Origin of the sequence: Acidiphilium sp. 34-64-41, assembly GCF_002282635.1 — a bacterium.
Classification (GTDB): domain Bacteria; phylum Pseudomonadota; class Alphaproteobacteria; order Acetobacterales; family Acetobacteraceae; genus Acidiphilium; species Acidiphilium rubrum.
In genome coordinates this window covers 1-57,018 of the sequence record NZ_NCJX01000002.1, presented here as the reverse complement: position 1 = coordinate 57,018, position 57,018 = coordinate 1, and the positions used below count along the sequence as shown (strand labels likewise).

Annotated in this window: 52 protein-coding genes and 1 tRNA gene (1 of these 53 only partly in view); 30 read left to right on the top strand and 23 right to left on the bottom strand. The window is 64.0% G+C overall.

Going from position 1 to position 57,018, the window contains the following annotated elements; translation table 11 throughout:
* A protein-coding gene (locus B7X49_RS01160) for a glycosyltransferase family 87 protein (RefSeq protein WP_286704174.1) crosses the window boundary here: on the bottom strand, positions 1-966 show its 5' portion. Its footprint begins 201 nt before the window's first position; the window shows 966 of its 1,167 coding nt (coding positions 1-966); its start codon is at positions 964-966; its stop codon lies beyond the left edge, outside the window.
* Between the two features lie 158 nt (positions 967-1,124).
* Between B7X49_RS01160 and B7X49_RS01155 the strand changes: the two genes are divergently transcribed.
* From B7X49_RS01155 to B7X49_RS01135, 5 genes are all read left to right on the top strand, one after another.
* Positions 1,125-2,189, top strand: coding sequence for an anhydro-N-acetylmuramic acid kinase (locus tag B7X49_RS01155; protein WP_286704175.1), 1,065 nt, complete (start codon positions 1,125-1,127; stop codon positions 2,187-2,189).
* 344 nt (positions 2,190-2,533) lie between these two features.
* Positions 2,534-4,615 (top strand): elongation factor G, encoded by a 2,082-nt coding sequence (fusA, locus tag B7X49_RS01150; protein ID WP_029310652.1) that lies wholly within the window; start codon positions 2,534-2,536, stop codon positions 4,613-4,615.
* 156 nt (positions 4,616-4,771) lie between these two features.
* Positions 4,772-4,948 carry a hypothetical protein gene (locus tag B7X49_RS01145; RefSeq protein ID WP_245594042.1) on the top strand — a complete coding sequence of 59 codons (177 nt, stop codon included), beginning with the start codon at positions 4,772-4,774 and terminating at the stop codon, positions 4,946-4,948.
* A 400-nt stretch (positions 4,949-5,348) separates the two neighbouring features.
* Positions 5,349-5,837, top strand: coding sequence for a (2Fe-2S)-binding protein (locus tag B7X49_RS01140; RefSeq protein WP_286702937.1), 489 nt, complete (start codon positions 5,349-5,351; stop codon positions 5,835-5,837).
* Positions 5,834-8,134, top strand: coding sequence for a molybdopterin cofactor-binding domain-containing protein (locus tag B7X49_RS01135; RefSeq protein WP_286702936.1), 2,301 nt, complete (start codon positions 5,834-5,836; stop codon positions 8,132-8,134). The genes B7X49_RS01140 and B7X49_RS01135 overlap by 4 nt, the downstream gene beginning before the upstream one ends.
* 68 nt (positions 8,135-8,202) lie before the next feature.
* Here the strand turns inward: B7X49_RS01135 and B7X49_RS01130 are convergent, their stop codons facing one another.
* Positions 8,203-9,405 (bottom strand): CaiB/BaiF CoA-transferase family protein, encoded by a 1,203-nt coding sequence (locus B7X49_RS01130; RefSeq protein WP_286702935.1) that lies wholly within the window; start codon positions 9,403-9,405, stop codon positions 8,203-8,205.
* 83 nt (positions 9,406-9,488) lie between these two features.
* On the opposite strand from B7X49_RS01130, the gene B7X49_RS01125 reads away from it, so the two are divergent.
* Together B7X49_RS01125 and B7X49_RS01120 are read left to right on the top strand one after the other, a co-directional pair.
* A complete protein-coding gene (locus B7X49_RS01125; protein WP_286702934.1) occupies positions 9,489-10,271 on the top strand; it encodes an SDR family oxidoreductase in 783 nt (260 codons plus the stop codon).
* A gap of 15 nt (positions 10,272-10,286) precedes the next feature.
* Positions 10,287-11,279 (top strand): MBL fold metallo-hydrolase, encoded by a 993-nt coding sequence (locus B7X49_RS01120; RefSeq protein ID WP_286702933.1) that lies wholly within the window; start codon positions 10,287-10,289, stop codon positions 11,277-11,279.
* A gap of 20 nt (positions 11,280-11,299) precedes the next feature.
* Here the strand turns inward: B7X49_RS01120 and B7X49_RS01115 are convergent, their stop codons facing one another.
* Positions 11,300-12,562, bottom strand: a complete 1,263-nt coding sequence (locus B7X49_RS01115) for an amidase (RefSeq protein ID WP_353737257.1) — start codon at positions 12,560-12,562, stop codon at positions 11,300-11,302.
* A gap of 175 nt (positions 12,563-12,737) precedes the next feature.
* Between B7X49_RS01115 and B7X49_RS01110 the strand changes: the two genes are divergently transcribed.
* The 6 genes from B7X49_RS01110 (at position 12,738) to proB (ending at position 17,639) form a co-directional block, all read left to right on the top strand.
* The gene (locus B7X49_RS01110; protein WP_286702931.1) at positions 12,738-13,736 is read left to right on the top strand and encodes a ferritin-like domain-containing protein; all 999 of its coding nucleotides are present in this window, start codon (positions 12,738-12,740) and stop codon (positions 13,734-13,736) included.
* A complete protein-coding gene (locus B7X49_RS01105; protein ID WP_286702930.1) occupies positions 13,733-14,566 on the top strand; it encodes a class I SAM-dependent methyltransferase in 834 nt (277 codons plus the stop codon). The genes B7X49_RS01110 and B7X49_RS01105 overlap by 4 nt, the downstream gene beginning before the upstream one ends.
* 274 nt (positions 14,567-14,840) lie before the next feature.
* A complete protein-coding gene (gene rplU, locus B7X49_RS01100) occupies positions 14,841-15,155 on the top strand; it encodes a 50S ribosomal protein L21 (protein ID WP_286702929.1) in 315 nt (104 codons plus the stop codon).
* 15 nt (positions 15,156-15,170) lie between these two features.
* Positions 15,171-15,440, top strand: coding sequence for a 50S ribosomal protein L27 (gene rpmA / locus B7X49_RS01095; protein WP_286702928.1), 270 nt, complete (start codon positions 15,171-15,173; stop codon positions 15,438-15,440).
* Positions 15,441-15,504: 64 nt separating this feature from the next.
* On the top strand, positions 15,505-16,503 hold the full coding sequence (gene obgE / locus B7X49_RS01090; protein ID WP_286702927.1) for a GTPase ObgE: 999 nt from the start codon (positions 15,505-15,507) through the stop codon (positions 16,501-16,503).
* Positions 16,500-17,639, top strand: coding sequence for a glutamate 5-kinase (gene proB / locus B7X49_RS01085; protein WP_286702926.1), 1,140 nt, complete (start codon positions 16,500-16,502; stop codon positions 17,637-17,639). Before obgE ends, proB begins: the two co-directional genes overlap by 4 nt.
* A gap of 68 nt (positions 17,640-17,707) precedes the next feature.
* On the opposite strand, the gene B7X49_RS01080 is transcribed toward proB, so the two are convergent.
* The 5 genes from B7X49_RS01080 to B7X49_RS01060 all read right to left on the bottom strand — a co-directional run bounded on the left by B7X49_RS01080 (position 17,708) and on the right by B7X49_RS01060 (position 24,075).
* Positions 17,708-18,748, bottom strand: coding sequence for a WD40 repeat domain-containing protein (locus B7X49_RS01080; RefSeq protein WP_286702925.1), 1,041 nt, complete (start codon positions 18,746-18,748; stop codon positions 17,708-17,710).
* Positions 18,749-18,917: 169 nt separating this feature from the next.
* The gene (locus B7X49_RS01075) at positions 18,918-19,880 is read right to left on the bottom strand and encodes a GTP-binding protein (protein WP_029310669.1); all 963 of its coding nucleotides are present in this window, start codon (positions 19,878-19,880) and stop codon (positions 18,918-18,920) included.
* Positions 19,873-21,174, bottom strand: coding sequence for an O-antigen ligase family protein (locus tag B7X49_RS01070; protein WP_286702924.1), 1,302 nt, complete (start codon positions 21,172-21,174; stop codon positions 19,873-19,875). The genes B7X49_RS01075 and B7X49_RS01070 overlap by 8 nt, the downstream gene beginning before the upstream one ends.
* Positions 21,175-21,181: 7 nt before the next feature.
* On the bottom strand, positions 21,182-22,279 hold the full coding sequence (locus B7X49_RS01065) for a glycosyltransferase family 4 protein (RefSeq protein ID WP_286702923.1): 1,098 nt from the start codon (positions 22,277-22,279) through the stop codon (positions 21,182-21,184).
* Entirely contained in the window at positions 22,276-24,075 is a 1,800-nt protein-coding gene (locus tag B7X49_RS01060) for an alpha/beta hydrolase (RefSeq protein WP_286702922.1), read from the bottom strand. Before B7X49_RS01060 ends, B7X49_RS01065 begins: the two co-directional genes overlap by 4 nt.
* 63 nt (positions 24,076-24,138) lie before the next feature.
* On the opposite strand from B7X49_RS01060, the gene B7X49_RS01055 reads away from it, so the two are divergent.
* The 8 genes from B7X49_RS01055 (at position 24,139) to B7X49_RS01020 (ending at position 32,240) form a co-directional block, all read left to right on the top strand.
* Entirely contained in the window at positions 24,139-24,819 is a 681-nt protein-coding gene (locus B7X49_RS01055; RefSeq protein WP_286702921.1) for a hypothetical protein, read from the top strand.
* A 47-nt stretch (positions 24,820-24,866) separates the two neighbouring features.
* The gene (locus tag B7X49_RS01050) at positions 24,867-26,078 is read left to right on the top strand and encodes an LL-diaminopimelate aminotransferase (protein WP_029310674.1); all 1,212 of its coding nucleotides are present in this window, start codon (positions 24,867-24,869) and stop codon (positions 26,076-26,078) included.
* On the top strand, positions 26,075-27,358 hold the full coding sequence (locus tag B7X49_RS01045; protein ID WP_286702920.1) for a homoserine dehydrogenase: 1,284 nt from the start codon (positions 26,075-26,077) through the stop codon (positions 27,356-27,358). The genes B7X49_RS01050 and B7X49_RS01045 overlap by 4 nt, the downstream gene beginning before the upstream one ends.
* A gap of 30 nt (positions 27,359-27,388) precedes the next feature.
* Entirely contained in the window at positions 27,389-28,411 is a 1,023-nt protein-coding gene (glpX, locus tag B7X49_RS01040; protein ID WP_035227935.1) for a class II fructose-bisphosphatase, read from the top strand.
* Entirely contained in the window at positions 28,408-30,180 is a 1,773-nt protein-coding gene (gene recJ, locus B7X49_RS01035; RefSeq protein ID WP_286702938.1) for a single-stranded-DNA-specific exonuclease RecJ, read from the top strand. The genes glpX and recJ overlap by 4 nt, the downstream gene beginning before the upstream one ends.
* 35 nt (positions 30,181-30,215) lie before the next feature.
* Positions 30,216-30,291 (top strand) — tRNA-Glu (locus tag B7X49_RS01030).
* A 91-nt stretch (positions 30,292-30,382) separates the two neighbouring features.
* Positions 30,383-31,183, top strand: coding sequence for a glutathione S-transferase N-terminal domain-containing protein (locus B7X49_RS01025; RefSeq protein ID WP_353744399.1), 801 nt, complete (start codon positions 30,383-30,385; stop codon positions 31,181-31,183).
* 136 nt (positions 31,184-31,319) lie between these two features.
* On the top strand, positions 31,320-32,240 hold the full coding sequence (locus tag B7X49_RS01020; protein ID WP_286702918.1) for a proline iminopeptidase-family hydrolase: 921 nt from the start codon (positions 31,320-31,322) through the stop codon (positions 32,238-32,240).
* Positions 32,241-32,428: 188 nt separating this feature from the next.
* On the opposite strand, the gene panE is transcribed toward B7X49_RS01020, so the two are convergent.
* Positions 32,429-33,373, bottom strand: a complete 945-nt coding sequence (gene panE, locus B7X49_RS01015; protein WP_286702917.1) for a 2-dehydropantoate 2-reductase — start codon at positions 33,371-33,373, stop codon at positions 32,429-32,431.
* A gap of 3 nt (positions 33,374-33,376) precedes the next feature.
* Positions 33,377-33,817, bottom strand: coding sequence for a PaaI family thioesterase (locus B7X49_RS01010; RefSeq protein WP_286702916.1), 441 nt, complete (start codon positions 33,815-33,817; stop codon positions 33,377-33,379).
* A gap of 100 nt (positions 33,818-33,917) precedes the next feature.
* Between B7X49_RS01010 and B7X49_RS01005 the strand changes: the two genes are divergently transcribed.
* Positions 33,918-34,385, top strand: coding sequence for a helix-turn-helix domain-containing protein (locus B7X49_RS01005; RefSeq protein WP_286702915.1), 468 nt, complete (start codon positions 33,918-33,920; stop codon positions 34,383-34,385).
* 29 nt (positions 34,386-34,414) lie between these two features.
* Here the strand turns inward: B7X49_RS01005 and B7X49_RS01000 are convergent, their stop codons facing one another.
* The 8 genes from B7X49_RS01000 to B7X49_RS00965 form a co-directional block, all read right to left on the bottom strand.
* Positions 34,415-35,119 (bottom strand): ABC transporter ATP-binding protein, encoded by a 705-nt coding sequence (locus B7X49_RS01000; protein WP_286837857.1) that lies wholly within the window; start codon positions 35,117-35,119, stop codon positions 34,415-34,417.
* Positions 35,119-35,841, bottom strand: coding sequence for an ATP-binding cassette domain-containing protein (locus tag B7X49_RS00995; protein ID WP_286702913.1), 723 nt, complete (start codon positions 35,839-35,841; stop codon positions 35,119-35,121). The genes B7X49_RS01000 and B7X49_RS00995 overlap by 1 nt, the downstream gene beginning before the upstream one ends.
* Positions 35,838-36,872 carry an ABC transporter permease subunit gene (locus tag B7X49_RS00990; RefSeq protein ID WP_286702912.1) on the bottom strand — a complete coding sequence of 345 codons (1,035 nt, stop codon included), beginning with the start codon at positions 36,870-36,872 and terminating at the stop codon, positions 35,838-35,840. The genes B7X49_RS00995 and B7X49_RS00990 overlap by 4 nt, the downstream gene beginning before the upstream one ends.
* Positions 36,869-37,735: an ABC transporter permease subunit gene (locus B7X49_RS00985; protein WP_286702911.1), complete on the bottom strand. Its 867-nt coding sequence runs from the start codon at positions 37,733-37,735 to the stop codon at positions 36,869-36,871. Before B7X49_RS00985 ends, B7X49_RS00990 begins: the two co-directional genes overlap by 4 nt.
* A 10-nt stretch (positions 37,736-37,745) precedes the next feature.
* A complete protein-coding gene (locus B7X49_RS00980; RefSeq protein WP_286702910.1) occupies positions 37,746-38,981 on the bottom strand; it encodes an ABC transporter substrate-binding protein in 1,236 nt (411 codons plus the stop codon).
* A 173-nt stretch (positions 38,982-39,154) separates the two neighbouring features.
* On the bottom strand, positions 39,155-40,675 hold the full coding sequence (locus B7X49_RS00975; RefSeq protein ID WP_286702909.1) for an amidase: 1,521 nt from the start codon (positions 40,673-40,675) through the stop codon (positions 39,155-39,157).
* A gap of 250 nt (positions 40,676-40,925) precedes the next feature.
* Positions 40,926-41,921, bottom strand: a complete 996-nt coding sequence (locus B7X49_RS00970) for an NAD(P)H-binding protein (protein ID WP_286702908.1) — start codon at positions 41,919-41,921, stop codon at positions 40,926-40,928.
* A complete protein-coding gene (locus tag B7X49_RS00965; protein WP_286702907.1) occupies positions 41,918-43,543 on the bottom strand; it encodes an ABC-F family ATP-binding cassette domain-containing protein in 1,626 nt (541 codons plus the stop codon). Before B7X49_RS00965 ends, B7X49_RS00970 begins: the two co-directional genes overlap by 4 nt.
* A 134-nt stretch (positions 43,544-43,677) precedes the next feature.
* Between B7X49_RS00965 and pcaF the strand changes: the two genes are divergently transcribed.
* The 3 genes from pcaF to B7X49_RS00950 are packed head-to-tail and all read left to right on the top strand — an operon-like array spanning position 43,678 to position 46,200.
* On the top strand, positions 43,678-44,874 hold the full coding sequence (gene pcaF, locus B7X49_RS00960; RefSeq protein ID WP_286702906.1) for a 3-oxoadipyl-CoA thiolase: 1,197 nt from the start codon (positions 43,678-43,680) through the stop codon (positions 44,872-44,874).
* 4 nt (positions 44,875-44,878) lie between these two features.
* Positions 44,879-45,550 (top strand): 3-oxoacid CoA-transferase subunit A, encoded by a 672-nt coding sequence (locus B7X49_RS00955; protein ID WP_286702905.1) that lies wholly within the window; start codon positions 44,879-44,881, stop codon positions 45,548-45,550.
* Complete coding sequence (locus B7X49_RS00950) at positions 45,547-46,200, top strand: 3-oxoacid CoA-transferase subunit B (protein WP_286702904.1); 654 nt, start codon at positions 45,547-45,549, stop codon at positions 46,198-46,200. Before B7X49_RS00955 ends, B7X49_RS00950 begins: the two co-directional genes overlap by 4 nt.
* 17 nt (positions 46,201-46,217) lie before the next feature.
* Here the strand turns inward: B7X49_RS00950 and ispD are convergent, their stop codons facing one another.
* A complete protein-coding gene (gene ispD / locus B7X49_RS00945) occupies positions 46,218-47,408 on the bottom strand; it encodes a 2-C-methyl-D-erythritol 4-phosphate cytidylyltransferase (RefSeq protein WP_029310699.1) in 1,191 nt (396 codons plus the stop codon).
* Positions 47,409-47,551: 143 nt separating this feature from the next.
* Entirely contained in the window at positions 47,552-47,878 is a 327-nt protein-coding gene (locus B7X49_RS00940; protein ID WP_286837801.1) for a PTS glucitol/sorbitol transporter subunit IIA, read from the bottom strand.
* On the opposite strand from B7X49_RS00940, the gene B7X49_RS00935 reads away from it, so the two are divergent.
* A complete protein-coding gene (locus B7X49_RS00935; protein ID WP_286837794.1) occupies positions 47,760-48,275 on the top strand; it encodes a putative PEP-binding protein in 516 nt (171 codons plus the stop codon). The two genes, B7X49_RS00940 and B7X49_RS00935, sit on opposite strands and share 119 nt — an antisense overlap.
* 49 nt (positions 48,276-48,324) lie before the next feature.
* Here the strand turns inward: B7X49_RS00935 and B7X49_RS00930 are convergent, their stop codons facing one another.
* Complete coding sequence (locus tag B7X49_RS00930; protein WP_286702901.1) at positions 48,325-48,750, bottom strand: PRC-barrel domain-containing protein; 426 nt, start codon at positions 48,748-48,750, stop codon at positions 48,325-48,327.
* 412 nt (positions 48,751-49,162) lie between these two features.
* Here B7X49_RS00930 and B7X49_RS00925 point away from each other — a divergent pair, with 412 nt between their 5' ends.
* The 4 genes from B7X49_RS00925 (at position 49,163) to B7X49_RS00910 (ending at position 54,620) form a co-directional block, all read left to right on the top strand.
* The gene (locus tag B7X49_RS00925; RefSeq protein WP_286702900.1) at positions 49,163-50,122 is read left to right on the top strand and encodes an SDR family oxidoreductase; all 960 of its coding nucleotides are present in this window, start codon (positions 49,163-49,165) and stop codon (positions 50,120-50,122) included.
* 76 nt (positions 50,123-50,198) lie between these two features.
* On the top strand, positions 50,199-51,698 hold the full coding sequence (locus B7X49_RS00920; RefSeq protein ID WP_286702899.1) for an FAD-dependent oxidoreductase: 1,500 nt from the start codon (positions 50,199-50,201) through the stop codon (positions 51,696-51,698).
* The gene (locus B7X49_RS00915; protein ID WP_286702898.1) at positions 51,691-53,070 is read left to right on the top strand and encodes an alpha/beta hydrolase; all 1,380 of its coding nucleotides are present in this window, start codon (positions 51,691-51,693) and stop codon (positions 53,068-53,070) included. The genes B7X49_RS00920 and B7X49_RS00915 overlap by 8 nt, the downstream gene beginning before the upstream one ends.
* The gene (locus tag B7X49_RS00910) at positions 53,067-54,620 is read left to right on the top strand and encodes a GMC family oxidoreductase (RefSeq protein ID WP_286702897.1); all 1,554 of its coding nucleotides are present in this window, start codon (positions 53,067-53,069) and stop codon (positions 54,618-54,620) included. Before B7X49_RS00915 ends, B7X49_RS00910 begins: the two co-directional genes overlap by 4 nt.
* Before the next feature lie 16 nt (positions 54,621-54,636).
* Here the strand turns inward: B7X49_RS00910 and B7X49_RS00905 are convergent, their stop codons facing one another.
* A complete protein-coding gene (locus B7X49_RS00905; RefSeq protein WP_286702896.1) occupies positions 54,637-56,067 on the bottom strand; it encodes an alkaline phosphatase family protein in 1,431 nt (476 codons plus the stop codon).
* A 188-nt stretch (positions 56,068-56,255) separates the two neighbouring features.
* Positions 56,256-56,888, bottom strand: coding sequence for a chemotaxis protein CheB (locus B7X49_RS00900; RefSeq protein ID WP_286702895.1), 633 nt, complete (start codon positions 56,886-56,888; stop codon positions 56,256-56,258).
* Positions 56,889-57,018 lie beyond the last annotated feature (130 nt).

Here is a 57,018-nt window from a genome sequence, read left to right as displayed (position 1 = left end):
GATCATGATTTCCAGGCCGCACATGTCATCGGTGTAGCCATAGGGTGTTACGAGCAGAGTAAGGGCAGCCGTCAAGGCGACGAGCGCAATTTGATCGGTCTGCGGCCGACGCCACGCAGACCAACAGACCGCAACCGCACCTGTCGAGCTAAGCAATTGGACGCAGCCGGCAGTGGCAACCGACGACCCGAAGCTGCGCATCATCCAAAACACGGACACGCCGCTATTTTCATAAACGGTGGGAAATGGTGCAACCAGAATACGATGCGCCTGTTGTAGGCCGAGGGTGAAATAGGTGGTCCATATTGCGGGGCCGCACAGGCCGGTTATCGCTGCACTGAGGACCAGAACGGTTGAACCGGCAACAGCGATAATGCGATATTGCCCTCTGGCAAGGAGCACGATCGGAGCTAGCAGGCCAGCCTGCGGCTTGATAATCAATCCGCCCATCAGAAGGCCAGACTGTGTCGGGTACTTCGCGATCAGCAACAGCCCCGTGATCAACATCGCCCCGGTCAGAATACCGAACTGACCGACCCAAATACTATATATGCCGGCCGCATTGACGAGACCCAGAGCAATGACCAGCCAAGGCACACGGCCACACTTCAGGAGCAGAATACCGGGAACAAGGAGAATGAACGACCACACCAGAAATGCCGTCTGGTAGTTAAACGGTGCGATGAGCAGTGGAACAAAGAGTGCCGGCGGCGGATATGGATATTGAAGGTAGGACGAAATGCCAGTTGCGAGATTGGTGGTCCGCCACGCGGAGAACCAGACGGGATCATAGAGTTGGGCCGCATGGTGGGTAAGTATGAGGTGACTGACCGGCCAGAACACTATGAGATCGTTTTGGATTCGTTTTATCGCAATGGATCCAGGGAAAATGACCGCCTCGATTGCCCAATGCAGAATTCGAACCGTTCCCTCACAATAGGCAAGCCAGGACGGTGTGAGTGTCATAAGCAGCAACCACGGGAGGGCGACCCGAGCCGGAACTGCTTGGCTCAATTTTCCCTTGATGAGTTTTGCAGCGGGGGACTTTATGTCGATCACTGGCTATCGAGCTAGTTGTCGTGGAATCATGTAAACATATCTCGTCAAGAAGATGGTCGCATAGAATGCTTGCAATCGGGTTAATGAGCGGGACGTCGCTCGATGGTGTCGATGCCGCCGTGATCGAGACCGACGGTGAAACGGTGGTGCGGACCGGCAAGACGGCTTGTTTGTTGTACGAGGAACCATTGCGCCTGCGGTTGCGGGCGTTGCTCGATGCGGCGCCGGGGTTGGCGCTCGATGATCCTGAAATTGTCGCCTTGTCGCGCGTGATCGCAGATCGGCATGCCGAGGCGGTGGCGATGCTGGCGTGCCGGGCGGAGATTGCCGGGTTTCATGGTCAGACCATTTTGCATGATCCGCCGTCGCGGCGAACCTGGCAGATCGGTGATGCGGCGCGGTTGGCGCACAAAATTCGTCTGCCGGTCGCGTCTGATTTCCGCTCGGCCGACGTCGCGGCGGGCGGCGAAGGCGCGCCGCTGGTGCCGCTGTTTCATGCGGCGATGGCGGCGAGGCTCGAAAAACCGTTGTTGATCGTCAATATCGGCGGCGTCGCCAATATCACGTTTTTGGGGAGTGATGGCGCGATTCTCGCCTGCGATACCGGGCCGGGCAACGGGCCGCTCGATGATTGGGTGCACCGCCATACCGGTGCGGCGTTCGACCGCGATGGGACGCTGGCGGCATCCGGGCGGGTGAACGCGGCGCGGTTGGCGCGGTTGCTGGCGGATGGGTATTTTGCGCGCCCGGCGCCGAAATCATTGGACCGGCTGCATTTTTCCGCCCTGATCGCCCAGGCGACCGAAGGGCTGAGCGTGGCCGATGGCGCAGCGACGCTGGCCGCGTTCACCGCGGCGGCGGTTGCCGCGGCGCCGATGCCCGAACCGCCCCGATTGGTTCTGGTGACCGGCGGCGGGCGGCATAACCGGGTGATCATGGCGGCGCTGCAGGCGCGATTCGCGACGCCGGTTCAACCGGTCGAGGCGGTTGGATGGGATGGCGATGCGCTGGAGGCGCAGTGTTTTGGGTTTCTCGCCGTGCGGGTGCTCCATGGTTTGCCGTTGTCGGTGCCGGGGACCACGGGTGTTGCGGCGCCGATGCGGGGTGGGGTGATTGTCCAGCCGGGATAGGGTAGAAAGCGCTTCTTTTTTGAAAAAAAGAAGCAGAAAACTTTTGCTCGGCTGGGCTACGGGCGTTTTCACACACACGGGCACAAATTAACAAAGTTTTTTTTGCTTCTTTTTTGTTCACAAAAAAGAAGACCCTTCTTCCCTTGGCTTTCGCGCCCCACCCGGCGGTTCGGGTTGCAAAATGCGGGCGGAAGCGGCATTATCGTGGTAGGATTGGTCGAAAGCCGGTCGTGGTCGGGTGGATTGCCGTTTCGCATCGGTGATCGCGCCCGCTTCTTGTTGTAAAAGACTTTTCGTTGAAATCGCTGTCACTTACCTTGATCAGCTAAAATTTGGAGACTCTCATGGCCGGCAACCCGCTCGACCTGATCCGGAATATCGGCATTACCGCGCATATCGACGCCGGCAAAACCACCACGACCGAACGCATTCTGCACTACACCGGTGTGTCGCATAAGATCGGCGAAGTGCATGATGGCAACACCACGACCGATTATATGGATCAGGAGCGTGAACGCGGCATTACCATTACGTCCGCCGCGGTGACCTGCGAGTGGAAAGACCACCGCATCAACATCATCGACACGCCCGGCCATATCGATTTCAACATCGAAGTGAACCGCAGCCTGCGCGTGCTTGATGGCGCGATTTTCATCATTGAGGGCGTCGCCGGCGTGCAGCCGCAGTCCGAGACGAACTGGCGCCTGGCCGACCGTTACAATGTGCCGCGCATTATTTTCATCAACAAGCTGGATCGCACCGGTGCCGATTTCTATCGGGCGTTTGCGACCCTGAAGGAAAAGCTCGATATCATTGCGCTGCCGCTGCAATTACCGATCGGTATCGAGGACAGCTTCGTCGGCGTGGTCGATCTGGTCGAGATGAAGGCGATCATCTGGGAAGGCGGCGATCTGGGTGCCAAATTCCACGATGAGCCGATTCCCGAAGCGATGATGGAGCAGGCCAAGGAGCATCGCCAGGTGCTGCTCGATACCGCTCTCTCGGTCGACGACGCGGGCATGGAAGAGTATTTCGAGAAGGGCGACGTTTCGGTCGAAACCCTCAAGCGCGCGATCAAGACCGGCACCATCACCGGCGCGTTCCGTCCCGTGCTGTGCGGTACAGCGTTCAAAAACAAGGGTGTGCAGCCTTTGCTTGATGCCGTGCTTGATTATCTGCCGAGCCCGGTCGATGTGCCCGGCATCAAGGTTGCGGTTGAAGAAGGCGAGGAAGAAGGCGATCATCAGCGCCGGATCAAGGCGGATGTGAACGCGCCGTTCTCCGGCCTCGCGTTCAAGATCATCAACGATAAGTACGGCACGCTGACCTTTGTGCGCGTCTATTCCGGCACGTTGAAATCCGGCGATTCGGTGATGAACACCACCAAGGATCACAAGGAGCGCATCGGCCGCATGTTCCAGATGCACGCTGATAAGCGCGCGGAAATCAAGGAAGTGCACGCGGGCGACATCGCGGCATTCGTTGGTCTGAAAGACACCGGCACCGGAGATACGCTGGCCTCGGCCGATGATCCGGTGATTTTGGAGCGGATGGCCTTCCCGGTGCCGGTGATCGACATTTCGGTCGAGCCGAAGACCAAGGAAGCGGTCGAGAAAATGACTCTCGCGCTGCAGAAACTGGCCGGCGAAGATCCCTCGCTGCGGTTGAAGACCGATCAGGAGACCGGCCAGACCATTCTGTCCGGCATGGGCGAGTTGCATCTTGAAATCATCATCGACCGTCTGCGCCGGGAATATGGCGTTGATGCCAATATCGGCGCGCCGCAGGTGGCGTATCGTGAAACCATTTCGCGGCCGCATACCGAAATCTATACCCACAAGAAACAGTCCGGTGGGTCGGGCCAGTACGCCGAAGTCAAGATCATTTTCGAGCCGATGGAGCGCAACGGCGGCATCGTGTTCGAAAACAAGGTGGTCGGCGGTTCGGTGCCACGCGAGTATATTCCGGCTGTTGAAAAAGGCATCAAGGTCCAGGCCGACACCGGCGTGCTCGCCGGCTTCCCGACCGTGGACTTCAAATACACGCTGGTCGATGGCAAGTACCATGACGTCGATTCGAGTGCTCTCGCGTTCGAAATCGCCGCCAAGGCCTGCTTCCGCGAAGGCATGAAAAAGGCCAGCCCGATCATTCTGGAACCGATCATGGACGTGGAAGTCACCACGCCGCAGGATCACGTCGGCGACGTCGTCGGCGACTTGAACCGCCGCCGCGGCATGATCCAGAACCAGGAAAGCTCGGGCTCCACCATCATCGTCCGCGCCCAGGTGCCGTTGAAGGAAATGTTCGGCTACATCTCGAACCTGCGCAGCCAGACAAAGGGCCGCGCTTCGTTCACCATGCAGTTCCATCACTACGACCCGGTGCCGCGCAACATCGCCGACGAAATCATGGCGAAGAGTGCATGATGATCCGCCCACAGGGTCAGGTCTGACGGAATGCGGCTTCGCTGGGTGCGTGGCCGCGATAGCATCATGACAAAAGCGGGCGAACGCGCCCGCGAATGGCTTGGACTTGATGACGCGGGCAACCCTATTGCCCGCGTCATTCATTTGGACGGTCCAATGGAAACCGAACGCGGCACGTTCCGCGCCATCGCCCTCGATCGGGACGCCAAACTCATCCGGCTGCTCCCCCTGCCACCCGCGGATGGCGATTGGCTCGCCGTCATCGGCGGCCGCGTCGTCGGCCGCGCTGCGGCACCGCTCGCCGCCGTACGGCGCGCCGAAGCGGCATTGTGAGGGTGGGATTATGCGGGGTGATCGGCGTGAAGCAAGCAAGGCGGGGGGCTTTGCCCCCTCGACCCCCACTAAGGGCTTAGCCCTTAGAACCCGCTAGTTTTAGGCAAGGGGAGGGCGACCCAGGGCAGATCGACGGAAAATCCGAGGCAGAGCGGGCATCTTGCCCGCGGGGCCTTTAACGGGGTCCAGGGGCGGAGGAGCCGAAGGTTCCAGCGATGCTCTTCATCGCTGGAATGGCTCCGGAGGGAGAGCCCCTGGCCTTGCTTGCCCACGCCGGCCACCACCCACAGCCCATCCTCAAATTGCACCGTCGGTGCGCATATATGTCATGCGGCGGTGAGGGGGCGTCGGGTGATGGTTGGTCATGTAGGCTGTCGTATTGAATGTAGGGGAGGTTGTGATGGTGCAGGCTGTGAAGATCAATGTGAACGGGGCTGACCATGAAGTTCGGGCGGAGCCGGACAGCATGTTGTTGTATGCGTTGCGGGATAATCTGGGTTTGCACGGGCCGAAGTTCGGCTGTGGGCTTTCCGAATGTGGCGCGTGCACGGTGATTTTGGATGGGGTTGCGGTGCATTCCTGCGTGACGCCATTGGCGGCGGCGCATGGGCAGAAGATTCTGACGCTTGAGGGGCTGAGCGTGGATGGCAAGCCGAATGCGTTGCAGGCGGCGTTCATTGAGGAGCAGGCGGCGCAGTGCGGCTATTGTATCAATGGGATGATCATGACGGCGCAGGCGTTTCTGGATCACCATCCGAAGCCGAATCGTGACGAGATCAAGCAGGCGTTGAACAATAATTTGTGCCGGTGTGGCACGCATATGCGGATCGTGCGGGCGGTGGAGCGTGCGGCGGGCATGGCGCCGGCAGGTGCGGGAGCGAAGCCATGAACGAGATGACACCGGTGGTGGGGCGCGGGATTGATCGGCGCGGGTTGTTCAGGCTTTCGGGCGGCCTGGTGGTGGCGTTCAGTCTGTTTGGCGGGGCGGAGGCGCGCGCGGATGGGTTGCCGGCGACCAGACTGGGCGGTGTGCCGGATGCGGCGAAGCTTTCGGCCTGGCTCGCGGTGCATCCTGACAACACGGCGACGCTGTTCACCGGCAAGGTCGAGGTTGGGACCGGCGTGCAGACCGCGTTGGCGCAGATTGCGGCGGAGGAGCTGGATTTTCCGGTCGACCGCTTGAGCGTGGTGATGGGCAATACGTGGGAGACGGTCGATCAGGGGCCGACCTATGGCAGCCGGACGATACGCTATGCCGGGCCGCAGATACGCCACGCGGCGGCGGCGGGGCGGCAGGTGCTGCTCGATCTGGCGGCGACACATTTCAAGGTGCCGGCCGAGCGATTGCGGGTGAAGGACGGCGTGATTTCGGTGAATAATGCGCCGGGGCGAACGGTAACCTATGGTAAGCTGGTTGCGGGCAAGCGGCTGGATATGACGATTGGTGCGACGGGCACCAGTTTTGCGATGAAGGTGGCGCCGCAGGCGAAGCTGAAGAATCCAAAGGATTATACCGTGGTCGGCACCTCGGTGGTCCGCAAGGATATTCCGGGCAAGATCACGGGGGCGTTCACCTATATCCAGGACGTGAAAGTGCCGGGGATGCTGCACGGGCGCGTGGTGCGGCCGTTCGGGGTGCAGGCGAAGCTGCTGAGCGTGGATGAGACGGGGTTGCAGGAGATTCCCGGTTTCGTGCAGGTGGTACGGCGGGAGAATTTTCTGGGCGTGGTCGCGACGACCGAATGGGGTGCGATACAGGCGGCGGCGAAGCTTGGTTCGGTGCTGAAGCCGAAGGGACCGACGGCGTATGGCGCCAAATGGTCCGACTGGAACGGGTTGCCGGCGCAGGATCATATCTGGCAGACGGTGCGCGATACGTCCGGCACCAATACCACGGTGAACGAGACCGGGTCGGTCGATGTGGCGCTGCATGGGGCGGCGAAGGTGGTCAAGGCGACGTATCGGACGCCGTTTCAGATGCATGGTTCGATCGGGCCGTCCTGCGCGATTGCGGACGTGGGAAAGGACCGGGCGACGTTCTGGTCCGGCACGCAGATGCCGCATACCGACCGGCAGGTGATGGCGACGCTGCTGGGCGTGCCGGTGGACCGGGTGGATGTGCATTGGTTCGAGGCATCGGGCGCCTACGGGCGCAATGGGTTGGACCAGGTGGTTGCCGATGCGGCGCTGATGTCGCAGGCGGTGGGCAAGCCGGTGCGGGTGCAGTGGATGCGCTGGGACGAGCATGGCTGGGAGCCGAAGGGACCACCGATTGCGCAGGATCTGGCCGGCGCGATCGATGAGCACGGCAATGTGACCGCGTGGCGGCATCATATGTGGATCCCGACGTTTCTGGATACCACGCTGGTGGCGGCGCAGTTGATCAACCAGCCCAACGTCGGCGGGTCGGTCGGGCTGGGGTTGCCGGCGATCACCTATGCGTATCAGTTTCCCAACGCGGATGTGACCAGCCATGGCGAGGGGCGGGTGGCGTTGCGGACCTCGTGGTTGCGCTCGCCGGCGCAGTTCGAGACGACCTATGCGATGGAGGCGTTCATCGATGAGTTGGCGGCCTCAGCCGGGCAGGACCCGCTGGCATTGCGGTTGAAATACCTCAAGGACGAGCGGGCGATCGGTGTGCTGAAGGCGGCGGCGCAGGCTTATGGCTGGGAGCAGCGGCCGACGCGGGCGGGCAAGGGCACCGACCAGGGCAAGCTGGCGCATGGGCGGGGCATCGCCTGGGCCAATCGCGATGATACGCGGGTGGCGACGATTGCGGATGTCACGGTGGATCGGACCACCGGCGACATTCGTGTGACGCGGGTGGTGGTGGCGCATGATTGCGGGTTGGTGATCAATCCGGATGGGTTGCGCAACCAGATCGAGGGGAACGTGATCCAGTCGATCAGCCGTAGCCTGCATGAGGAGGTTACGTTCAGCACCGCGCGGGTGACGAGCCTGGATTGGGTCGGGTATCCGATTTTGCGGTTCGAGGAGATTCCGGACCGGATCGATATCGTCCTGGTCAATCCGGGTGACAAATATCCGGCGTATGGCGGGGGTGAGCCTTCGACTTGCCCGACCGCGGCGGTGATCAGCAATGCGGTGTTCGATGCGACCGGCGTGCGGTTGCGCGAGATTCCGTTCCGGTCGGATCGGGTCAAGGCGCTGCTGACGGCGGCGTGAGGCAGGCGGGCCGGGGGGCTGGCGTCCCCTGGCCCGGCTGGCTTCGATATTGTCCGTTGCTTGCCGCGTCAGCGGCGGCGCGGGCGGATGATCTGGTCCTGTTCGAGGGCGGCGATATCGGCTGCGGTGAAGCCGTGTTCGGTGAGGATTTCGGATTGGTGTTGGGCGAACGCCGGCGGCGCGGTGCGCGGGCCGCCCGGGGTGCGGGAGAATTTGATCGGGGTGCCGAGCGTTTTGATGCCGTCGAGCTCGGCGATCATGGCGCGGTGATGCGCGTGGGCCGCGTTCAGCGCGACATCGACCGGTTGGACCGCACCGGCGGGGACGCCGGCTTCGATCAGGGTGATGGCGAGGGCCGCGCCGTCGTGGCCGGCGAGGGCTGCGGTGAGGGCGGCTTTTAGTGCGGGGCGGTTGGCCAGGCGATCGGAATTGGTGACGAACGCGGGGTTGGCGGCGATGTCCGGCCGGGCGAGGATGGCGCAGAGTTTGCGAAACTGGCCGTCGTTGCCGCCGGCGATGAAAATATCGCAGGTGGCGGTGGGGAAGGTTTCGTAGGGCGCGATGTTGGGGTGGGCGTTGCCGGTGGCGGCGGGGCGTTTGCCGGCGAGCAGGTAGTTGGCGCCGGCCGGGTGGAGCAGGGCGAGTGCGGTGTCGTGCAGGGTCATGTCGATGAACTGGCCGCGGCCGGATGTTCCGCGTTCGTGGATCGCCATCATGATGCCGAGCGCGGCGTAGAGGCCGGTGCCGAGATCGACGATGGGCGTGCCCATGCGGACCGGGCCGTGGGCGGGATCGCCGTTGATGGTCATCAGCCCGGTCATGGCTTGGACGACGGCATCGTAGCCGGGCAGGCCGCCGAGCGGGCCATCGGCGCCGAAGCCAGAGATGCGGCAATGGATCAGGCGGGGGAATCGGGCGCTCAGCGTGTCGTAGCCGATGCCCCATTTTTCGAGACTGCCGGGTTTGAAGTTTTCCACCAGCGCGTCGGCGGTTTCGAGCAGGCGAAGCAGGACCGCTCGGCCTTCGGCGCGCGCGAGATCGAGGCTCATGGCGCGTTTGTTGCGGTTGGCGCCGAGGTAGTAACTGGCATCGCGCGTCCCGTCGTCACGCGCCAGGAAGGGTGGGCCCCAGTCGCGCACCTCGTCGCCCTGGGGGGGTTCGATCTTGATGACATCGGCCCCGTGATCGGCGAGGATCATGGTGCAATAGGGGCCGCCGAGGACGCGGGTGAGATCGATGATTTTCAGGCCGTCGAGCGCGCGTGTGGACATCGGGTTTCCTTGCCGCGCATGGACGGGCGGCTTCCGATCCGCTCTACTGGTAGGACGAGGCGTGGACAAGGAGGCGACGGACGATGGATTTAGGATTGCGCGGCAAGCGGGCGATCGTGTGCGCGGCGAGCAAGGGGCTGGGCCGGGCAACCGCGCTGGCGCTGGCGCGCGAGGGGGTCGATCTGGTGATCACGGCGCGCGGCGAGGCGGCGCTGGCCGAGACCGCGGCGATGATCGCCGCGACCACCGGGGTGAAGGTCGCGATGGCGGTGGGCGATATCACGACTGAGGCGGGACGGGCGGTGGCGCTCGGATTGTGCCCGGCGCCGGATATTCTGATCACCAACGCCGGCGGGCCGCCAGCCGGGGATTTTCGCAATTTCAGCGATGCCGACTGGCAGGCGGCGTTGCAGGCGAACATGCTGACGCCGATTGCGCTGATCCGCGCGACGATCGATGGCATGATCGCGCGCAAATTCGGCCGGGTGGTGAATATTACCTCGGCGGCCGTCAAGGCGCCGATTCCGATGCTGGGGTTATCGAACGGCGCGCGGGCCGGGCTGACCGGGTTTGTCGCGGGGTTGGCGCGGCAGGTGGCGCGGCATAATGTTACGATCAACAATATCCTGCCGGGGCCGTTTCTGACCGATCGGCTGCGCGACAATGCCGCGACGGCAGCGAAGGCGGCCGGGCGCAGCGCCGAGGAGGAGCTCGCGTTGCGGGCCAAGGCGAATCCGGCCGGGCGGGTGGGCACGCCGGAGGAGTTTGGCGACGCCTGCGCGTTTTTATGCGCCGCGCAATCGGGCTTCATCGTCGGGCAGAATCTGCTGCTCGACGGCGGTGCCTCCAACGCAGCGTTCGGGTGAGCCTTGGCGTATCCGGTGTCCGACCATTTCGACGGTAGATTGTTTTTCAACCCTGAGGGTGTGGTGCGGCGGCCGCCTGAGGGGACGATCGGTCGGCCGAGCGGGCGATTCCCGGTGCTGCGCTGGGTGACGCGGCGCGAGGGGCGCGCGAAATGGCCCGAGCATGTGCCGAATATGGCGTATCCGCCGCCTGGCGGGGCGGTCGGGCCGGGCGCGCTGGACCTGACCTTCATCGGCCACTCCAGCTTCATGCTGCGGCTCGATGGGGTGACGCTGCTGAGCGATCCGGTGTTTTCGCGGCGTTGTTCGCCGGTTTCGTTCGCCGGGCCGAGCCGGGTGCGCGCACCGGGGCAGGCGATGGCGGCGCTGCCGAAGCCGGATGGTATTTTGTTATCGCATAATCATTACGATCATTGCGATATCCCGGCGCTTCGCGCGTTGCGGCGGCGGTTTGGCGCGACGCCGATTTTCGCACCGCTCGGCAACAAGGCGTGGCTGGAGGGCAAAGGGCTCGGCCCGGTCACCGAACTGGACTGGTGGCAGAATGCGACGCTGCGGGACACGGTGATCACGCTGACGCCGGCGCGGCATTTCGCGGCGCGCACCCTGCGCGATCGGAACATGACGCTATGGGGCGGGTTTTTTCTCGATCACCGCGGGGCGAAGCTCTATGTCGCTGGGGATAGCGGTTATACCGGTTATTTCCGAACGATCCGCGCGCGGCTGGGTCCCCCGGATGTAGCACTGTTGCCGATCGGCGCCTATGAGCCGCGCTGGTTCATGGGCAATGTGCACATGAATCCGGCTGATGCGGTGACGGCGTTTCATGATCTGCAAGCCCGCCAGGCGGTGGGGATGCATTTCGGCACGTTTCAACTGACCGACGAGGCGATCGACGCGCCGTTGATCGATCTGGCGGCGGCGCGGGCGGCGGCGGGGTTGGCGGACGAGCGGTTCACGACGCTCGATTTCGGTGAGACCCGCCGGTTCAGCCTCGCATCTGATTAAGATAGGCCGACAAATCGGCCTCAGGCGAGATTAAGGTCGGCCGCCAGCTCGAGTAGGGCTAGATCGCGGCCAGGACCGGCGATGAACGACAGGCCGACCGGTGCGCCATCGACGCGGGCGACCGGAATGGTCAGTTCCGGCAAGCCGGGGAAGGCGGCGATGATGCCGACCCTGATGGTGCGGTTGCGGACGATCTCAAGGCTCGGCTGATCGGCATCGCGCATTGGCGCAGGGCAGGGCGAGGTGGGCAGCACCAGGATCGCACCGCCGTCCAGCAAGGCGAGCATGCGGGCGGTGAAGCTGCGGCGGACCAGCAGCCCGGCTTCCGCGCCGGCGGCGGTCGCGGCCTTGGTGGCAGCGAACCGGCCGGCGATAACGGGGTCGAGCGTCGGATTGGTTTCGATGAAGCCGCCCAGCGTTGCCCAGGTTTCGCGGTCGCGCACCGCGCGCTGGGCGGCGAGGATGATGTCGAGCCCTTCGGGTGCAGGATCGATCACCGGCATCGGGCCGAGTTGTTCGATGATTGCTTCGAGCGCCGCGCTGACCGCCGGATCCGCGTTGGCGAAGGCGGGGCCGACTTTTAGGAACACAGTGGAGAGCGGTCTTGCCGGCGGTAGCAGCGCCTCGCCGATTTTGAGCATGGTTGCGGCATCGCGCGCGAACCAGCCGGGCGTGTCGAAACTCGGCGCGAGGGCGGCGGCGCCGGCGAGGCTGATGATGCCATGGGTGGGACGCAGGCCGTACAGGCCGCAGTAGCTGGCGGGGATGCGCACCGAGCCGCCGGTATCCGAGCCAATGCCGACCGTGGCGCGGTGGCCCGCGACCATCGCGACCGAACCGCAGGAGGAGCCGCCGGGGAGACGATCGGGCACGGCCGGGTTGATCGGCGTGCCGTAATGGATGTTGCGGCCTTCCATGCCGAAGGCGAGTTCGACGGTTGTCGTCTTGCCGGTGATATGGGCGCCGGCATCGAGCAGGCGCTGCACGATCCAGGCATGGGCGAGCGCCTTGCCGTGGCGCTGGCCCCAGTCCGGATTGCCGAACGCGGTGACTTCGCCCGCGATATCGAACAGATCCTTGACCACCACGTCGATCCCGGCGAGCGGACCATCCGGGTTGCCGGGAATATCGAGGGATTTGATCAGACCGTGGTCGGCGTGTTCGGCGAGGGTGCTCATGAAGTGGGTGTAGCATGGGTTGCTGGAATTGGGGGAAGGGAGCCAGATAAAGGAAAGACTTCTTTTTTGAAAAAAAGAAGCAAAAAACTTTTTGACTCGGGGCACGGGCGTTGGAACCGGCGCGGGCCCAAACGAGTGAAGTTTTTTTGCTTCTTTTTTGTTCACAAAAAAAGAAGACTTTCCTCCCCTGCCGTTCGCCCGATGCCCGGCTTGAACATCCGGCACATCAGCCTAGACTCATGCTCAGACCAAACGATCGACCAACAAGGACAACTATCCGATGAGTGTCACGACTCCTGATCTTTCGATGCCCGATCTATCGCGGATCGATCCGCGCACGGTCGATGCTGCCGACCAGACCGCGCGGTATTGGACCAGCAAGGAGCGCGGGCCGATCAAACCGGGGTCGGAGGCGCATAAGCGTGCCATGTGCATGATGTTTCACGAGACGTTCAACCCCTACAAGCCCTCGGTGCTCGCCTGGCCGAAGCTGGATCAGGAGACGCAGGACAAGATCACGTCGCTGCCGATCTGGGATATCGCGGTGCAGACCGAGGGCAAGGCGCGGCTGCGGATGGCGGCCTATGCGCGGCAGTTGATGGCGATCGACCCCGATATGGGCAAGACGATCGAGCTGAACGGCTGGGAGGAGAACCGCCACAAGGAGGTGCTGTCCAAGCTGGTCGAGGTTTACGGGATTCCGTTGGAGCCTGAGCCGCCCTATGTCGAGCCGCGCGATCCGGAATGGGCGTACATGGTGACCGGTTATTCCGAGTGCATCGATAGTTTCTTCGCGTTCGGGTTGTTCGAACTCGCCAAGCGTTCGGGGTTTTTCCCAGCCGAGCTGGTCGAGACGTTCGAACCGGTGATCCAGGAGGAGTGCCGGCATATTCTGCTGTTCGCCAATTGGGTGGCGTGGCACCGAGCCAATCTGCCGATCCATAAGCGGATCTGGTTCGAGCTGCGGGTGGCGGCGGTGTATGCGTTCCTGGGCTGGGAGCGGATTGGCATTGCGCGCGGCATCGATGACGGCCCCGAGGGCAAGAAGACGGGCAAGCCGCAGGATAATAATTTCACGGTCAATGGGTCGAAGGCGGTCAGCAGCGAGGACATCAAGGTGTTCGACCTGATGCGGATTTGCCTGGAAGAGAACGACCGGCGGTTTTCTGGGTATGATTCACGGCTGCTGCGGCCGACCACGTTTCCCGCACTCGTGCGCCTTGCGCTGAAATTCGTACCGCAACGCAAGGCCGCAAACCGAGCCGCGCAAGCGGCGTGACCGCCAACGCACGGCAGATCGCCTACTGGAACGAGGTGGCGGGCCCGAAATGGGTGCGCATCCAGGGGGCGATGGAGGCGCGGTTGGCCGGCATCGAGGATATGCTGCTGGCGCGCGCGCGGCCGCGCGCGGGCGAGCGTGTGCTCGAGATCGGCTGCGGTACCGGCACGACCACCGCGCGGCTGGCCTATGCGGTCGGTTCGTCGGGCCATGTGACGGCGGTGGACGTGTCGCGCCCGATGCTGGATGTCGCGCGGATGGCGCTGGCGGCGCAGCGCAACGTGACGCTGATCGAAGCAGATGCGGCGACCGCGCGGTTCGAAGGCGTGTTCGATCTGCTGACGTCGCGGTTCGGGATCATGTTTTTCGAGGACCCGCTGGCGGCGTTCGGCAATTTGTATCGGGCGTTGCGGCCGGGGGCGCGGCTGGTCTGTGTCGCCTGGGCGCCGATTGCCGATAATCTGCACTGGTCGGTACCGCTGCGCCTCGCGATCGAGCGGCTCGGGCCACCGAAGCCGCGCGCACCGCACGCGCCGGGGCCGCTGGCGTTCGATGATCCGGCCTATGTGACGGAGATTCTGAGCGGGGCCGGATTCGCCGAGGTCGCGGTGCGGGCCGAACCGGTGACGCTGATCGGCAAATCGCTCGATGACGAGGCGCAGGTCGCGACCATGATGGGACCGGCCGGCGCGCTGCTGGATGAGAAACAGGCGGATGCGGCGACGCGGGCCGAACTGCTCGCGGCGTTTCGCGCGGCGTTGCCCGACTACGCGGACCGCAACGCGCGGCTGCGGGCGACGGTGCATTTGATCACGGCGCGCCGCGACTGATCGCCGCGACTCGGCGATGCGCATGGGGCGGTTCATCCGGTCGTAGCACTTGCGCGGGCGAGCTGAGGGCAGGGCGGGTTTCGCATTTTGCGGCGTTGGCTGGGGTTTGCCACGGTTTTCGCGGTGTTTGATTGACAGTTCCGCACTTGTGGCTATAACGCCGGGAATGCCGCGATACCGAAAGGTTTCGCGCGTCTCCCTTTTTTTGACTCTTCGCTATCCTGTTTTCCTTGTGTCTGCCCTCGTGGCTTGTAGCTAGAATTGGACCTTATCGATGTTCGCAGTGATCCGCACCGGCGGAAAACAATATCGCGTCGTGCCGGACGCCGTGTTGAAGGTTGAGAAGCTCGAAGCCGAGGCCGGCAGCACGGTGACCTTCACCGATGTGCTCGCCCTGGGCGGCGAAGCGGGCGTGACGCTGGGCAAGCCGATCGTCGAGGGTGCGACCGTGACCGCGACCGTGATCGCGCAGGACCGGTTGGACAAGGTCATTATTTTCAAGAAGCGCCGCCGGCAGAACAGCCGCCGCAAGAACGGTCATCGCCAGCAGGTGACCGTGCTGCGGGTTTCCGGCATCAACGCGGCCTGATCAGAGGAGTTTTCGATGGCACATAAAAAAGCCGGTGGTTCGTCACGCAATGGCCGCGACTCGGCCGGGCGTCGTCTGGGCGTGAAGAAGTTTGGTGATGAGCAGGTGGTTGCCGGCAATATCATCATCCGTCAGCGCGGTACCAAGGTGAAGCCGGGTACCAATGTCGGGCTCGGGCGCGACCATACGATTTTCGCGCTGGTCGATGGCCGCGTGAAGTTTGCGCACCGCGCCGAAGGCCGGGTTTCCGTTTCGGTGGAACCGCTGGCGATCGCGGCCGAATAAGCCGACCTCCTTTTGGGTTCGGGGAAGGTCGGCTCGCGCCGGCCTTTTTCGTGTGTGAATTGTTATGAAGTTTCTGGATCAGGCCAAGATTTATCTGCGCTCGGGCGATGGCGGCAACGGCGTCGTTGCGTTCCGGCGGGAGAAATATATCGAGTTCGGCGGACCGGATGGCGGCAACGGCGGGCGCGGTGGCGACATTGTGTTCGAGGCGGTCGAGAATCTGAACACGCTGCTCGATTTTCGCTACACGCAGCATTTCCGGGCGCGCAAGGGCGGCAACGGCGCGGGGCGCGACTGCACCGGGGCTGCCGCGCCGACCATGCTGATCAAGGTGCCGATCGGCACGCAGATTTTCGATGATGACCGCGAGACGTTGCTGGCTGATCTGGACAAGCCGGGCATGCGCATCGTGTTTCTGCGCGGTGGCGATGGCGGGCATGGTAATGCGATGTTCAAGACATCGACCAACCGGGCGCCGCGCCGGGCTGATCCGGGCTGGCCGGGCGAGGAGCGCTGGGTCTGGCTGCGGCTGAAACTGATCGCCGATGCCGGGCTGGTCGGGTTGCCGAATGCCGGGAAATCGACGTTTCTGGCGGCGGCCTCTGCGGCGCGGCCGAAGATTGCGGATTATCCGTTCACCACGCTGCACCCGCAACTGGGGGTCGTGCGGCTTTCCATGACCGAGGAATTCGTGCTCGCGGATATTCCTGGCCTGATCGAGGGTGCGCATGATGGTGCGGGGTTGGGGGACCGGTTTTTAGGACATGTCGAACGGTGTGCGGCGCTGATTCATCTGATCGATGGGGCGGCTGGCCATGTGGTGGACGCCTGGCGGACCATTCGCGGTGAACTGGATGCGTATGGCGGCGGTTTGAACGCCAAGCCGGAATTGATCGTGCTGAACAAGATGGACGCGATGAGCCCGCGCGAGATTTCATCGCGCAAGGCGGCGCTGGCCAAGGCCTCCGGCGCGCCGGTGATGGTCATGTCGGCCGCGGCGCAGATGGGCGTCGATGAGGTGTTGCGCGCGGTGTTCGATATGGTGCTCGAGAACCGTAAATGAGCCGGGCGGCGCCGAGCCTGACCGAGGCGAAACTGCTGGTGGTCAAGATCGGCTCGGCGTTGATCGTCGATCCGGCGGCGGCTTTGCCACGGACGGGCTGGTTGCACGGCATGGCGGCGGATATTGCTGCGTTGCGGGCGCGTGGGGTGCGCGTGATCGTGGTTTCATCCGGCGCGATCGCGCTGGCGCGGCGGCAGTTGGGGTTGCTGCAGCCACGGTTGCGGCTGGAAGAGAAGCAGGCGGCCGCGGCGGTCGGGCAGATCCGCCTCGCGCAGGCGTGGAGCGAGGCGCTCTCGGCGCATGGGCTGGTGGCGGCGCAGTTGTTGCTGACGATGGACGATACTGAGGATCGTCGGCGGTACTTGAACGCGCGGGCGACGCTGCGGACGCTGCTGGATTTGGGTGCGGTGCCCGTGATCAACGAGAATGATTCGGTGGCGACCGGCGAGATCCGCTTCGGTGACAACGACCGGCTGGCCGGGCGTGTGGCCGAGATGGTCGAGGCGGATCAGCTTGTGCTGTTGTCCGACATCGACGGGCTCTATACCGCCGATCCGAAGCGTGATCCGGCGGCGCGGCATCTGCCGGTGATCGAGGCGCTGACGCCCGAGATCGAGGCGATGGGCGGCGCGCCGCCGCCAGGATTTTCATCGGGCGGGATGCGCACGAAGCTGGTGGCGGCGCGGATCGCGACACAGGCTGGGTGCGCGATGGCGGTGGCGCTGGGGCATGTGGCGCATCCGTTGGCCGCGTTGCAGGCGGGGGCACGGTGTACCTGGTTTTTGGCGCAGCCGGGCGGGCGTTCGGCGCGCAAACGCTGGATCGCGGGATCGCTGGCGCCGATGGGCCGGCTGCATGTGGATGCCGGTGCGGCGCGGGCGATTATGCGGGGATCGTCGTTGTTGCCGGCTGGCGTGGTGACGGTTGCGGGTGAATTCGAGCGCGGCGATGCGGTGGAGATTCTGGCACCCGACAATGTCGCCCTGGCGCGTGGGTTGGCGGCGTATTCGGCGGCGGATGCGCGGTTGATCGCGCGGCACCAAACCGACGATATCGAGGCGCTGCTGGGCTGGCGCGGGCGCGACGAGATCGTGCACCGGGATGATCTGGTGCTGATGGGCGCGGTCGCGCGGTAGCTGCGCGGCGGGTTTGATGATCCGACGAGCGGGCGGTGCGAAGTGTGATCGGCTGGTCGATGGTTCGGTTATCGGGTCGCTGAGAAATCGATGACGGCGAGAAACCCGGTTTCGGTGCCGAAGCCGAGGCGGCTGCCGTCCGGGCTCCAGGCGAGGGCGGAGATCGGGCCGTGGCCGGGGGCGGCGACCGGGAGGACGCGTTCGCGCGCGATATCGACGACCAGGACCGTGCCATCCGCGTAGCCGCCGGCGACGACCTCGGTCTGCGGGTGGCAGGCGATGCGTTTGACGATACTGTCCGAGGCTGCGAGTTCGAGCGGGGCTTTGCCCATCGGGCCGCCGCCGAAGAAGGGCCAGAGGATGATGGCTTCGGCGCCGGCGCTGGCGAGCCATTTGCCCGATCTGGTGAAGCCGAGGGATTCCGGTTTGCTGGGGTAGCCGCTCATGCGCATGTGCTGACCGTCCGGCAATTTCCAGCCGTGTAGGGCGTTTTCCTGCATCGCGGTGGTGATCGCGCTGAGGTCCGGGTGGAGGGCGACGCCGATGTGGCTACCTTTCCATTCCAGCACATGCGGCTTGGCGTTTTCCGAGCGGACGAACCAGAGCGAGGCGCCGTTGTAGTGCGAGGCGGCGATGCGGCGGAATTTGGCATCGATGGCGATGCCAGAGACGGTCGACGGATGGGCGAGGCTGCGCAGCAGGGCGCCTTTGTCATCGAGCAGCATGATGTTGCGCCCGACCGCGGCCGCGCGAATCGGGGCTTTGCGGTCGGGGATGGACGCGACGTGTTCGACCCATTTCATGCCGTAAGCGGCGACCGGCGTGATGCTGGCGGCGTCGATCCGGCGGAGATGCCCGTCATCGCCGCCGGTGAGGAAGCCGGTGGCATCGATGTCCGGCGCGATGGTGAGCACGGCACCGTCGTGCAATTCGTGTTCGTGCCAATTGGCGGCGGCGATGGCGTGGATGGCGACGCGGCCATCCCCCAGGCTTGCGGCGAAATGGGTGCTGGCGCGGTTGAAGCAGGCGGCGGTGACGAAGGCATCCGCATCGCGGGTGGTGCCGCGTTTTTCCAGGAGATCGTTGGGGCTGGAGATGGTGTTGCTCATATTGATAGGCCAGTCGAAGGGAGGGGAAGGGCTTCTTTTTTGTAAAAAAGAAGCAAAAAACTTTTATTCGTTTTGGTCACGGGCGGTTTCACTGGCACAGTCTTAAGGACGGAAGTTTTTTTGCTTCTTTTTTTTTCAAAAAAAGAAGTCTTTCCTTCCTGTCCCTCGCTCATGCCGCGACGCAGCTCTCAAACCCGCGCCGCAACTGCGGCCGATTGAGGTCGCGGCCGATGAAGACGATGCGGCTTTCGCGGTCCTCGCCTTGTTTCCAGGGGCGGATGTAATCGCCATCGGCCATCATGTGCACGGCCTGGAAGGCGAAGCGGCGGTCTTCGCCGGCGAAATCGAGAATACCCTTGGTGCGCAGGATGTCCTGGCCCTGGGTGGCGAGGACGCCGCCGATCCAGGCGTTGAATTTTTCGGCATCGAGCGGGGTTTTGGTGGCGAGGCTGATGCTGGTCATGTGTTCGTCATGGGTGTGGGCATCGTCCTCGAGGAAATCGGGGACGGATTCCAGCACGCGGTCGAGGCTGAAGGCGTTGATGCCGAGCAGTTTGTCGGCCGGAACATCCGATTTGGTGGCGTGGTGGATCTCGGCATAGCGGTTGATGGTGCGGATGCGGGCTTCGACGGCGGCGAGTTCGTCCGGTGTCACGAGGTCGAGCTTGTTGAGCACGATGACGTCGGCGAAGGCGATCTGTTCGGTCGCTTCGGGGCTGTCGGCGAGCCGGGCGGGCAGGTTTTTGGCGTCGACCACGGTGACGATGGCATCGAGCCGGGTTTTGGCCTTGACGTCTTCATCGACGAAGAAGGTCTGGGCGACCGGGGCGGGGTTGGCGAGGCCGGTGGTCTCGACGATGATGCCGTCGAACCGACCGCGCCGCTTCATCAGCCCGCCGATGATGCGGATGAGGTCGCCGCGCACGGTGCAGCAGATGCAGCCATTGTTCATTTCGAACACTTCCTCGTCGGTATCGACCACGAGGTCGTTGTCGACGCCGCGTTCACCGAACTCGTTGATCACGACGGCGTAGCGCTTGCCGTGGTTTTCGGTGAGGATGCGGTTGAGCAAGGTGGTCTTGCCGGCGCCGAGAAAGCCGGTGAGGACGGTGACCGGGACGAGGTCAGTCATGGTATGATCCTGTCATGGCGGGTTGACGTGATTGGCCGGTATATAGGCGCTCCGGCTCGGCGGGGCCAGATTGGGGCAGCGCGAGGCCGAAACCGAGCATGACGAACAGCCATCCGGCCATCGGCAGGACTGCGAAATTATCGGTGGAGGCGAGCGGCCAGGCGTAGGTGAGCACGCCGATGAAGGCGCCGAGTTTCATGGGTTGGCGCAGGATGCCGCGGCCGAGTTCGATCAGCCAGGCGAGGTTGAGGGCGGCGAACAGCAGCAGCCCGCCGATGCCGGCTTCTATGGCGGCCTGGAGGTAGAAATTATGCGGGTGGATGTTGCAGGCACCGCGGGCGAGGTCGGTTGGGCCGATGCCGAGCGCGGGTAGACCGGCATCGAACCTGGATTGCGGGCAGAAATACAGGAAGCCGTTGAACCCGTAGCCGTGCCAGGGGGATCGTTCGATCATGACGGTGGCGCGGGTGTAGAGCTCGCCGTAGGGGCTGAGGGCGAAATGCTGCACCTGATGCGTGGTTTCGAGCACCAGCTTGTCGAAACTGGGCGGGGAGACGAGTTTCAGCGCCGGGATGGCGAGCAGGACGAGAATGCCGAGTGCGATGGCCGGCAGGCGCACCGGGCGGAAGGCGAGCGCTGTGACCGCGAGGCCGAGGCCGGCGAGCAGAAAGGGCATGCGCTGACCGATGATGAGGGCGGTGGCAAAGCCGATGATGCCGATCCCGGCGGCGGCGCATTTCGGGGCGATGCCGCGTCGGGCGATGAGCGCCGCGATGATCGGCAGCGCGACCAGGAACAGCAGATGGGTATAGGGCGGCCCGGCGCGCGGTGCCCAGAACGGGCCGGTCAGGGCACCATCCGGCCAACGATGGTCGCCGAAGATGTTGACGCCGATGATCGCCTGTTGCCAGCATTGCAGCAGGATCCAGCCCTCCGCGATGGCGATTGCGAGCCAGAAGCGGGTGCGGGCCGCCGGGGTATCGAGCGCCCAGGCGAGGCCGGCGGGCAGGAGCAGCAGGCGGATCAGCACGATCGCCTGGGACAGCGATTTCCAGCCGGCGGGCCCGAGGCCGAGTGCGGCGATGGGGGTGGAGGCGAGGATTTCGGCGGCCCACCAGAGCAGGGCGATGACGAACCAGGGCCGGCGTGCCCAGGCGAAATCGCGGCTGCGGAGGCTGTGGGTGAGGAAGGCGAGGTCGATCAGCCCGATCGTGAGTTCGGCGCCGGCGCGCGCATAGAGCAGGCAGAACGGCAGCAGCAGGGCGGCGAGGCGGGCGATGCGCTTGGCGGTCATGCCGCGGTCATAGCGACGTTTTTTCGCCACGCAATGTCTGCAAGCGGGCGGCGATGACCGGCGTGTCGAAGGCGCGGGCGCGGGCGATGCCGGCGGCGGCGCGCATTTCGCGGGCATGATCATCGGTGGCGAGGGCTGTGATGGCCGCGGCGAGGGCAGCGGCGTCGCCCGGGTCGATCAGGATGGCGGCATCGCCGGTAACCTCCGGCAGGCCGCCGGTGTTCGTTGCGATCAGCGCCGCACCGCTGGCCAGCGCTTCGAGGGCGGTCAGGCCGAACGGTTCCGGCCAGCGCGACGGCACGACGACGATGGCGGCCGCGGCCATGGCGGCGAGCACGTCGGCGTGGGGACGATAGCCGGTGAAGCCGATGCCGGCAGCCTTGGCGGCGGCGCGCATGGCGGCGACATAGGGGGTTTCGGCGCTGTTCGGGCCGAACCGGTCGCCGCCGATGATGGTCGCTTGCCAGCCTGGCAGATGGGGCAGGGCACTCGCGCAGGCGGTGATGAAATCGGCGATGCCCTTGGGCTCGACGATGCGGCCGGCGAACAGGATGGTGCGGCTGCGCGGGGCTGTCTGTGGCGGTAGTTCGGCAAGGGTCAGCGGGTTGGGCAGCGCGATCGGGCGGTGCGTGGGGCTGACGCGCGTGGCGGGCGGCAACGACGTGCCGAAGCGCTCGGCAAGATAGGTCGAGACGCAGATGACCCGGTGCAGACGCGTCATGATGTGGGCGCGCTGTGCGGCGCGCTTCAGCCCGCGCATGGTCAGTGGGTCGTTATGGATGAACAGCATCACGCGCGAGCGGGGCATCAGGCGCGCGATCGTTACGGCGAGGCGGGGCTGCTGGTGGATTTCGATGCTGGCGGGCTGGAGGGCGAGCAGGTGGCGTAGGACGTTCATGCCATAGATCAGTGGCGGCCGACCGTGCGCTGGTCGATAGTCGATGCCGGGAAAGACGGCGGGTTCGGCCCGGCCGATGACGCACGCGCCGGCGGCATGGGCCAGGCGCTGGACGACCAGGGCGATGGCGCCGGCACGGTCCGGCGCGAATCCCTCGCTCGCCGGCAGCACCATGGCGATGCCGGCGGGCGGCCGCCCGGGTTTCAAGCAGCGCGGACCCTGACGTATTCGCCGGGCGCATCGGCGAGGGCGTGCAGCTTGCCGCTGCCGGGGATGCGAGCGGCAACCCGGGTTTTTTCACGCGGGGCGAGCCAGCGCTGCCAATCAGGCCACCAGGACCCGGCAACCTCGGTGGCACCGTCCATCCACTCCGCCGCGGCTGCGGGCAGGGCGTCGTTGACGAAATGATTGTATTTGCCGCTGCCGGGCGGGTTGACGACCCCCGCGATATGACCCGAAGCGGCCAGCACGAAGCGCTTGGGGCCGGCCATCACCTGGGTGGCCTGGTAGGTGCTGGCCCAGGGTGCGATGTGATCCTCGCGGCAGGACAGGAAATAGACCGGGATGGTGATGCGCCGTAGATCGACGCTGGTGTTATCGAGCGTCAGGCCGCCGGGTTCGATCAGGCGGTTCTTCTGGTACATGTTGCGCAGATAAAATGAGTGCATTGCGGCCGGCATGCGGGTGGAATCGGAATTCCAGTAGAGCAGGTCGAACGGGAACGAATCATTGCCCAGCAAGTAGTTGTTGACGACGAAGCTCCAGATCAGATCGTTTGAGCGCAGCATGTTGAAGGTGGTCGCCATTTCGGCACCTTCGAGATAGCCGCGCTTGTTCATTTTGTCTTCGAGTGCGCCGAGTTGTTCCTCGTCGATGAACACGCCAAGCTCGCCGACATCGGTGAAGTCGGTCAGTGTTACGAGGAACGTGGCGGATTTGATTCGTTTGTCGTTACGCGCCGCCATGACCGCGAGGGTTGCGGCCAATAGCGTGCCGCCGAGACAATAGCCGACCGCGTTGACATTGCGTTCGCCGGTTGCCGCCTCGATCGCGCCGAGCGCGGCGAAGACGCCCTCGTTCATATAATCGGCGAAATCCTTGGCGGCGAGGTGTTCATCGGGGTTGACCCAGCTTGCCACGAACACGGTGTGGCCCTGTTCCACCGCCCAGCGGATGAAGCTGTTTTTCGGCTTGAGGTCCAGGATGTAGAATTTGTTGATCCAGGGCGGAAAGATCACCAGCGGGGTCTTGACGACGGTTTCGGTGGTCGGCGCGTACTGGATCAGCTCCATCAGATCGTTGCGGAAAATAACCTTGCCGGGACTGACCGCGATGTTGCCACCGACGCTGAACTGATCGCCATCGGTCATGCGGATGTGCAACTTGCCGTGGCCGGCTTCGAGGTCGCGCAGCAGGTTCTGCAGGCCGCGCATCAGGTTTTCACCGCCCGATTCGATGGTTTTGCGCAAGACCTGCGGGTTGGTCAGCGCGAAGTTCGACGGGCTCATCGCGTCCATGAACTGGCGGGAATAGAAATCGACCTTCTGGGCGGTCTTGGGATCGAGTCCATCGACCCGCTTGACCACGTCCTGGACGAAGCGCGCCGAGAGCAGGTAACTCTGGCGGATGAAGTCGAATATCTCGCTCTCGTTCCAGCCCGCATCCGCGAAGCGTTTGTCCTTGGGGTCGACCGCGATGACCGGTGCGGTCTGCATGCCCATCAGGCGGCGCGTCGAATGCTGCCACAGCGTCATGTAGTCCTGCCAGAAGCCCATCTGCGCTTCGATCAGCTTGGTGGGATTGGCGATCATGCGCGCGGTCATTTCCATGAAGGCACCACCGATGTTCAACGGGTCGACCGTCATGCCGCGGTCGGACTGGCGCTGCAGCCATTCGCTGACGATGCGTTGGGATCGGGCACCGATGTCCGCCATGGTGCGGGAATAGACCGCGGGGTCGGGCATTGGCAGCTTGCCGGGTTCGGGATTTTGCGGGTCGGTCATGGGGACTCCTTTCGGCTCCGTGATCGAGGCGCTAGAGAAAGGTCTGCTGAGCGAGGAGCCGGAATGGTCTATACCCAAGTTTCACGGAAGCCCGAAATGGTGCAATGCCGCATGGAACACGCGTGGCGGCGCGGCCTGGGTGGTGCGATGGCGCTGCTTGCGGTGGTGACGCTGGCCGGTTGTGCGACGTATGATCCGTTGACCGCGTATCATCGCTACGAGGGCGGCGTGATCGGGCATAATCCGCCGCCCGCGCCGGGGCTGCATGATAGCTTCCCCAACCTGGCATCGGTGCCGCCCAAGCCTCCGGTATTGTCGCCGATGGTGCAGCGGGCGGTTCGCCAACAGTTACTGGCAGCCAATCATCATCAGAATGTCATGCCGGTGCCGGGCGCGACACCGGTTGTTCCGGCAAAAGCGGCACCACAGGCCATTTTGACGCCGCCGGCCGTTCTGGTCGGATTTCAGCCGGATCGGGCGATCTTGTCGCACCGCGATCGCGTGGCACTGCAAGCTTTGATCGCGCGGCGCGCGGCGACGCCCGGTGCTGGAGCTGTGGCGGTGGTTGCAATGGGATTTGCGTCGGACCGCACGCCGGCCGGGTTGAAGCTGGCGTTGCTGCGGGCAACCGCAATCGCCAATGCGCTCAGCGCAGCCGGAGTGCCGGTATCTGTCATTCGCATCGAAGCGCTCACGGCGGGTCGCGGTGGTGCGGCGCAACTGCTATACGCCGGAGCGACGTAATAAACTGTCGCAACAATAATCTTGCTTCACCTTCGCCAGGACCGACCATGACCGAGGAATTCCATCGTATCCGCCGCCTGCCACCCTACGTGTTCGCCGAGGTCAATCAGGCCAAGGCGGCGGCGCGCAACGCGCGGGAAGACATCATCGACCTCGGCATGGGCAACCCCGACAGCGCCACGCCGCCGCATATCGTGGCCAAGCTGATCGAGACCGTCGCTGACCCGCGCAGCCATCGCTATTCGACCAGCAAGGGCATTCCCGGCCTGCGCCGCGCGCTCGCCGCCTATTACGATCGCCGGTTCGGCGTGAAGCTCAACCCGGATACCGAAGTCATCGCGACGCTCGGCTCGAAAGAGGGGCTGGCCAATCTGGCCAATGCGATCACCTCGCCGGGTGATACCATCCTGGTACCGAACCCGTCCTATCCGATCCATCAGTTCGGCTTCATCATCGCGGGTGCCTCGGTGCGCTCGGTGCCGGCGACGCCGGATGAGACGATGCTGCATGCGCTGGAGCGCGCGGTGAAGCATTCGGTGCCGCGGCCGACGGCGCTGATTGTGAATTTTCCTTCAAATCCAACCGCTTATTTGGCGACGCTGGATTTTTACAAGGACATTGTCGCCTTCGCCCGCAAGCATGAGATCTTTATTCTGTCCGATCTGGCCTATGCGGAAATCTATTTCGAGGGTGAGCCGCCGCCCTCGGTGCTGCAGGTCAACGGCGCCAAGGAGTTCACCGTCGAGTTCACCTCGATGTCGAAAACCTATTCGATGCCGGGCTGGCGAATGGGATTTGCGGCGGGGAATCCGCGGTTGATTTCGGCGCTGGCGCGAATGAAATCCTACCTCGATTACGGCGCCTTCACACCGATTCAGGTGGCGGCGACGGCGGCGCTGAACGGACCGCAGGATTGCGTTGATCAGATGCGCGCCCTTTATAAGGAGCGGCGCGACGTGCTGATCAAGGGCCTGGCTCAGGCCGGGTGGGACGTGCCGAGCCCGGCGGGGTCGATGTTTGCCTGGGCGCCGATTCCCGCGCGGTATGCGCATCTCGGTTCGGTCGATTTTGCCAAGCTGCTGCTCGAGCGGGCGAAGGTTGCGGTGGCGCCCGGTATCGGGTTCGGCGAGTATGGCGATACCCATGTGCGGATCGCGCTGGTCGAGAACACGCATAGGCTGCGCCAGGCGGTGCGGAATATCCGTGGCTTCATGGCGCCGGGCAATGCGCCGGCGGTGGCGGAGACCGAGGCGGTATGACGGGCGCCCTGGCGGTCGGCATCGCCGGGCTCGGCACGGTCGGCGCGGGCGTGGTGCGGTTGCTGGCCGATCACGCAGCGCTGATCGAGGCGCGGGCGGGACGGAAGGTTACTGTAGTGGCGGTCTCCGCGCGCGATCGGGCGCGCGATCGCGGTGTTTCGCTCGAGGGGCTGCGCTGGTACGATGATCCGGTCGCCCTCGCGGCGGATGCCAAGGTCGATGTGGTGGTCGAACTGATCGGCGGGGCGGACGGGCCGGCGCATGATCTGGTGATGGCGGCCTTAGCGGCCGGCAAGCCGGTCGTGACCGCGAACAAGGCGCTGATCGCGATGCGCGGCAGCGCGCTCGGCCCGATCGAGGGTGCCAGCATCCGGTTCGAGGCTGCGGTCGCCGGCGGCATTCCGGTGATCAAGGCGCTGCGCGAAGGGCTGGCGGGTGATCGGATTGCCGGTGTTGCCGGTATTTTGAACGGCACCTGCAACTACATCCTCAGCCGCATGCGCGCTGAAAAACTCGATTTCGCGACCGTGCTGGCCGATGCGCAGGCCCAGGGCTATGCCGAGGCCGATCCGTCGTTCGATATCGATGGCATCGATACCGCGCATAAACTCGCGATTCTGGCGGCGATCGCGTTCGGCCGGGAAGTCGATTTCGGTGCCGTCCATGTCGAGGGGATCAGGGGCGTCAGCGCGCTGGATATCGCCTTCGCCGAGGAGCTTGGCTACCGCATCAAACTGCTCGGCATCGCGCGCGCGACCGATGCCGGTATCGAGACCCGCGTGCATCCGGCCATGGTGCCGCTGGCCGCACCGCTTGCCCGCGTCGATGGTGTGAACAATGCCGTGGTGATCGAGGGCGATCCGGTCGGGCAGATCGTGCTGCAGGGGCGTGGCGCGGGCGCGGGACCGACCGCTTCGGCCGTGGTGGCCGATCTGATCGATCTGGCGCGCGGTCGTGCCGCCCCGATGCTGGGCGTTGCGCCGCAGGCGCTGGCACGGCGCGCGGCGGTGCCGATGGCGGCGCATCGTGGGGCGTATTTTCTGCGCCTGATGGTGGTCGATCAACCGGGCGTGATCGCTGATGTGACGGCGGTGCTGCGCGATCATGGGATTTCGCTGGAATCGATGTTACAGCATGGCCGCAGCCCCGGCGATGCGGTGGCGGTGGTATTGGTAACGCACGTGACCCACGAAGCCGCGATGGCGGCGGCGATCACGCGGCTGGCTGCCCTTGAATCGGTGCAGGAACCGCCCGCGCTGATCCGCATCGAAACCGCCTGAATTCCACGACAGCACCAGGAAAGAAGCGCAATGACCACCGACAAATCGCCCAGCCAGTCTGACCGGAACCTCGCCCTCGAACTGGTCCGCGTGACCGAAGCTGCGGCACTCGCCGCCTCGATCTGGATCGGGCGGGGTGACAAGAACAGCGCGGATGGCGCGGCGGTGGGCGCGATGCGTCAGGCGTTCAACGCGGTGGCAATCAACGGGCTCGTGGTGATCGGCGAAGGCGAGATGGATGAGGCGCCGATGCTCTATATCGGTGAGCGGGTCGGCGCCGGCGGCCCGGAAATGGACATCGCGGTCGATCCGCTCGAAGGCACATACGTGACCGCGAAGGGTGCGCCGAACGCAATTGCCGTGATCGCACTGGCTGAACGGGGCAATTTTCTGCACGCCCCGGACATCTACATGGACAAGATTGCCGTGGGGCCCGGGCTGCCGGCCGGCGTGGTGACGCTCAACGCCTCGGTGCGCGAGAATTTGCGCAATCTCGCGATGGCGAAACAATGCGACATCTCTGATCTGATGGTCTGCACGCTCGATCGTGAGCGGCACGCCGAAATGATCGCGCATTGCCGGGAGGCCGGCGCGCGGATCAGCCTGATCGGGGATGGTGACGTGTCGGGCCTGATTGCGGTCTCGCAACCGGAGGCCGGTATCGACCTGTTCATCGGCTCTGGCGGCGCGCCGGAAGGCGTGCTGGCGGCGGCGGCGCTGCGCTGCATCGGCGGGCAGATGCAGGGGCGGTTGCTGTATGAGGACGACGCGCAGATCGAGCGCGCCCGCGGCATGGGGATCAGCGATCCGCACCGGATTTATAGCCTGGAGGAGATGGCGCGCGGCAATGTGATGTTTGCGGCAACCGGCGTGACCTCCGGCCCGATGCTGCGCGGCGTGCGCCGGTTCGGCACGGGTGCCATTACCCACTCCACCGTGATGCGCTCGAAATCCGGCACCGTGCGTACGATCGAGGCGCGGCATAATTTCGAGACCAAAACGTGGGTCGAGAGCAAACCGGCGATCGAACCCAAGGCGGGACGCGCCTCCTGATCGAGCCCGAACCGGCGCTTGGCGTCACACACAGCCTGACGGGGCGGCGCTGGGTCTGGCGGCCGGCGGAGGAGCGGATCGCCCAGGCGATCGCGCAACGCCTGTCTGCCCCCGAACTGCTGGGTCGGTTGCTGGCGGCGCGGGGTGTTGCGGCGGAGCAGGCGGCCGATTTTCTGGACCCGACCTTGCGCGCCTATCTGCCCGATCCCTCGGTGCTGACCGATATGGACACGGCGGCGGCGCGCCTGGCCGATGCGGTGCAGGACGGCGAGACGGTAGCGATTTTCGGCGATTACGACGTCGATGGCGCGTGCAGCGGTGCCTTGATGGCGCTTGGGTTGGGTGCACTCGGGATCGCCACGATCAATTACGTGCCGGACCGGATCCGCGAGGGCTACGGCCCGAACGCGCCCGCGCTGCTGGCGCTGGCCGGGCAGGGGGCGCGGCTGATCGTGTGCGTCGACTGCGGTGCCGCCGCGCATGAGGCGCTTGCGGCGCTGCACGGCGTGGCCGATGCGATCGTGCTGGATCATCACAAGCTCGAAGGTCCGCCGCCCGCCATTATCGCGACGGTCAATCCGAATCGGCTCGATGATCGGTCCGGTCTGAACAATGTCTGCGCGGCGACCATCGTGTTTCTCACCTTGATCGCGATGCAGCGCACGCTGCGCAAGCGCGGTTTTTTCACCGTGCGCCGCGAGATCGATCTGATCGCGATGCTCGATCTGGTCGCGCTGGCAACCGTGTGCGACGTGATGCCGCTGACCGGTGTGAACCGCGCGCTGGTCAGCCAAGGGCTGAAAATCATGGCGCGGCGCGCCCGGCCCGGCATTGCCGCCCTGCTCGATGTTGCCGGCGTGACCGAGGCGCCCGGTGCGATGACGTGTGGCTTTGCGCTCGGCCCGCGCATCAACGCGGCCGGGCGGATCGATCAGGCCGATCTGGGCCTGCGCGCGCTGCTCGCCGCCGATCCGGCGCAGGCGACGGAGATTGCAAGGCGGCTCGATGACATCAACCGCCAGCGTCAGGCGGTCGAGGCGGATCTGCTCGATACCGCGCTGCGCCTGGCCGAGGCGCAGTTCGCCGCCGGAGCCGCGGTGGCGCTGATCAGCGGGGATGACTGGCACCCCGGCGTGGTCGGCATCGTGGCCGGGCGGATCAAGGAGGCGTTCAACCGGCCGGCGCTGGTCGCGGGGATCAGCCAGGGGCGCGCGACCGGTTCGGGCCGTTCGATTACCGGCATCGATCTGGGCAGCGCCATTATCGCCGCACGGGAATTCGGCTTGCTGACGCGCGGCGGCGGCCATGCGATGGCGGCGGGCTTCACGCTCGAAGCTGATAAACTTGATGCCCTGCACGCGTTCCTGAACGAGCGGCTCGCCGCCGCGGCCATGCTGCCCGAGGCGGCAGACCTCAGCCTCGACGGCGCGATTGCCGCGGCCGGCGCGACCGAGGCGATCGCCGGCGAAATCGCGCGGCTCGGCCCGTTCGGCGCCGGCAATGCTGAGCCGATTTTTGTGATCCCGCGCGCGCGGGTGGTCCGCGCCGACCGGATCGGCCGCACCGAAACGACCATTCGCGCCTATATCGACGGCGAGGCGGGCGGGCGGCTGAAGACCATGCTGTTCCGCGCCAAGGACGATGCCCTGACCACGGCGCTGCTCGACCGCTCCGGCACACCGCTGCATCTGGCGGGCCATATCCGCGCCGAACGCTGGAACGGCAAAACCACCACCAGCCTGATCCTGCAGGATGCCAGCCCGGCTTGACCCGATAATCTCACTCCGCTACCGAGAGTCACGCGGTCCCGTTCGTCTAGAGGCCTAGGACGCTGCCCTCTCACGGCGGTAACACCGGTTCGAATCCGGTACGGGATACCAAGCGTTATCAGCTACTTATCATAACGCCTTGCGATCAGGGCTATGCTGTCGGCACATTGTTATGCTTGGGCCGTGTGGCGGGCACTCCCGGTTGCATGCGTCATATTGGCTCAACACGATTTTCCCCTCCGCCCGCAACCGCGTTGCCCTGATCGATGCAAACCCTGGCATCCGCCACGGTCGTCCAACCACGAAAGAGCGTCCAATGATCAAATTCTACTACAGCCTTGCGCCCAATCCCATGAAGGTCGCCTTGTTCCTCGAGGAAGCCGAACTGCCCTATGAGGCGATACCGGTCGATACCCGCAAGGGCGAGCAGTTCGACACCGCCTTCGCCGCGCTCAACCCGAACAATAAAGTGCCCTGCATTGTCGATGGCGATGCCGTCGTGTTCGACAGCAACGCGATCCTGCTCTACCTCGCTGAGAAGACCGGCCGGTTTCTGCCGGAAGCGACACCGCAGGCGCGGGGTGCATTGTTGTCGTGGTTGATGTTTGTCGCCACGGGGATTGGCCCGTATTCGGGGCAGGCGGTGCACTTCCGGCATTTTGCGCCGGAGCCAAAAGAATACGCAGTTGGCCGTTACGCGTTCGAGGCGGACCGCCATTGGGGCATTGTCGATACGCATCTGGCGGACCGGCCTTATATGCTGGGCGAGACGTATACGATTGTGGATATGGCGCTTTGGGGCTGGGCGCGGATGGTGCCGTTCGTGACCGGGGATGATGCGGTCTGGGCGCGGTTCGCCAACGTCAAGCGCCTGCTCGACGAGATCAGCGCGCGCCCGGCCGCTGTGCGCGCGGTCGCGATCAAGGATCGGCATGCGTTCAAGACCGAGATGGACGAGACGGCGCGGAAAATGATGTTTCGGCATATCACACCCAACGCCTGAATTTGTCGGGTTTCTAGGCGTTCTGCCTCATGCTTGCGACGGACTGCTTCACACATAAGCAGTCCGGGTCAGAATTCGGTCGTTTTTCCGCGTTTTGTGGATGGCGCGGTGGCCTCGCGTTGTGCATGATCGCCTGATGGATGAAACGGTCACACAATCGCGGGAAGGGTTCGCCCCGTTCGGTGCATGGCGGACCTGGTATCGGCTGACCGGCGCGCTGGAAGGCGGTAAGCCGCCGCTGATCGTGTTGCATGGCGGCCCGGGCTGCACGCATGACTATGTCGATAGTCTGAAAGAGCTCGCTGTCACCGGCCGCGCGGTGGTGCATTACGACCAGCTCGGCGGCGGCCGTTCGACCCATCTGCCGGAGATGGGGGGAGAATTCTGGACAGTTCAGCTGTTCATCGATGAGTTGAACAATCTGCTCGATCATCTCGGCATCAAGCAGAGCGGGTATCATCTGTTCGGCCAGTCCTGGGGCGGCATGCTGGGGGCGGAATTCGCGATCACGCAGCCGCCGGGCCTGCGCGCGCTGGTGATCGCCGACAGCCCGGCCTCGATGGAGACCTGGGTCGCCGAGGCGAACCGGTTGCGCGCCGATCTGCCAGACGACGTGCAGGCGACACTGACACAGCACGAGGCCGATGGCACGACCGCGAGCCCCGCGTATGAGGCGGCGGTTGCGGTGTTCTATGCGAAGCATCTGTGCCGGATCGAGCCGATGCCCGATGAGGTGACCCGCACCTTCACCATGCTGGCACAAGACCCCACCGTGTATCACACCATGAACGGCCCCAGCGAGTTCCATGTGATCGGCACGTTGAAGCATTGGACCGTGGTGGACCGGGTGCACGCGATCACGGCACCCACGCTGCTGATCTCGGGCAAATATGACGAGGCGACCATCGCCTGCGTGCAGCCGTTTCTGGCCGGCATTGCCGATGTGCGCTGGCATATATTCGGCAGATCCAGCCATATGCCGCATGTCGAGGAGAAGGCAGAGTGCCTTGCCCTCGTCGCGGCATTTCTGGATCGTTACTCGTTCACAACATCGTGACGGGAGGCGTCGTGACCAATCGCATCAATTCGTCACCACCGGCCATACCCGCTACCCGATCGCCCAGCCACGCGGTGCCGACCAACGCCCAAGCCTGATTACCGACGCCAATGGCGTGCCGCAGCCTGCCATTTTCCGCTGATGGCCGGCGGGCTGCGATGCGCTGGCGATCGATCAGGGATCGATCATCATCCGGGCGCTCGCTCGATCATGTGCGCTCGGCCGGCTTCGTAGCTCTTCACATGGACATAGGCGATCCTGAGAACTGGCGCGGCCGCGCCGGGCGGGCAGCGCGCCAGCATGGTGCCGAGGATGTGATCGGCTTCGATCCGGCCTGAGCGTTCGATATCGCGCAGCATCGAGGCGGCCAGCGGCGATCCCGGAGCGGTCAGGGCTGTGCTGGTCCGTTGCCGGGCCGGTTCGCGCAGGGTGTAGCCCTGGCTGGCCGCGATCGCGGCGCACTCGCCGGCCAGCGCGAGGGCGATGGTATCGCCACCGGCGGCCACGATATCGCCGATCGTTGCACGCATCAGGCAGGTGATGCCGGCGAGTGATGTGATGAAGGCGAATTTCTCCCACATGTCCTGCATGATCGTGTCGCTGCGCTGCGTGGCGAACCGAGCGGTGCCAAACACCGCGGCTATCGTGTTGACGCGTTGTGCCTGGCCGGGATCGCGTGCGCCGAAGGTCAGGGACTCGATCTCGTTCAGATGGATGATCCGCCCTTCAGGGTCGAGCACGGTCGAAATGACGCATTGGCCGCCGAGGACGCGCGCGGCACCGAACGCGCGGTCCAGATCGTCGAGATGGCTGATGCCGTTCAACAGCGGCAGGATCAGCGTGTCCGGCCCGACGGCTGGAGCGAAATCGGCGATGGCGCCGGCAAGATCGTAGGCTTTGCAGCTGAGCAGGATCAGATCGAAATCGGCGGTGAGGGATGCTGCGTCCACCAGCTTTGGTGACTTGTGGTGATAGTCGCCGCGCGCACTTTTGATCACCAGACCGGTCCGCCTGAGCGCTGTGGCGCGTGCGGGGCGCACCAGAAAGGTCACGTCGGCCCCGGCCTCGGTCAACCGGCCGCCGAAATAGCCGCCGATACTGCCGGCGCCGACCACCAGGATTTTCATGGCCATGGTTTACCGCTCCATCACGATCAGGGTGGATGTCGCCGAGGCATAGAGCTTGCCCGCCGCATCGGTCAGCCGCGCTTCGGCAAAGGCGGCGCGGCGGCCGATGGATACCACGGTGCCGGTGGCCCGAACCACCCCGGTTTCCGCGGTCAGCGCCCGGTGATAAGCCACTTTGAGTTCCAGCGTCGAATACGCCTGCGACGGGCTCAGCCGGGAATGCACCGCGCAACCGCAGGCGGAATCGAGCAGCGTCGCCGCGTAGCCGCCGTGCACCGTGCCGATCGGGTTATAGACCTCGCGGCCTGGATGACCCTCGAACACCACGTGACCTTCCGCCACCTCGACCAGGTCGAACCCCATCGTGCGGCCGATCCCCGGCATTTTGCCGGCGGCGATCAGCGCGCGTAGTTGTTCGAGGCCGTTCGGTGCGTCTGTTTGGGTGGTCATCGGCTGTCCTTCAATGTTGCTGGATTCATCTTATCACTTGCATCATGATAGTGACAAGTCTACAACGGTTTCATCGCGAAAGTGACAGGATTGAAATTCGATGCAACGCAAGAGTTTCGGTGATCTGCAATGCCCGATCGCCCGCAGCCTGGAGCGGGTGGGGGAGTGGTGGAGCATTTTGATTTTGCGGGATGCGTTTCATGGCCTGAAGCGGTTCGATGAGTTTCAGAAAAATCTGGATATCGCGCCGAACATGCTGACGCGACGCTTGCATGCGCTGCTGGAGTCCGGCTTGCTGGAAAAGCAACGCTACAGCGAGCATCCGCCGCGCTACGACTATGTGCTGACCGAACGCGGCCGGGATTTCCGGCCGGTGCTGTCGGCGTTGCTGGCCTGGGGCAACAAGCATTTCGCACCGGAAGGGCCGAGCGTCGTGCTGGTCGATCGGCAGACTGTGGCGGAGCTGGTGCCAATGATGGTGGATGGGCGGACCGGCAAGCGCGTGGCGACCGGCCGATGCAGAGCGCCCGCACGCTCGGCCGGGGGCGGGTCCGACGGGGCGGGGTAGCGCTGTGGAACTGGGGCGGTGGCTGGGTGCTATGGCCCCATGCCGACGAATTCCGCGATCAGCGCGGGGTCTGAGATTTGCTGGGGTGTGACTTCGCGCGTGATCGTGCCTTTCTGGATGATCAGCACGGTATCGGCGAGGTCGGCGATGAAATGCAGATCCTGCTCGACCAGGATCATGGTCAGCGCCTGGGTCTGGCGCAGCTTGTGCAGCGTTTCGATGATTTCATCGACGATCGATGGTTGAATTCCCTCGGTCGGCTCATCGAGCAGGATAAGTTTGGGGCTGCCGCACAGACAGCGCGCCAGCGCGAGCAATTGCTGCTCGCCGCCCGACAGCGCGCCGCCGGGTCGATCCAGCAGGCGGGTCAGGCGGGGGAAATCGCTCAGGACTCGTTCGATCGTGGTAGATTCATCGGTTTTGGCGAGCAGGCAGCCCATTCGCAGATTTTCATGGACGCTGAGCGATGAGAAAATGTCGCGGCCCTGCGGCACATAGCCGAGGCCGAGCTTTGCCCGGCTTGCGGGTGGCAAATGGGTGATGTCCGCCCCGTCGAACCGCACGCGCCCGGCGGTGGCGGGCAGGTATCCCATCAATGCCTTCAGCAGCGTGGTCTTGCCCATGCCGTTATGGCCGAGCACGCCGACGAAACCGCCGGAACTCACGGCAAGATCGATTCCGGTGAGGATCGGGATCTGGCCGTAGCCCGCGCAGAGACCTGAAACATCCAGCATCATGCTGCCTTTTTGCCAAGATAGACATCGCGCACCGCCTGGTTGGCCAGCACGTGGTCGACGTTGTCTTCCACCAGAATTCTGCCCTGGTTGAACACCGTGACTTGCTTAGCGATCATGCGGATGAACTGCATATCGTGCTCGACGACGATGAGCGCCTTGGTACGGTTGATTTCGCGGATCAATTGCGCGGTCCTGGCGACTTCCTCATGCGTCATGCCTGCGGCCGGTTCGTCGAGCAGGATGAGGTCGGGTTCCTGGGCGAGCACCGCGCCGATTTCGACCCATTGGCGCTGGCCGTGGGCGAGCACGCCGACCAGGCGATCCGCGATGTCGGTCAACGCCAATCTTGCCAGCACCTCATCGACGATGGCGCGCGCCCGGGCCGGCTTGTTGATCCGGATGGCCGAGACATAGAGGTTTTCGCGGACGATCAGGCCGTTGAACACGTTGGGGATCTGCGTCTTGATGCCGACGCCGAGCCGCGCGATCTCGTGCGTTTTTGCGTGGGTCACGTCGTGACCACGGAATTTGATCGTCCCCGTGCTGGGGGCCAACTGGCCGGTCAGTAGCTTGAAGAACGTGCTCTTGCCGGCGCCGTTCGGCCCGATCAGGCAGCGCAATTCGCCCTCGGCGAGGCTGAAATCGACGGTATCGACCGCGGTAACGCCGCCGAACCGCTTGCTCACGCCGCTCGCCTGCAGCAAAGCCGTGCCGCTCATGGTGCCGTCACCGTCTGTGACGATGCGCCTGCCCGCCTGCGCGCCGGAATGACGCGCGCGAGTTGCGCGGCGATGGCCGGCACCACCCCCTGTGGCACCAGCAAGACGAAGCCGAGCAGAATGACACCCAAAATCAGATTGGCATCAAAACGATGTTGCGTGCCGGTGAGGGTGATCAGATATTCGATCGCGACGGCGCCCATGATCGGCCCCAGCAATGTGCCGATGCCACCGAGCAGGACGAAAATGATGATCTGGGCCGATTGCGCGAGGCTGAAGGCGGTGGGGCTGATGAAGCCGCCCCAGTTGGTGAACAGGCAACCGGCGAGACCGGCAATGCCGCCGCCGATGGCGAAGGCGACGAGCTTGTAGAAGCGTGGATCATAGCCGAGCAGCATCGCCCTGGTCTCGTTTTCACGGATGGCGACCAGCACCCGGCCGAACCGGCCGGCGAGCAGCAGCCGCAAGCCGGCATACACGGCCATCAGCAGGATCATGCTGAGGATGAAAAACTGGAGCGGGCTCAGCGCTGCCGAAGGATCGCCCGGCAGGTTGATCGGCGGAACCGAAGGCATGCCGTTGAATCCGCCGAGTTCGGCAGCGCCGATGTGATATTGCGAACCCGAGGTCGAGTTCATCACGTTATACAGAATAACTGCGACGGTCAGCGTGATCACGCCCATATAGGCATCGCTGATCCGGCCGTAGAACATGAAATACCCCAGCAATGCAGCAAACCCCGTCGGCACCGCAATCGCCAGCAGAACCGCCCAGCTCGATCCGCCGAAATCGATCGCGGCAATGGCATAGGCATAGCCGCCGAGCCCGAAAAAGGCGGATTGGCCAAAACACATGATTCCGCCGAAGCCCCAGATGAAGCCGAGGCTGAGCGCCAGCACGGCCATGGCGATGAACACCGTGGCCTGCACCAAGCCGAACATGCCATCGATCAGCGGCAGGGCGATCGTGACGATCACGCCCGCCGCGATCACCAATGCAAACCCGGCGCGGCCGGTGAACAGCGGGCTCATAGGCTCCTCCGAAAGAACCGCCCGGTGATACCTTGCGGCAGGATGCGGATCATGATGATCGCCGCGATCAGCAACGCGACCTGACCGATTACCGGCGTGGTCTGGAATGTGACGATCTGGTCGATCGTGCCGAACAGGGCCGAGGCCAGGCCGCTGCCTGTGACGATTGCGGCACCGCCGCCGATCACGGTGATGAACGCCTTGGCGATATAGGCTGCCCCCATGCCGGGTGCGACGCCCGCGACCGGTGCCAGCACGCCGCCGGCGAGCCCGGTGAGCGCCGCGCCGAGCGCGAAGGTGAGCATGTAGATGCGGTTGGGTGCGACGCCCAGCGCGGCGGCCATTGGCGGGTTCTGCATGGTTGCCCGCACGATCAGGCCGAATTTGGTAAAGCGCAGCACGCCCCACACGCCGCCCAGCATGGCGGCGGCGACCGCGATGCTGAACACGCTGTAGAGGCTTGCGTGATACGGCCCGATGTTGAAGGCACCGAGCGGTGCCGAAACCCCCTCGACCGTGGTGCCGAACAGCGTGGTGATGCCGCCAATCATGAACAGGCTGAGGCCCCAGGTTGCCAGCATCGTGTCGATCAGCCTGCCGTACAGGAACCGGATGATGCAGCGTTCGACCAGCAGGCCGAACAGCCCGACCACGATGGGCGAGACGATGAGAATCGACACCCATAGATTGACGCCGGCATTGGTGCTCAGCACCGTCGCGTAGGCGCCGAGCATCAGGAATTCGCCGTGTGCCAGATTGATGATCCGCATCATGCCGTAAATCACGGCGAGCCCGATACTGATCAGCACGAGAACAGCGATGCCGTTGATGATGTTGAACAGGATAAGACCGAGCAACGCCATGTGCTTGTTCCTAGGCTTTGGTCTTGACATCAATCACGAATTGCTTGTCGGTATTGGGATGTTTGATCAGATCGCAGACCGAGGCTGTGTCGCTCGGCGTCTGATTCGGGAAAGTCTTGAACACATCCCATTTCTTGTCGACTGCCTTGGCGAGATAGACATTGCGGATGCAATGCTGGGTCGCCGGATCGATCGTGACCTTGCCGGTCGGGCCATCGAAACTTAGGCCGGAATCGAGCGCCTTGATCACCGGCATCCGGGTGACCGTGCCGGATTTCTTGACCGCTTCGGCCCAGAGGTTGAACGCCTCATAGGTGCAGGCTGCGGGTTCGCCGATGTAGGGAACGCCGGCGCCGAATTGTTTGTGGATTGCATCGACGAACGCAACACTCGCCGGTGTCTTCAAGTCCTGATAATAGCCGAAGGCTGTGATGATGCCGTTGCTCTCCTTGGCCTGAAGCGTCGCCATTTCGTTGACGATCCCAAACGTGGTGGACGCAATCGGGATCTTGCCGCTCATGCCGGCCGCGCCCCACTGGCGATAGAAGGCGGTATGGTTCGAACCCACCAGCGCCGACAGGATGAGGTCGGGCTTTTCGCTCTGGATCTTGCTGATCGTTGCATTGAAATTGGTGACATCGAGCGGGAAGAACTCGGTCGCCATGACCGTGCCGCCGTCATCCTGGGTGTATTTGGTCATCCATTTCGCGGTGATATGACCGTAATTATAATCGGCCGCGATGATATAGACTTTCTTGCCCCAGGTTTTCGTGGCGTAGGACACCAGTTTCTGCACGGTCTGCGCCGGTGTGGTACCGGTGCAGAAAATGTCGCGGTCGCACACGCCGCCTTCGTAGAACGTGTTGTAGAAATAGAGCACCTTGTATCGATCGAACACCGGGCGAATCGCCTCGCGTGAGGCCGACGTGATGCCGCCGAGCACGACATCGACGCGATCTTTCAAAGCGAGCGCCTGGGCATATTGCGAATAGAGTTGGATCGAGGATTGCGTGTCGTAGTTGATCAGATCTATCTGCCGGCCGAGGAGGCCGCCCGCCTTGTTGTGCGCCTCGACCGCGATTTTCAGTGCGTCCAGCATCGGCTGTCCGGTGGTGCCGAGCGGGCCGGACAGATCGACCAGCGAGCCGACCTTGATCGGTGCGGCCGCCATTGCACTGCCGATGAACGGTGCCGCGAGCGGCACGGCTGCGCTGGATTTGAGAATTGCGCGGCGAGTCAGAACCATTTTTGTCTCCTGAATATCCGAATGAAGTCGCGAGCCGTGATGAACGATCGAATGCGGTCAGTATCGTGTCGCTCCGCGCAGATAGAGGCGGGATGGCGTGGCGCGCGATACGTTGAATTGCCTAGCGAGCCTTCCGCTCGGTCGTCATCAATAGTGATGGTATCGTATCGAGGTCACGTCAGACCTTTCCAGTCGACCCCGGCCTCAAACGCCCCGGCGGCCTGGTAGATGGTTTCTTCGTCATACATTCGGCCCACCAGCATGGCGCCGATCGGCAGGCCATCGACCATGCCACAGGGAATCGTCATCGCCGGATGGTGGGTGCAGTCGAACGGCGCGGTGTTGGTGAGCATTTCAAAGCCGCGCTGTAGAATCTCGCTGATCGGCGCATCCGCGGCGGGCAGTTTGGTGGCCGGCATCGGCAGGGTGGGCATCAGCAGCAGGTCGTAGTCGGCGAGCACCGCATCGTAGCCGGCGCGCAGGCGGCGCACCAGATTCTGTGCTTTTGCGTAATAATGACCGCGATGCCGGGTGACCATGTAATGACCCAGCAGCATGGTGTTTTTCAGTGTCTCGGAGAGTTCGTCGGCGCGGCCACGCCAGCTGCTATGGGCATCGAGCAGCGAATTGACATAGAGCCCCTGCCAGTTGAACCCGAACCCGTTGCCGAGCATCATCTGCATCGTCGCACCTTCCGCGCCGATCGGCAGCCAGATCGCCATGCCGAGGCTGTGCGTCGGGATCGAGACGCGCTCCACCATCGCGCCGAGACCGCGAAACCGCTCGGCCGCTTCGTGCACGATCGCATCGCTCGCCGCCGATGAATTCGGGTGACCGAACCCCTCGTCGACCACGGCGATCCGCAATCCCGCGGCGCCTTTGCCGATCGCGTCGCGATAGGGTTTGCTCATGCCGCCATACTGGCGCGGATCGAGCCCATCCGGCCCGGCCAGCACTTCGAGCAGCAGGGCGTTGTCCTCGACCGTGTTGGTCATCGGCCCAGTGTGATCGAGCGTCGTCTCGATCGGCATGATGCCGGTATAGGGCACCAGGCCGTGGGTGGGCTTCATGCCGTAGATGCCGCACCAGCCTGCCGGCATGCGGATCGAGCCGCCCTGATCGCCACCCAGCGCCATCGCGACTTCGCCGGTTGCCACGACCACGGCGCTACCCGAACTCGACCCGCCGGCGGCGTAGCCCATTTTGTGCGGATTATGCACGAGGCCGGAACTCGCGGTGTGCGAGCCACCCGAAAAACAGAATTGCTCGCAGACCGTTTTGCCGACGATGGTGCCGCCGGCATCGAGAATGCGGGTCACGACCGTCGCATCGACATCGGGCACATAGCCTTCGAGTGTGGATGATCCGTTCATCATCGGCACGCCGGCGACCATAATGTTGTCCTTGATCGCGACCGTCTTGCCCTTGAGCTTGCCGCTCGGCGCACCTTCGATCGTGGTCTTGACGTACCATGCGCCATATTTGTTATCGGCGGCGGTGGGCCGGTATCCCGGTGTGCGGGCGTAGCGGACTGATGGCAGTTCATCCGGCAGTTGATCGATCAGGTTATAGGCGGCGAACCCGCTTTCGAGCGCGGCGCGATGCTGTGCCATGTCGCCATCGGTCATGGTCATGCCCAGTTCGGCGGCGACTTCGTGCAACTGGTTGATCGAGGGCAGTTTCAGTGTGGCCAAGCGCGTGATCCGATCCCGATGCGGCAAACAAAAAACCCCCGGTCCGGCGCGTGACGCGCTAGAACGAGGGCTGGTCTGCCAAATTTCAAACAGGCTCTATTGCCTGAGCGATTAGACTAGGGGCAGACCACAGTCGCCGTCAAGCATAATTCCTGCGGTGATCCGTACCGGTCAAACCGCCCCCGCACCAAATTCCCAAAAGTTTTTTGCTGCTTTTTTACAAAAAAGCAGGCCTCTTCTTGCAGCCACTTCAGAACACGGCATGATCCCCCAGCGCCGCCACGGGCGCGCCGCCGAGGACATGATCGTAGTAATCGAACAATGTTTCGCTCCCGGTCGAGGGGGTTGCCTGCGCATCGTAACGTCCGGTCGCGGGGTCGAGCACCAGCATCGATTCCGTGGCGTAATAGCGGCCGATCCGCGCGAGTTCGGCCTTGGCCGCCAGCGCGGGCACGACCAATCCGGCGGTGCCGAGGACGCCGATGATGCCATCGAGCAAGCCCACCGGCACCTGACGGAAGCGTGGCGCCTGGCGCAGCCGCGCGAACAGGAATTCGCCCTGCTCGCGCGGCGTGATCGCGGCACCGGGGCCGCCGATCGGCAGAACGCGGTTCCAGCGCGCCTCGTCGTGCAGGCAATCGACCAGATAGGTCGCGAGATCGCCATCGCTGATCGGCTTGCACGCGGTGAGCCTGCCATCGCCGAACAGCAGGAACGCCTTGCCCCGGCGCACCCGCGCGATCTGCCCGGACAATGATTTGAAAAAAGCGGTCGGCCGCACGATCGAATAGGTCAGGCCCGACTCCACCAGCGCCTGCTCGAAGGCGAGCTTGGCGTGCTGGAACGCGAGCAGCGGCTTTTGCACGCAGATTGCCGACAGCAGCACGAACTGACCGACGCCCGCCGCCTTGGCCGCCGCGAGCACGGCGAGATGGGCGCGATGATCGATCGCCCAGGCATCGCGCGGCACGCCGGTGCGCGATGCCATGCAGGAGATCACCGCATCGAACCGCTCGCCGCAAAACCCGCCGCGCGCGAGGGCGCCCGCATCCGAGACATCGACGGTGCGAATCGTCGCACCGTGCAGCGGCGTGACATCCGCCCCTGCGCGGACAAAACACACGACTTCATCACCGCGCGAGATGAGGGCGCGCAGCGTCGCGCGGCCGATCGTGCCGGTCGCGCCGAGCAGAACGATCCTGCGTCGCGCCGGCGCGCTGGTCGGGTATCGCGCAGGCGCACTCATCCGGCGTGCAATCCCGGGGCCTCGTGCCCGGTCCGTGCGACATATTCGGTGTAGCCGCCGCCGTATTGGTGAATTCCCTCCGGCGTCAGTTCCAGCACCCGGTTCGACAGCGCGGCCAGAAAATGCCGATCGTGCGAGACGAACAGCATCGTGCCCTCGTATTGCGCGAGCGCCGCGATCAGCATTTCCTTGGTCGCGATGTCCAGATGATTGGTCGGCTCGTCGAGCACCAGGAAATTCGGCGGATCATACAGCATCAGCGCCATCACCAGCCGTGCCTTCTCGCCTCCCGACAGCACGCGGCAGGGTTTGTCGATCTCGTCGCCCGAAAACCCGAACGCGCCGGCCAGCGTGCGCAGCGCGCCCTGGTTGGCCTGGGGAAACGCGCGATCGAGCGTTTCGAACACGCTTCGATCGCCATCGAGCATGTCCATCGCGTGCTGCGCGAAATAGCCGAGCTTGACCGAACCGCCGAGCGTGACCGATCCTTCATCGGGTTCGGTGGTGCCGGTCACCAGTTTCAGCAAAGTCGATTTCCCCGCGCCGTTCACGCCGAGTACGCAGCACCGCTCGCGCCGGCGCACCAGCAAATCCAGCCCGTCGTAGATGACCCGGCTGCCGTAGCGCTTGTGCACGCCGCGTAGCGCGGCCACGGTATCGCCCGAGCGCGGCGCCTGCGGGAACTCGAACACCACCGTCTGCCGGCGCTTCGGCGGCTCGACGCGGTCGATCTTTTCGAGTTTTTTCACCCGGCTCTGCACCTGGGCGGCATGCGAGGCACGCGCCTTGAACCGCTCGATGAAACTGATTTCCTTCGCCAACATCGCCTTCTGGCGGTCGAACTGCGCCTGCTGCTGTTTTTCGTTCAAGGCACGCTGCTGCTCGTAGAATCCGTAATCGCCGGAAAATTCGGTCAGGCTGCCGCCGTCGATCTCGATCACCTTGTTGATCACGCGGTTCATGAATTCGCGATCATGCGATGTCATGAGCAGCGCGCCGTCATAGCCTGCGAGAAACTGCTCCAGCCAGATCAGGCTTTCGAGGTCCAGATGGTTGCTCGGCTCATCAAGCAGCATCACATCCGGGCGCATCAGCAAGATCCGCGCGAGGGCGACGCGCATCTTCCAGCCGCCCGAGAGCTTGCCGACATCGCCCTCCATCATTTCCTGGCTGAACCCCAGCCCGTCCAGCACTTCACGCGCGCGGCCATCGAGCGCATAGCCACCAAATTCCTCGAAGCGGGCCTGCACATCGCCGAACCGCTCGATGATGGCGTCCAGCCGGTCCGCCTGATCCGGGTCCGCCATCGCGGTTTCCAGCGTCGCCAATTCGGCAGCCACTTCGCTGACCGCACCCGCGCCGTCCATCACCTCGGCCACCGCACTGCGCCCGGCCATTTCGCCGACATCCTGGCTGAACAGGCCGATGCTGACGCCCCGATCGACCAGGATCTGCCCTTCATCGGGCTCCTCCTGTCCGGTGATCATGCGGAACAGCGTGGTCTTGCCCGCGCCGTTCGGCCCGACCAGCCCAATCTTCTCGCCGCGTTGGAGTGCGGCTGACGCCTCGATGAAGACCAGGCGCTGGCCGTTCTGCTTGCTGATGCTATCCAGGCGTATCATGCGTCCTCGGTGGTCAGGGTGATGGCCGCGCGCTTATAGCAAATCGGCGCGGGCGTGAACCGCATGGCTGGTGCGGGCGTCTGGACATCGGCGCGCGAGCCCCGCAAAAAGCGGTTTTCCGGGAGTGGCCAGCGATGCCTGAAGCCTTCATCTGCGATTATATCCGCACCCCGTTCGGCCGCTATGGCGGCGCGTTGTCCGGTGTGCGGGCCGATGATCTGGCGGCCGTGCCGCTGCGCGGGCTGCTGGCCCGCAACCCGCGGATCGACCCGCGGCGGATCGACGAGGTCTTGCTCGGCTGCGCCAATCAGGCGGGCGAGGATAACCGAAACGTCGCGCGCATGGCGCTGCTGCTGGCCGGCCTGCCGATCGCGGTGCCCGGTGCCACGATCAACCGGCTGTGCGGCTCCGGGCTCGACGCGGTCGGCACCGCCGCCCGCGCGATCCGCGCCGGCGAGGCCGATCTGATCATCGCCGGTGGTGTTGAAAACATGACCCGCGCGCCCTTCGTGATGGCCAAGAGCAGCGAAGCGTTCGGCCGCACCGCCGAGATATTCGACACCACGATCGGCTGGCGCTTCCCCAACCCTGGCTTGCGCGCGCAATACGGCGTCGAGCCGATGCCGGAAACCGGCGAGAACGTCGCGGCGGATTTCGCGGTCAGCCGGGCGGATCAGGATTTGTTCGCCTATCGCAGCCAGCGGAAATGCGCGGCGGCGGCGGAATTTCTGGCGGGCGAAATCACCCCCGTCACGCTGAAATCACGCAAGGGCGAAACACTGTTCGGCACGGATGAACACCCACGGCCGGACACCACGCTCGAAGGTCTCGCCGCTCTGAAAACCCCGTTCCGCACGCCGGGCACCGTTACCGCCGGCAATGCGTCGGGCGTGAACGATGGCGCGGCGGCGCTGGTGATTGCCAGCGAGGCGGCGGCGCACACCCACGGCCTGACGCCGCGCGGTCGCATCATCGCGATGACCACCGCCGGCGTCGCGCCCCGCATCATGGGTATCGGCCCGGCGCCGGCCACCGAAAAACTGCTGGCGCGCACCGGGCTCGCTATCAGCGATATCGATATCATCGAATTGAACGAGGCCTTCGCCAGCCAGGCGCTCGCGGTGACGCGCCAACTCGGCCTCGCCGATGACGATGCACGGGTCAACCCGCATGGCGGCGCCATTGCGCTCGGCCATCCGCTCGGCGCATCCGGCGCGCGGATCGCCGGCACCGCGCTGCGGGCGCTGGAGGCGCAGGGCGGCAGGCGCGCGATCGCGACCATGTGCATCGGCGTGGGTCAGGGCATCGCCATGCTGATCGAGCGCGTCTGACGCCATGATCGATAAATTCGTCCCCTCGATCGAGGCAGCGCTCGATGGTATCGGCGATGGTGCCACCATCATGGTCGGCGGTTTCGGTGCGGTTGGCCAGCCGCATCTGCTGGTCGATGCGCTGGGCGAGCGCGGGTTGCGCCACCTCACCATCATCGCCAACAATGCCGGCGGCGATTTCGGCGGGCTGCCGAAACTGATCGCCCAGGGTGCCATTACCAAGGTGATTTGTTCCTACCCGCGCGCCACGAGCAAAACCGCGTTCGACACGCTCTATGCCGAGGGTAGGATCGATCTCGAACTGGTGCCGCAAGGCACGCTGGCCGAGCGTATCCGCGCCGCCGGGGCCGGTGTGCCGGCGTTTTTCACCCCCACCGCCGCCGGCACCGAACTTGCCGCCGGCAAGGAAGTCCGCACCATCGATGGCCGGGCCTGTGTGCTGGAATATGCGTTGTCCGCCGATTTCGCGCTGATCGAGGCGTGGGAAGCCGACCGCTGGGGTAACCTGACCTACAACGCGGCAGGGCGTAATTTCAACCCGATCATGGCGACCGCCGCCGGCATCACCATCGCGCTCGCCCACCACCGACGCGCGCTCGGCACGCTCGCCCCGGAAACCATCGTCACGCCCGGTCTGTTCGTGCAGCGGGTGTTCATTGCAGGAGGTTCGGCATGACAGCGCTTGCCGGCTGGTCGCGCCGCGACATGGCAGCCCGCGTCGCGGCCGATATTCCGGAGGGTTGGGCGGTCAATCTCGGCATCGGCCTGCCCACGCTGATCGCGAATTTCGTACCGATCGAGCGCGAGGTGATGTTCCACTCGGAAAACGGCATTCTCGGCGTCGGCCCGCTACCGCCCGCGGGGCAGGAGAATCCCTGGCTGATCAACGCCGGCAAGCAACCGATCACGCTGCGGCCCGGTGCTGCGATCGTCGGCCAGGCCGATAGTTTCGCCATCATTCGCGGCGGTCATCTCGATCTCTGCGTGCTCGGCGGCTATCAGGTTGGCGCCAATGGCGATCTCGCCAACTGGTCGACCGGCCGCGCCGGCGAAGCCCCCGCGGTCGGCGGCGCGATGGACCTCGGTGCCGGTGCCCGACGCGTCTGGGTCCTGATGGAACATGCCGCGCGGGATGGCACGCCACGGTTGGTCGAACGTTGCACCTATCCGCTGACCGCGCTCGGCACGGTCAGCCGCGTCTATACCGATATCGCGGTGATCGATGTCACGCCGGACGGCTTCGTGCTGCGTGAGGCCGCTCCCGGCATCAGTATCGAGCAGATCGCGGCGCGGATGGGCGCGCCGCTCAGCCCCAGTCGGGATTGAGTCGCGGCTATAGACGGCTAGAAATCCCGATCGCGCGGATAATTGACCGTTGCGATGCATTGGGTCGAAATCACCTCGCGCCGAAAGGTGAACCCGAGATCGTCGATGAATGCGTGCTTGATTGAGATCGACCGGCAACCGGTCGAAAGGAGATCAGCCGTCCGCTGCACCATCATCGCTTGACGGTCCAGCACGCTTTTGAAGTCGGAAATCACCGTCAGATCGACATGCTCGATCCGCCCGCCGGCCATCGCGACGACCGAAACCGCCTCGCGGATCAAATTCTCCGAATTCGCGAAGCGCCGGCTCGGCAAGGCGCGGCCATCGGCCAGATCGACGCCGATGCCGCCGACCGTGCCCAGAATCGCCGAGGTGATCGCATCCAGCCCGACATCCGAACCGCCGGATGTGCGCACGCCGGCATCGAGCACCACCGGAATGCCGCAGATCATGATGGTCGGGTTTTCGGCCGGGCTGGCGGCAACCAGATTCTCGGTCGAGAATCCCCAGCCGGAATGAATTTCCCGATGGCCGCGCTGCATGATCACCTCGGCGCGGTCGAGGTCGTGCTCCGTGGTGATCTTGAAATTATCCTCGGTGCCGCGCACCATCTCGATTTCGAGCCCGACCGCCTCGGCGATCGCCGCATCGTCGGTGAAATCCTGGGCGAGCGGGTTAGCGAGGTAGACGCGCCGGTGGGCGGCGAGAATATCGCGGAACCGGAACGCCTGCGGCGTCTGCGCGCGCCATAGGTTAGTCCGCTCGACGGTTTTCAGAACCTTGTCCTCACCGCAGAATTTGAGCGTATCGGCCAGCGGCACGCCGGCGATCGCGCACGGCGTGCGGTCCAGCGCGTCGATCACGGCGCCGATGGTTTCCTGCTCGACGAAGGGGCGCACGCCATCGTGAATGATAATCGTCTCCGGCGCCTCGCGCGCCAGTCCTTCGAGCCCGAGCCGGACGGATTCCTGGCGGGAATTGCCGCCGATCAGGGGCGGGGGGAGGTTCAGCCCTTCCGTTGCACGCTGATAGAGATCGATGTCGTTGGGGTGGATCACTACCTGAACGCCGCTGATCGCCTGATTGCGCCGGAACGCCGCCACAGTGTGACGAATGATCGGGCTGCCGTCCAGCAGCCGGTACTGCTTGGGAATCGGCCCGCTCAGGCGCTGTCCGCGTCCTGCAGCGACGATGAGAGCAAACGTCATGTTAACTTAACTTTTCCAGTCGTGCGATGTTCGCGGCCGAAGCGAAATCGGCCGTTCTGAACAAATGTTCGCTAAGCCCGGAACCAGATCACGTCAAGGCGAGGCGTGTCGCTTCCATGCAACGGCCTTGCATCGACCAAACGTCAGGCGCGCAGGATCTCGAGTTGCGTCCCCGGCACCAGCTCGGTCCAGAGTTCGTCATGCGGGATCGCGGTGACGCAGATTTCGCCGGGACGATCGGCGCTGGGTGCGCCGCCGAAGCTGAACGTGATCTGCCCAAGGTCGCGCGCCATCGCCCAGCTGCGCGGGCCCATCGCGGTGATCCTCGCTTCGCTTCCGCCGAATCCCACGATGTCCGACACCTGCGGCTCGGCGTGCTCCGACCTGGAACGCGATGACCAGGCCGCCTTCCAGCAGACCCGCCACCTCCGGCCCGATGTGGCAATCGTGCTCCGGTACAGAACCTCCATGGTACGCTCCTCAATACATGCCGAAGCTGAACGCCCAGCCATCGGCAGCACCATCGAAACGCCCGCCTCCGTCTTGCCAGCCCACGAACTGGCAGAGGAGGTGGTTTTTTTCTCGACCGATACCAACGACGTCACGCAATACATCATGGCGGCGGATCGCCTCAATCCGAACGTCGCTGGCCTCAGCCGACCCGAAAATCCGGCATTGTTCCAAGCCATTACCATGACCCGCGCGGCGGCCATGGCGCGAGGAATCCCGATATCGGTCTGCGGCGAAGCGGCATCGAACCCCCCGATCATTACGAAACTGCTCTCGTTCGGGATCCGATCGCTCAGCATGAGCCCGTCGTCGATCCTGCGCATCAAGCAATTCGTCAGGGAGGAGGCTGGGCTTTAACCCCCGGCCGACCTCACTGGTTCGGGTGCGCCGGACCGATCAGCCCAGCCTAGCGCGTCATCATACCGGGATGGACGCCGTAATATTCGTCGACCCGCTCGCCATAAATGCCGTTTGACCAGTCCGGCATTGCGCTGGTGGCGAAGGACGGCCCTCCCTCGAGGCGATCACGATCGATATCGACCACATAACCACCTTGTTGGCGGTCATAATGCAGCATGCTCCACGGCAGCGGATGGTAATGCTCGCCGAGCCCCAGAAATCCGCCGAACGACATGATGGCATAGGAAATTCGGCCGGAGCTCTTGTCGATCATCACATCATAGATCGACCCGATCGAATCGCCCTGCCGATTGTAAACATGCGTGCCGTTGACTTTGCTAGCGGCGATCAGCGTTCGGGTTTCGCTGAGACTATCCAGTTGTTCGACGGGTGCCGAGGTGGCCGTACGTGTTGTTTCATCGTGACTGCTCATGTGCGAATTCCCCAGGTTTGATGGTTTTGCGGCCGCCTGTCAGCGGTCATCGTCCAATCGATGTGTGCATCGCCATCACTGATTACGACGAGGCGCGGAGATGAAACTATCGTCAGGCAAATCCCTGTGCAGCCTTCCGGCCGGCTCGATTTGATAATCATGCACCGCCCGACGGCAACCGCGACGTAATACCCAGTTAACGCGCTGATCATGCAACGAATGCCGTCGACCTGACCTCATCGTTGCAGAATTGTTATTTGGATCGCACCGTACAACTCCCAGATGTCGACAGTACAGCGGAAACAGGGCACAATGTTACGTCCTGCTATCAAAGTCTCTGCCGCGCCTTCCGGCGCTCCGCGTCACTGGCAGCGATCAAATCAAATACGACTAAACTGAAAGTTTTCGACACATGGACATCAATCAACGCCAACAGAAAATCCACGATGAAGTGCGCGCTGCCGACCAAGCTCGACCAAAGCTCGAAATGAAGGGCGCCATGCAGGCTGGTGCGCGCCACTACCCCGAACCGCCGTTTACCACCGATGCCGCAGGCCAGCGCGGTATTGAAGCCGGCCAGAGCATCAAGCCGTTGTACGACGCCCCGTTCTGGAAAGGGTCTGGAAAACTCGAAGGCAGCGTCGCCATCATTACCGGCGGTGATTCCGGCATTGGTCGCGCCGTCGCGGTATTGTTCGCGCGCGAAGGCGCCGATGTCGCCATCCTGCATCTGGCATCCGAACAGGAAGACGCCGATGTGGTCGTCAAAGCGATCGAGCACGAAGGCCGCAAGGCGATCGCGGTCGTCGCCGACGTGACCGATCGCGCATCGTGCTTCGCGGCCGTTCGAAAAATCGTCGATGCATTCGGCAGGGTCGATGTCCTGGTCAACAACGCGGCATTCCAACTCCACGTCAGCCGGTTCGAGGATCTGTCCGAAGACCATTTCGACCTTACAATAAAAACCAATCTCTACGGCTATTTCCACATGGCCCAGGCCTGCCTGCCGCACATGCGCGCGGGATCGGCGATCGTCAATTCGGGCTCGGTCACCGCCCTGATGGGCAATTCCACCGTCATCGACTATACCATGACCAAGGGCGGCATCCATGCGTTCACCCGCGCCCTCTCCGGCAGCCTGGTGCCGCGCGGCATCCGCGTCAACGCCGTTGCCCCCGGCCCGGTGTGGACACCGCTGAACCCCAGTGACAACCCCGCAGGCATGGCCGAATTCGGTACCAACACGCGCATGAAGCGCCCGGCCCAGCCCGAGGAAATCGCCCCTGCCTATGTCTTTCTCGCGTCGAAACAAATGTCGAGCTATATCAGCGGCGAAATCCTCCCCGTCATCGGCGGCTACACCGACCGTTAGTAAACGGGAACGGCTGCGGCGTGGTCACCGCCGCAGCACCGCGCGGGCAATATCCGAACCAAAAAGGATCACGATAATGGCGCAACAACCAAGCGGTATCGACTTCAACCAAGGTGTCGCAATCCACGCGCTTGCCGATCATCCAGCCGTGCGCGGTCATGCCGATGGTGAGCCCGTACTCATGGTCCGCTCCGGCGATACCGTCTTCGCCATCGGTGCCGATTGCACCCATTACGGCGCGCCGTTGGAAAAAGGGCTGATCAGCAATGGAACCATCCGATGCCCCTGGCATCACGCCTGCTTCAGCCTGCGCACCGGTGCCGTTATCGACGCACCCGCGCTCGACGCACTTGCCACCTGGAACGTTGAACAGCGTGACGGCAAGCTGTTCATTAACGGCCGAAAACATCCAGCCAAGCCCGCGGCTCTGAAAAATCCACCCAGCAGCATCGTCATCATCGGCGGCGGTGCGGCCGGTGAAGCGGCGGCTGAAACTCTGCGTCACGAAGGCTACCAAGGCCGCATCACCATCCTCAGCGCCGACCCCGATCTTCCGCCGGACCGCACCACCTTGTCCAAAAGCTTCCTGAACGGTTCATCAGGGGCGGAGACCATTCCTCTGCGCGATGCGGCCTTCTTCACCGATCACGCGATCGATCTGGTGCTAAATGCCCGCGTCAACCTGATCAACACGGCGGATAAACAGGTCATGCTGACCGACGGCATCAGCCACCCCTACGATGCCCTGCTGATCGCGACCGGTGCCATGCCCGCGCGCCTCGATCTCCCCGGCGGCGATCTCGTCCACTACCTCCGCACCGTGGCCGACGGCCGCAATCTCGATGCGCTGGCGGTCAAAGGCGCGCGCGCCGTCGTCATCGGATCGAGTTTCATCGGCATGGAAGTCGCTGCCTCGCTGCGCCAACGCGAGATCGAAGTCCTGGTCGTCAGCCAAGAATCCAAGCCAATGGCAACGGTGCTGGGCGCGAACCTCGGCGCATTTTTCCAGACACTGCACGAAGATCACGGCGTCGCCTTCCGCCTCGAAGCGGACGTTGCATCGGTCACCGAAACCGCGGTCATCCTCGCCAGCGGTGAACAGATCCCGGCCGATTTCGTGGTCGCGGGTATCGGCGTCGCACCGCTCACCGAACTCGCGGCCGATGCCGGTATCACCGTCGATCATGGCGTCATGGTCGATGCCTATCTGCAAACCAGCACCCCCGGCATCTACGCGGCCGGCGATATCGCCCGCTGGCCAGACCCGCACACCGGCAAACCGATCAGGGTGGAGCACTGGGCCGTCGCTCAGCGCCAAGGCCAGGTCGCCGCCCGCAACATGCTCGGCCGCCAGCAGCGGTTCGACCAGTTGCCGTTCTTCTGGACCGGTCAGTACGATGTCAGCCTCCGCTACGTCGGCCACGCGACCGATTGGGACGAAGAACTGGTCGACGGAGCCATGGGCAACTGCACCGTCACCTATCGCAAAGCCGGTAAGCCCCTCGCCATCGCGACCCTCAAGCACGACAAGGCAGCGCTGGACTTCGTCGCCGCCTACCAGCCAACCCATGAATGACGCCGACCCACCCACCCTGGTATTCCTGCATTTCCTCGGCGGCAGCAGCAATACCTGGCGCTACACGATCGATCATCTGCCGCCGTCCACCCGCTGCCTCGTCATCGATCTGCCCGGCTTCGGTGCCGCCTCGGCCCTGCCGGGCGGCAGCGTCAGCGCCATGGCCGATGAGGTGATCGCCACCATCGGCCGCACCGTGCGCGGGCGCTGGGTGCTGGTCGGCCACAGCATGGGTGCCAAGATCGCAACTCTCATTGCCCGCGCCGCCGAACATGGCGCGGAAGACCTATCCGGCCTCAGCCACATCATCCTGCTGGCCGGCTCGCCCCCCGCTCCAGAGCCGATGAGCGAGGAATCCCGCGCCGAAATGCGGGGCTGGTTCCAAGGGTCTGCCGATGAGTCGATGGCTCAAGCGCGTCGCTACATCGCCAACAATATCGCGGACAGCCTCGATCCGCCCGCGCATCAGGCGGCCGTCGCCGATATTCTGCGTACCAACCGCGCGGCCTGGGTCGCGTGGCTTGATAGCGGCAGCCGCGAGAATTGGGCCGCGCGCATCGGTACGTTGCACACCCCCGCCTTGATCATCGCCGGTGCGGCCGACGCCGATCTCGGGGCCGAAGCCCAACGCACGCTGATGGCGCCGCATTTCACCCATCACCGCCTGATCACCCTCGCCGCAACCGGCCATCTGATCCCGCTCGAACAACCAGCAGCACTCGCCCGCCTGATCGAAGATCACGCGGACCTGCCCCACAATAACAACACGATCGACGCCTCCTACCGCGCCTTGATCGCATCCGAGCGCGTTAGCAGCCACACCCGCGCTGCCCTCCTCGCGCGAACCCTACCCGCCGCCGAGGCATCCCCGTTCAACGATCAGCAAACCCGAACCCTGCACGCGGTGATTGCGCGCGTCATCCCCCCGGCCGCCGCACCGCCCAATCTTGCCACCACCATCGCCGCCCGTTTCGCAGCCCCGCGCGGCTGGCGTTTCGCCGCACTCCCACCCGATACCGAAGCGTGGGGCATGGCGCTCGACACGCTGAACCACCGCGCCAACCACCGCTGGAACACCATGTTCATCGCGCTGTCACCCGCACAGCAGGACACCATGCTCACCGAACTCGCCGCCGGCGAGACCAATGCTGCACCAGCCAGCCTCGATGCCAGCCAGATGCGCCTCTGGTTCGAAGATTTCCGCGCCGCCGCGGTTCGCGCCTACATGGCGCATCCCGCCACCCTCGCGCGCATCGGCTACGGCGGCGATGGCGACCATAAACCCGGCTTTCACCCGATCGGCCTTGACGTTGTCGAACCCTGGGAACCCAAACCCCGCGGACCACATGCGCCGGCAGGGCAGGGCGCATGAATCTCGATACCATGCGCCGCCACGCCACCGGTGATACGGTCGATGCCGTCGTCATCGGCACCGGTGCCGGCGGCGTGCCCTTGCTGGCAGCCCTCGCGACCGCCGGCCTGAAGGTCGTCGCCCTTGAAGCCGGCCGCAACTGGGAGCCCGAAACCTTCCCGGCCGATGAAATCGCCGCCGCCGGCATCTACTGGCGGGATGAACGCCTCAGCGCCGGCGACACCCCCCAGCCGTTCGGTGCCAACAACAGCGGCACCGGCGTCGGCGGCTCGACGCTCCATTGGGGTGCGTTCTGCCCGCGCGCCGACCCGCTTGACTGGCGCCTGCGTACCGAAACCGGCCAGGGCCAGGATTGGCCGCTGGAACCCGCCTCGCTCACCCCGTATTACGAACAGGTCGAAGCCTACATCGGCGTCTCCGGCCCGCGCACCTACCCGTGGGACCCATCCCGCAGCTACAGACTGCCGCCGGTCGCGCGCAACGCGCCCGCCATGCTGATGCAGCGCGCCTGCGACTCCCTCGGCCTCACGACCACCGACGCACCCGCCGCCGTCGTCTCGCACCGGTTCGAGCAGCACAACGCGCTGCCCCGGCCCGCCTGCATCAACTGCGGCTATTGCCACCAGGGCTGCCGCATCGGTGCCAAGGCCAGCATGGATGTCACCTATCTGCCAGCCGCGGTTCACGCCGGCGCGGAAATCCGCCCGGATTGCAGGGTCCACACCATCGAGCGCGATGCCACGGGCAAAATTACCGCCGTCGTCTATCGCCACCAGGGGCACGACCATCGCCAGCGCTGCGCTGCGGTTTTCCTGTGCGCCGGTGCGGTGGAAACACCGCGTCTGCTGCTGCATCTCGGCCTCGCCAATTCCAGCGGCCAGGTCGGCCGCAATTACATGGCCCATGTCGCCACCCAGGCCTGGGGCAGTTTCACCGCGCAAACCCGCCCCCACAAAGGCTACCCCTCGTCGCTGATCACCGAGGACATGCTGCGTCCGGCCGACGCCGATTTCGCGGGCGGCTACCTGATTCAGAGCCTCGGCATCGTGCCGGTCACCTGGGCCGAACAGGTGGCACGCGGCCGGGGTTTGTGGGGGCAGGCGCTCATCGACTATCTCGATCATTACAACCATGTTGCCGGCGTCGGCATCAACGGTGAATGCCTGCCCTCCGCCGATAATTTCCTCGATCTGTCCGACGAGACCGACGATATCGGCATGCGCCGGCCGCGCATCCATTTCAGCTACGGCGAGAACGAACAGAGGCTCGAGCGCCATGCCCAGCGCGTTCTCACCAACATCTGGCAGCACGCGGGCGCGACCGATATCTGGACCATGCGCCGCTCCGCCCACACCATCGGCACCTGCCGCATGGGCAGCAGCGCCGATACAGGCGTCGTTGATCATGCAGGCAACAGCTTCGATATCCCGAATCTGTGGATTTGCGACAATTCGGTCTTCCCCAGCGCCATGGCCGCCAACCCCGCCCTGACCATCATGGCGCTCAGCCTGCGCACCGCCGATGCATTCCTCCGCGGGCACCGCACCTGAAGCGGCGGCATCCGCCTCAGTCCCTGCCTCCAAGACCGAGCGTTTTGGCCACAGCACCGAACCCGCGTTCGATCGTTCCCAGCACACCGCTGGTCTTTTGCCGTTCGTCGATGAATACGGCCAACCGGTCGGTCGCGAGCTTCGCCTGGCTCAGCCCATCGCCCAGCGCCTCATGGGCGCGCTGCATCAGCCCGCCCTTGTGCCCGGCGTGCTGGATTTCGCTTTCGATATGGTGGCTGAAGCCGAACAGCGAGGCTTTGAACCCCTCCAGCATCGCCACCGGCCGCGCCTCCTGAATATCAGGCGCCACCCCGGCCTCGGGCAGATCGCGCCGCGGCGTGGTGCGCCAGGTCATGGACGCGATCGGGTCATTGGCCTGTTCGGCGCGCCGCCCCAGCGGCTTCACACCTGGCCAGATCCGGCTTGCCATCTTCAACAGGCTGGTATGATCGAATTCGCTCGAAACCACACCGGGATCGAGCATCGGCGAGACAAAAATCGCCGGCACCCGAAAACCCAACAAATCAAACGCGAAATGCTCGGTATGCTCATCGGGCGGCACCGTCGCCGGTGGCACCACATGATCGTAAAATCCGCCATGCTCGTCATACAGCACGACCAACAAGGTCTTTTCGAACAGCCCCGGGTTCGCCCGCAGCGTGTTATAGACCTCGGCGATCAGCGCATCGCCCCGCATGATATCGTGCGGCGGATGCTGATCGTTCTGATGCGGCCCGAAGTAGCTCGGTTCGATGAAGGTATAACCTGCAAGATCGCCCTTCGCGACATCGTCTTGCCAATGCGCGTAGTGACGGTAATTGCCGAGATGATGCCACTGATGGCTGAGCACCAAAGTCTGCGGCACATCGCCATAATAAATCCGCCACGGCACGCCGGCATCGCTCAGTTCGTCATACAGCGTGCGCTGGCCGTACATGTGCAGCTTCGAACTAAACAGACCACCCGGTTCATTGACATGCCCGCGCGAGGTGCCGCTGTGGGCAAACAGCCGGTTGATCCAGGTCGGTCCGGGCAGTGATGAAAACCACCGGTCGCAGACTACGAAATTCTCCGCCAGCGTGTGCAACCCCGGCAGAAACCCGCGCGGAAAATAGCCCATGATTTCCTGGCGTTCCTCGGGCGTGCTGTTCGGATGAGTGCGGACGAAATCGGCGACGAACCCGCCATTGGTGCCATCGGCAAACTGCGCCAGTGAATTGGCCAGATAATGTTTCGGATCACGATCGATATTGCGCGATGTCGTCTCCCGTTGCACTAGGTCCGGCACACCCGGCGCCGCGGTTGGGTTGCTGTGCGGCCGTGCCAAATCGACACCGTCGAGACCGGCATGCACCGTTGCCATCGACCCGAGCATCCGGTCGAAGCAATTATTCTCCATCATCAGCACGACGACATGCTCGATCGGCAGAGTTTGTTCAGAATCCATCGTCCATTCCTTCCCGTCCACCGCCGCAATATGGTGCGCCGTTTGCCCATATTCGAGGCAGTGAGGGCCGGTCAGCTAAGGGACCAAATCTCTACTCTCGTTTACCCATGGATCGGATCGGGCGACCTACCGATCGCGTTCATGGCTTACGGCTGGACACAAGGGTGCCAACCGCACATGGCCTAACTCTAGCGCGCCCCGTCGGAGAGACGCTCCCTGAGACATTCGACGATCTTTGGCGCAATGTCTTCCGGTGACAAAATGAAATCGATGCATCCAGTCGAAATCGCACTCTCAGGCATATCTGATTGCTTGGCGGTATCAAGCCGTTGCGCGATCGTGATGCCGCCGATCTCACGGATCGCGCATAACGCGTCGGCGCCATCACCATCATAGCCGGAGACGATGACAGCGAAAATCTGGCCCTGCCAATGCTGCGTCAACGAATGCAGAAACACGGTAATCACATCGGGCCACCCGCGCGGCTTCGATATCGGTCGCAGGCGGAACTCGCCGCCTGAAACATGCAGGTCACTCTTCTCTGGAATGATGAAAACATGGTTGGGCTTCAGCACCAATCCATCCGTAATCAACTGCACCGGCATTTTCGTATAATGGGGCAATATCGTGTGCAGCGACGTCGCAACGGTCCGCAAATGGTTAACGATGATGATCGCAACACCAAAATCCGGCGGCACATGGCGCAGAAACCTGACGTACGCATCGAGCCCACCCGCCGACCCGCCAACGCAAACGACGGGAAATCGATCCGCAGCTTGTCCCTCAACTCGCCCTTCACGGCCCCGCACGATCGCGCCCATCAGTAAAGCCTCCGTGCTTCATCATATCGGATCTCAGAGTCCGACTCGAATCGTTTTTGCAACGTCATCGATCTGATTTCTATGGAATTCTGTCCCATCATGGCGTTCAGGCGATGGCCAGACGGCGTGA

What these genes read in the sequence shown, in the direction of transcription:
- B7X49_RS01000 (WP_286837857.1), bottom strand. Translation starts at nt 35,119, where the DNA reads ATGCTGGATGTTTCAGGTCTCTGCGCGGGCTACGGCCAGATCCCGATC.
- ispD (WP_029310699.1), bottom strand. Translation starts at nt 47,408, where the DNA reads ATGACGTTTGCTCTCATCGTCGCTGCAGGACGCGGACAGCGCCTGAGC.
- glpX (WP_035227935.1), top strand. Translation starts at nt 27,389, where the DNA reads ATGACCACCGACAAATCGCCCAGCCAGTCTGACCGGAACCTCGCCCTC.
- rpmA (WP_286702928.1), top strand. Translation starts at nt 15,171, where the DNA reads ATGGCACATAAAAAAGCCGGTGGTTCGTCACGCAATGGCCGCGACTCG.
- B7X49_RS00920 (WP_286702899.1), top strand. Translation starts at nt 50,199, where the DNA reads ATGGCGCAACAACCAAGCGGTATCGACTTCAACCAAGGTGTCGCAATC.
- B7X49_RS00950 (WP_286702904.1), top strand. Translation starts at nt 45,547, where the DNA reads ATGACAGCGCTTGCCGGCTGGTCGCGCCGCGACATGGCAGCCCGCGTC.
- B7X49_RS01130 (WP_286702935.1), bottom strand. Translation starts at nt 9,405, where the DNA reads ATGTCCACACGCGCGCTCGACGGCCTGAAAATCATCGATCTCACCCGC.
- B7X49_RS00980 (WP_286702910.1), bottom strand. Translation starts at nt 38,981, where the DNA reads ATGGTTCTGACTCGCCGCGCAATTCTCAAATCCAGCGCAGCCGTGCCG.
- B7X49_RS00905 (WP_286702896.1), bottom strand. Translation starts at nt 56,067, where the DNA reads ATGGATTCTGAACAAACTCTGCCGATCGAGCATGTCGTCGTGCTGATG.
- B7X49_RS01075 (WP_029310669.1), bottom strand. Translation starts at nt 19,880, where the DNA reads ATGACTGACCTCGTCCCGGTCACCGTCCTCACCGGCTTTCTCGGCGCC.
- B7X49_RS01135 (WP_286702936.1), top strand. Translation starts at nt 5,834, where the DNA reads ATGAACGAGATGACACCGGTGGTGGGGCGCGGGATTGATCGGCGCGGG.
- B7X49_RS01020 (WP_286702918.1), top strand. Translation starts at nt 31,320, where the DNA reads ATGGATGAAACGGTCACACAATCGCGGGAAGGGTTCGCCCCGTTCGGT.
- B7X49_RS01060 (WP_286702922.1), bottom strand. Translation starts at nt 24,075, where the DNA reads ATGACCGACCCGCAAAATCCCGAACCCGGCAAGCTGCCAATGCCCGAC.
- B7X49_RS01125 (WP_286702934.1), top strand. Translation starts at nt 9,489, where the DNA reads ATGGATTTAGGATTGCGCGGCAAGCGGGCGATCGTGTGCGCGGCGAGC.
- B7X49_RS00990 (WP_286702912.1), bottom strand. Translation starts at nt 36,872, where the DNA reads ATGAGCCCGCTGTTCACCGGCCGCGCCGGGTTTGCATTGGTGATCGCG.
- B7X49_RS01010 (WP_286702916.1), bottom strand. Translation starts at nt 33,817, where the DNA reads ATGACCACCCAAACAGACGCACCGAACGGCCTCGAACAACTACGCGCG.
- panE (WP_286702917.1), bottom strand. Translation starts at nt 33,373, where the DNA reads ATGGCCATGAAAATCCTGGTGGTCGGCGCCGGCAGTATCGGCGGCTAT.
- B7X49_RS01145 (WP_245594042.1), top strand. Translation starts at nt 4,772, where the DNA reads ATGGAAACCGAACGCGGCACGTTCCGCGCCATCGCCCTCGATCGGGAC.
- B7X49_RS01005 (WP_286702915.1), top strand. Translation starts at nt 33,918, where the DNA reads ATGCAACGCAAGAGTTTCGGTGATCTGCAATGCCCGATCGCCCGCAGC.
- pcaF (WP_286702906.1), top strand. Translation starts at nt 43,678, where the DNA reads ATGCCTGAAGCCTTCATCTGCGATTATATCCGCACCCCGTTCGGCCGC.
- B7X49_RS00925 (WP_286702900.1), top strand. Translation starts at nt 49,163, where the DNA reads ATGGACATCAATCAACGCCAACAGAAAATCCACGATGAAGTGCGCGCT.
- B7X49_RS00910 (WP_286702897.1), top strand. Translation starts at nt 53,067, where the DNA reads ATGAATCTCGATACCATGCGCCGCCACGCCACCGGTGATACGGTCGAT.
- rplU (WP_286702929.1), top strand. Translation starts at nt 14,841, where the DNA reads ATGTTCGCAGTGATCCGCACCGGCGGAAAACAATATCGCGTCGTGCCG.
- B7X49_RS01070 (WP_286702924.1), bottom strand. Translation starts at nt 21,174, where the DNA reads ATGACCGCCAAGCGCATCGCCCGCCTCGCCGCCCTGCTGCTGCCGTTC.
- B7X49_RS01080 (WP_286702925.1), bottom strand. Translation starts at nt 18,748, where the DNA reads ATGAGCAACACCATCTCCAGCCCCAACGATCTCCTGGAAAAACGCGGC.
- fusA (WP_029310652.1), top strand. Translation starts at nt 2,534, where the DNA reads ATGGCCGGCAACCCGCTCGACCTGATCCGGAATATCGGCATTACCGCG.
- B7X49_RS00995 (WP_286702913.1), bottom strand. Translation starts at nt 35,841, where the DNA reads ATGAGCGGCACGGCTTTGCTGCAGGCGAGCGGCGTGAGCAAGCGGTTC.
- B7X49_RS00935 (WP_286837794.1), top strand. Translation starts at nt 47,760, where the DNA reads ATGTCCGACACCTGCGGCTCGGCGTGCTCCGACCTGGAACGCGATGAC.
- B7X49_RS01155 (WP_286704175.1), top strand. Translation starts at nt 1,125, where the DNA reads ATGCTTGCAATCGGGTTAATGAGCGGGACGTCGCTCGATGGTGTCGAT.
- proB (WP_286702926.1), top strand. Translation starts at nt 16,500, where the DNA reads ATGAGCCGGGCGGCGCCGAGCCTGACCGAGGCGAAACTGCTGGTGGTC.
- obgE (WP_286702927.1), top strand. Translation starts at nt 15,505, where the DNA reads ATGAAGTTTCTGGATCAGGCCAAGATTTATCTGCGCTCGGGCGATGGC.
- B7X49_RS00965 (WP_286702907.1), bottom strand. Translation starts at nt 43,543, where the DNA reads ATGATACGCCTGGATAGCATCAGCAAGCAGAACGGCCAGCGCCTGGTC.
- B7X49_RS01140 (WP_286702937.1), top strand. Translation starts at nt 5,349, where the DNA reads ATGGTGCAGGCTGTGAAGATCAATGTGAACGGGGCTGACCATGAAGTT.
- B7X49_RS00930 (WP_286702901.1), bottom strand. Translation starts at nt 48,750, where the DNA reads ATGAGCAGTCACGATGAAACAACACGTACGGCCACCTCGGCACCCGTC.
- B7X49_RS00940 (WP_286837801.1), bottom strand. Translation starts at nt 47,878, where the DNA reads ATGGAGGTTCTGTACCGGAGCACGATTGCCACATCGGGCCGGAGGTGG.
- B7X49_RS01045 (WP_286702920.1), top strand. Translation starts at nt 26,075, where the DNA reads ATGACGGGCGCCCTGGCGGTCGGCATCGCCGGGCTCGGCACGGTCGGC.
- B7X49_RS01050 (WP_029310674.1), top strand. Translation starts at nt 24,867, where the DNA reads ATGACCGAGGAATTCCATCGTATCCGCCGCCTGCCACCCTACGTGTTC.
- B7X49_RS00970 (WP_286702908.1), bottom strand. Translation starts at nt 41,921, where the DNA reads ATGAGTGCGCCTGCGCGATACCCGACCAGCGCGCCGGCGCGACGCAGG.
- B7X49_RS00915 (WP_286702898.1), top strand. Translation starts at nt 51,691, where the DNA reads ATGAATGACGCCGACCCACCCACCCTGGTATTCCTGCATTTCCTCGGC.
- B7X49_RS00985 (WP_286702911.1), bottom strand. Translation starts at nt 37,735, where the DNA reads ATGGCGTTGCTCGGTCTTATCCTGTTCAACATCATCAACGGCATCGCT.
- B7X49_RS00955 (WP_286702905.1), top strand. Translation starts at nt 44,879, where the DNA reads ATGATCGATAAATTCGTCCCCTCGATCGAGGCAGCGCTCGATGGTATC.
- B7X49_RS01055 (WP_286702921.1), top strand. Translation starts at nt 24,139, where the DNA reads ATGGTCTATACCCAAGTTTCACGGAAGCCCGAAATGGTGCAATGCCGC.
- B7X49_RS00900 (WP_286702895.1), bottom strand. Translation starts at nt 56,888, where the DNA reads ATGGGCGCGATCGTGCGGGGCCGTGAAGGGCGAGTTGAGGGACAAGCT.
- B7X49_RS01110 (WP_286702931.1), top strand. Translation starts at nt 12,738, where the DNA reads ATGAGTGTCACGACTCCTGATCTTTCGATGCCCGATCTATCGCGGATC.